Source organism: Micromonospora mirobrigensis (assembly GCF_900091555.1).
Lineage (GTDB): Bacteria > Actinomycetota > Actinomycetes > Mycobacteriales > Micromonosporaceae > Micromonospora > Micromonospora mirobrigensis.
In genome coordinates this window covers 111,971-169,509 of the sequence record NZ_FMCX01000009.1, presented here as the reverse complement: position 1 = coordinate 169,509, position 57,539 = coordinate 111,971, and the positions used below count along the sequence as shown (strand labels likewise).

Below are 57,539 nucleotides of genomic sequence, written 5' to 3'. Positions count from 1 at the left end.
CCGACCACCGGATTGATGATCTTGATGTTTCACGTGCAACAACATCGAGGCGCGTGAATCTCAGGCCGGCTTGGCCAGCTCCTCGACCACCTGCGCGCCGGGCAGCGCGCCGAGGGCCGGCCCCGGCAGGGCGATCTTGCTGTGCCGTACGCCCGACCCGATCACGACGTGCGGCGTGGCGATCACCCGCGCGTCCACCAGGATCGGCCAGGACTCCGGCAGCCCGATCGGGGTGATCCCGCCGTACTCCATCCCGGTCAGCTCGACCGCCTCGTCCATCGGGGCGAAGCTGGCCTTGCGGGCGTCCAGCAGCCGGCGTACCACGCCGTTGACGTCGACCCGGGTGGTGGCGAGCACCATGCAGGCCGCGTAGCGGATCTCGCCGCCGCGCCTGCCGGCCACCACCACGCAGTTCGCCGACTCCGCCAACTCCACCTCGTACGCGGCGCAGAAGGCGGCGGTGTCGGCGAGCTCGGCGTCGATCGGCGCGACCAGCACGTCGTCCACGTCCACCGGCGCCTCGGCCGGCCACTGCTCGATCGCGGCAGCGACCGGCGGTGCGAGCAGGTCCAGTCGGGTCCGGGCCGGTTCGGTCTTCAGCGTCCCCATCACGGGAGCGATCCTCGCACCCACCGGCCCGAACCGCTCGGCGACGACCCGGGCGCCGCCCGGTCTCCGGGCCGAACGACCCCACGCCCGACCCAGCCGCGAGGAGGAGGGTCAGGCCGGCACCACCCGGCCGGCGAGCAGCACACCGACCAGCGCACACCCGGCGGCCACCGCCAGGGTCGCCGCGTACCCCGCCGGTCCGGGCGTCCCCATCGTCGTCGCGGCGCCGGCGAGCAGCAGCCCGGCCACGAAGCAGGCCAGCCCGGACCACATCGCGGCCCGTGGTCCCCGGGCGTCACACCAGAGCCCGGAGGCGACCATGCCGACCACCCCGGAGGCGAACGGGCCACCGAACGCCAGCGCGTACCCGCCGAGGCCGTCCAGGCTGCGCGCCACGGTGGGCATCGCGGTGCCGACGGCCAGCGCCTCGAACGCCAGCAGCGACACCAGCGCCACGATGCCCGCCGTCATCGCACGCAGCCGCGGTTCGTAGAGCCGTCCGCCGGCCGCGACCGGCGAGGCCGTCGCGGTCACCGCCGGGCCACCGGGCGGCGGACGGTCATCGGGTACGCGGGCAGCGTCCCCCGCCGCCGCGACAGCGGGACGGGTCGGTGCGGTACGGCTGGCATGCCCCCAGCCTGCGACCTCAACCTGGATTCAGGTCAACCGCCCGTGACCCAGGCCTCAGGCCGTCTCCAACGCCTCACCCATCCCCTTCACCAGCCCGGACAGGTGCTGGTCGGCGAGGATGTGCCCGGCGCTGATCACCAGCGCCATCGGCCACTCGATCACCTGGAGGGCGGCGAGCACGCCCAACCCGGCGTAGTAGGCGATCTTGTCCGGTGGCGGCACCGCCACCTCACCGAGCACCGGAACCGCCACCCGCCGGCTGTACGCGCGGACCATCTCGTGGCCCCCGCTGAGCTGTCGCGTCAGTGTGCTCATCCCGTCCTCCCCCGGACGCCGTCCTGCCGGACACGCCCACCGACCGTCTCGGCGGACACGTCCACCCCGGATTCCACCGACCGGCCGGTCCATGCCCGTGCCACCGCCGGAAACTCCGCCCGCTTGCCGGGCATAACGGACGGCCGGCCGGGAAGCCAGGGCGCCGGGACGAGACCGGGAGGCGACATGGCGTACGGCTGGGATCGCGGTGGCGGTACCGGGAAGCGGGGCCGGCAGCCCGGCCGTACCGCTCGATGACGTCGCTGGGCCGGGTCGCCGGCCGGCTGGTGCCCCCGATCCCCGTACCGGACGTGCTGGGTGAGGCCACCCGGACCGTCGGTTCCGCCGCGGCCAGGCTGGCCCGCACCGCCGGGCTGTCCCGTCGCCGGGTCTGGTCCGGGCACGGCCGCCACCACATCGAGGTGCACGGCGTCTGCCAGGACGGCGGCGACAAGCTGGCCCGGCAGGTCGAGGCGGCCCTGGAACGACTGCCGGGGGTGTCCTGGGCCCGGGTCAACGCCCCCTCCGGCCGGGTCGTGGTGGCCGTCGCGCAGCCCGAGCCACGGCTGCGTGACCTGATCGCCACCGTGGCCCGCGCCGAGCAGCGCTGCGACCACGAACCGGACCCGGAGATCCCGCCCCCGCACCCGCCGGAGGAGGGCCCGCGTACCCCGCGCACCCTGGGCGCCCTGGTCTCCGACGCGCTGGGCCTGACCATCTCCGCGGCCACCCGGATCCTGCCGTTCACCCCGGTGCCGGGGGAGGTGGCCGGCCTGCTGGGCTACGTCGACCTGCACCCCAAGCTGCACGCCCTGGCCGGCCGGGGACTGCGCGCCGACCCCCGCGCCGAGGTCCTCTTCCCGCTCGCTGAGGCGGTGGTGCAGGGGCTCACCGGCGGCTGGGCCGGGATCGTGCTCGACGGCGCCCAGCGCATCGTGCAGTGGGGGGAGGCGCACGCCCAGTTCGTCACCTGGGAGAAGGCCGAGCCCCGGTTGACCGGTGACCCGGACCGGGCGGTGGCCCGCGTACCCCGGCTGGACCGGCCGGTGCCGAAGCCGGACGGCCCGGTCGAGCGCTACGCCGGCCGGATGCTGGCCGCGGGCGCCGCCGTCGGCGCCGCCGCCCTGCCCGTGGCGGGCCGCAAGCGGGCCGCCGCGCTGGCGCTCTCCGCCCTGCCCAAGGCCCCGGGGAGCGGTCGGGAGGGGTACGCCGCGCAGCTCGGCCGGATCCTCGCCCGGCGCGGCGTGATCGCGATGGACCGCGAGGTTCTTCGCGAGCTGGACCGGGTCGACACGGTGGTGCTCGACGCGGCCGTCCTCGGCTCGGGCCGGGGCGTGCTGGCCGACCTGGCCCCGCTGGCCGGCGCGGACACCGGCGAGGTGGCCGGCCGCGCGTTCGCGCTCTTCGACCCGGACGCCCCCGACCGGCTCCAGCACGCCGACGGTTGGCGGCTCGGGCCGCTGGACCGGCTGGACGCCGACGAACCCGACGACACCCCGGACAGCCGGCGGCTGCGCGACGGCGACGGCCGGCTGCTCGGGCTGGCCCACGACGGTCGGCTGGTGGCGGTGCTGCGGGTGGAGGAGGAGCCGGCGCCCGGGGTGGCCGCGCTGCCGGCGGCGGCCCGGGCGGCCGGGCTGCGGCTGGTGGTGGCCGGCGACGAACCCGACAGGTACGCCTTCGCCGACGACGTCCGCCCCGGAGGGTCCCGGCTCACCGAGTCGGTCCGTGCCCTGCAACGCGACGGCGCCGTGGTGATGCTGGTCTCCGGCGACCCGACGGCGTTGGGCGCCGCCGACTGCGGGCTGGGGCTGGCCGACCCGGAGGACCCGCCGCCCTGGGGCGCGCACCTGCTGGTCGGCGACGACCTGCGGATCCCGGCGCTGCTGATCGAGGCGGCCGGGGTGGCCCGCCGGATGACCGGCCAGAACATCCGGCTCGCCCTGGCCGGGACGGGCCTCGGTGCGCTGGGCGCGTTCACCGCCGACCCGGCGCTGCTGCCCGGGCGGACCTTGTCGTCGGTGAACGGCGCCGCCGCCTTGGCCTTCGCGCACGGCGTGTGGCGGGCCCGCCGGCTGCCCGACCCGGCCCGGGAGCCGGTTCCGGTCACCACCGCCTGGCACCTGATGCCGACCGACACGGTGCTGCGTCAGCTCGACTCCCACCCCGAGGGGCTGACCGCCGCCGAGGCCGAGCAGCGGCACGGCGGGGCCGGGGACGGCGGTCCCGGGCCGGGCGGCCTGCTCCGGGCGTTCGTCGACGAGCTGGCCAACCCGCTCACCCCGGTCCTGGTGGCCGGTGCGGTGCTCTCCGCGTCGTTCGGCTCCCTGGTGGACGCCGGTCTGGTCGGCGGCGTGGTCGGCGGGTCGGCCCTGGTCGGGGCGGTGCACCGGCGCAACACCGAACGCTCCCTGGCCGAGCTGCTGTCCCGCACGGCGGTGACCGCCCGGGTCCGCCGCGACGGCGACGAGCAGGTGGTGTCGGCGGAGGAGCTCGTCGCCGGGGATGTGGTCGTGCTGGGCCCGGGGGACGCGGTGCCCGCCGACTGCCGGGTGCTCACCGCGGTCGGTCTGGAGGCCGACGAGTCGTCGCTGACCGGGGAGTCGCTGCCGGTGGGCAAGACCGAGGAGGCGGTGGTGGCGGCGGCCGTCGCCGACCGCCGGTCCATGCTCTACGAGGGCACCACCATCGCCACCGGGCGGGGCACCGCCGTGGTGGTGGCGACCGGCACCGAGACCGAGGCCGGGCGGAGCATGGCGCTGGCCGGCCGCACCCCGCCCGCCGGCGGCGTGGAGGCCCGCCTCGGGCGGCTGACCAGCACGGCGGTGCCGCTGGCGGTGAGTTCCGCGGTGGCGGTGGCCGGGGCGGGACTGCTTCGGGGCGTACCCCTGGCCGAGACGGCCGCGACCGCCGCGAACCTGGCCGTGGCGTCGGTGCCGGAGGGGCTGCCGTTCCTGGTCAGTGCCGCGCAGCTGGCGGCGGCCCGGCGGCTGGCCGAGCACGGCGCCCTGGTCCGCAACCCGCGCACGATCGAGGCGCTGGGCCGGGTGGACGTGCTCTGCTTCGACAAGACCGGCACCCTCACCGAGGGGCAACTGCTGCTGGCCGGGGTCGGCGAGGACGGCCGGTACGCCCCGATCGACCGACTGGACGACGGGCTGCGCCGGGCCCTCGCCGCCGGGCTGCGGGCCACCCCGGCCGCCGACGACCCGGACGAGCTGCCCCAGCACACCGACCGGGCGGTGCTACGCGGCGCCCGGGGCGCCGGGGTGGGCACCGACACCGGGGCGGACGGTTGGACCGCGCTGGGCGGGCTGCCGTTCGAGCCGTCCCGCGGCTACCACGCCACCGTCGGGCGCACCGGGGGCCAGCTGCTGCTCAGCGTGAAGGGAGCGCCGGAGACCGTGCTGCCCCGGTGCACGGCGTGGCGGTCCCCGGGTGGCCGCGACGAGCCGCTGGACGAGGAGGGCCGGGACCGGCTGGGCGCCACGCTCGCCGACAGCGCGGGGGCGGGACACCGGGTGCTGGCCGTCGCCGAGTGCCGGGCCGGCACCGCCGACATCACCGACTCCGACGTCCGTGACCTGGTCTTCGTCGGCTTCCTGGCGCTCGCCGACGGGGTACGCGAGAGCGCCGCCCCCGCGGTCCGCCGGATCCGGGCGGCCGGCGTGCACACCATCATGATCACCGGTGACCACCCGGCCACCGCCGAGGCGATCGCCTCGATCATCAGCCCGGACCACGAACCGCAGCGGGTCGCCACCGGCACCGAACTCGACCAGCTCGACGACGACGCCCTCGGCGAGCGGCTGGCCCACGTCGACGTGGTCGCCCGGTGCACCCCCGCCCACAAGGTACGGATCATCCAGGCGCTCCAGAAGGCCGGCCGGACCGTGGCGATGACCGGCGACGGCGCCAACGACGCCCCGGCCATCCGGCTGGCCGACGTGGGCATCGCCCTCGGCCAGCGGGGCACCCCGGCGGCCCGGGCGGCGGCCGACCTGGTGGTCACCGACGACCGGCTGGAGACCATCATCGCCACCCTGGTCGAGGGCCGGGCGATGTGGTCCTCGGTACGCCACGCGCTGAGCATCCTGGTCGGCGGCAACCTCGGCGAGATCGCGTTCAGCGTACTCAGCGCCGCCACCACCGGCCGGTCCGCGCTCAACGGCCGGCAGCTGCTCCTGGTCAACCTGCTCACCGACCTCGCGCCGGCACTGGCCATCGCGGTCCGGCCACCCGGCGGCGACCACGCCGACAACCTGCTCCGGGAGGGGCCGGACCGGTCCCTTGGCGGCACCATGACCCGCGAGATCGGGCTGCGCGCGGCGGCGACCACGCTGGGCGCGACCGCCGGTTGGACGGTGGCCCGCTACACCGGCACCCGGCGTCGGGCCGGCACCGTGGCGCTCGCCTCGCTGATCGGCACCCAGCTCGGCCAGACCGTGCTGGCGGGGGGCACCAGCCCGACGGTGCTGGCGTCCACCGCGGCGTCGATCGGCGTCCTGGTCGCGGTGGTGCAGACGCCGGGGGTGAGCCAGTTCTTCGGCTGCACCCCGCTCGGCCCGGTCGGCTGGAGCATCGCCGCCGGCTCGGCGCTCGGCGCCACCTTCGCCAACGGCGCCCTGACCCGCCTGGTGGAACGCTTCCCGGCCACCTCGCCCGACGGCCGCTCCACGCCCGACGACGAACCCGACGACGCCCCAGACGAACCCGACGACGCCTCCGACGGGCCGGACGACGCGGAGACGCCGACCGGTTGAGGCTGACCGCCCGCACGCCGGTTGGCGGCCTGGATCGGGGGTACCGCGACGGCATGGTGACCCCGCAACCGGACGTGACGTTCATCGGCACCGCGACGACGGTGCTGCGGATGGGCGGGTTCACCCTGCTCACCGACCCCAACTTCCTGCACCGTGGGCAGCGGGCCTACCTGGGGTACGGGATGTGGTCGAAACGCCGTACCGACCCGGCGCTGGGCATCGCCGAGCTGCCGCAGCTGGACGCGGTGGTCCTCTCCCACCTGCACGGTGACCACTTCGACCGGGTGGCCCGCCACGGCCTGGCCCGGGAACTGCCCGTCCTGACCACGCCCGAGGCCCGGCGGAAGCTGCGCCGGTGGGGTTTCCGGGCGGCCGAAGGGCTGCCCACCTGGAGCTCCCACGAGCTGCACCGGGACGGCTCGACGCTGCGGGTCACCGCCCTGCCCGGCCGGCACGGACCGGGCGCGCTGGACCGGCTGCTGCCCGACGTGATGGGCAGCCTGATCGACCTGGAACGTGACGGCGAGCGGCAGTTCCGCCTCTACGTCACCGGGGACACCCTGCACCGACCCATGCTCGCCGAGATCCCGGAACGCTTCCCGGACATCGACGCGATGCTGATCCACCTCGGCGGCACCCGGATCGCCGGGGTGCTGCTCACCATGGACGCCCGGCAGGGCGCCGACCTGGTCGAGCTGGTCCGGCCGAAGCTCACCGTGCCGATCCACTACGACGACTACCCGGTCTTCCGGTCGCCGCTGCGGCACTTCGTCGACGAGGCCCGCCGGCGGGGCCTGGTCTCCGCCGTACGGACCGTCGCCCGCGGCGAGACCGTCCCACTGACCCCACCCGCCTGACCCGCCGGCTCCCGGCGGGCCCGCTCGACCCGCCGCCGGAGACGCCGATCGCCGCCGCCCCGGAACCCGGGACGGCGGCGACAGCTGGACGTCGGCGGGTCAGCCCCGCTCGGAGATCGCCTCGATCAGGTCACCCACCGGGCGCTCCGGCAGCGAGCGCGCCACGTCGGCGACCGCCACGATGCCGACGAGCTCGTGCCCGTCGATCACCGGCAGCCGGCGTACCTGGTGCTTGCCCATGGTGCGCAGAATCTCGATGGCATCGTCGTCGGCGCCGATGGTCACCGCCTCGCCCTGGGCCAGCTCGCCCGCGGTCACGTTGCCCGGGTCCCGCCCCTCGGCGAGCACCTTCACCACGATGTCGCGGTCGGTCAGCATGCCCTTGAGCCGGTTGTCGTCGCCGCAGATCGGCAGCGCCCCGACACCCAGCTCGGCCATCCGGCGGGCGGCCACCCGGAGGTCGTCCTGCTCACGGACGCAGGTCACGTCGCTGGTCATGATGTCGCGTGCGGTCGGCATCGGCGTCACACCTCACTTTCAGGGATCGTGGTCTCCTGTCTCGTACCCCGGGCTGGCGGGCGCATGCTGTCCGATTCCGCCCACCGGCCGAGCGCGGGCGGTGTAGCGAGGGGCGCGGATGGAAACATGGAGGCGGTGTCGAGACTGTTGGGTGGGCGTTACCGGACCGAGGAGCTGCTAGGCAGCGGTGGCATGGCCGCCGTCTGGCGGGGCAGGGACCTGCGACTGGACCGCCCCGTCGCGGTGAAGGTGCTCACCGGTGCCGGGCTCGACGACCCGACCGCCCTGGACCGGTTCGACCGGGAGGCCCGGGCGGTGGCCCGGCTGACCCACCCGCACATCGTCGCCGTCTACGACTTCGGCACCGACGACGGCGACCCGTACCTCGTGATGGAGCTGGTCGAGGGGGCGACCGTCTCCGCGCTGATCGGCCGCGGGCCGATGCCCGTGGCGCAGGCGGTCGCCATCGCCGAGCAGACCTGTGACGGGCTGGTCGCCGCCCACGAGGCGGGCGTGGTGCACCGGGACATCAAGCCCGGCAACCTGATCGTCACCCCGACCGGCATCGTGAAGATCTGCGACTTCGGCATCGCCCGGCTCGCCCACGACGGGGAGAACACCCTCACCAACGCGGCCACCCGGCTCGGCACCAGCTCCTACATGTCCCCGGAGCAGGCCGTCGGCGGGGCCGTCGACTCCCGCACCGACCTGTACGGGCTGGGCTGCACCCTCTACGCCATGCTCACCGGCATCCCACCGTTCACCGGTGACCCGCTGCACGTGCTGCACCAGCACCTGCACGACCCGGCGGCGGCACCGAGCAGCCGCCGCGCCGACGTACCGACGGCACTGGACGCCCTGGTCGCGGAACTGCTCGCCAAGGAACCGGCCGACCGGCCGGCGGACGCCGCCCAGGTCCGGGACCGGTTGGCCGCGATCCGGGCCGAGCTGCCCGGTGCGCACGCCGCATCCGTGCCGCTGGCCCCGGCGGCGGCGGCCGCCGCCGCCGGCCCGGCGCACCCGGCCGGGCCGTGGCCGGTCGCCGGAGGTGTCCCGTTTCCCCGCCCGGACGCCCGACCCGCGGTCGACCGGGCGGACCCGCCGACGGACCGGCGCCGGCAACGGCACGGCCTCGCCGCGGTGCTGGGCGTGCTCGCCGTGGTCGCGCTCCTCGCCGTGGTCGTCGCGAGTCAGCTCACCGGCGAGGACGACGACCCGGTGACACCGCCGCCGGTCGCGGCGCCGACCGCCGCGGTCGTCACCCAGGCCGCGCCGAGCCCGGTCGTCACCGTCACCGCCGCGCCGGCAACCACCGAGGCCCCACCGAGTACGCCCGCACCGTCGACCCGCACCACCTCCGCCGCGCCGGCCACCCGCAGCGCCGCGCCCACCAGCGCTCCGGCCAGCAAGCCGCCACGCACGGTCAGCCCCTCGCCCTCGCCGCCCCCGCCGAGCGACCCGATCGTGGCCATCCGACTCTCCATCAAGAAGCAGGTGGACACCGGTCAGCTCAGCCCGGACGCCGCCAGGGACCTGTACGCGAAGGTGGACGCCATCGCCAAGGACCGCGCCTCAGACGACCCGCAGCGGGCGAAGGACGACATCAAGAAGTTCCGCGACAAGCTCACCGAGCTGAACAAGGGCGGCAAGTTGACCGACGCCGGCTACGCGCAGCTGACCAAGGACATCAACCGGGTCGCCGCCGAACTGAACTGACGCCCTGCACTGCGGCGACGGTCAGCGGCGGTCGCGGGACCGGCGCCGGGCGACCCAGACGCCGCCGGCCGCCGCCAGCAGCGGCAGCAGCAGGCAGAGGAACATGACCGACAGGTGCCACGGCTTGATCGCTCCCACGGTTGGCACCGTAGCGCCCGCCGTCCAGTCCCGCCCGCGCCGGACACCCCGCCGGCCGGTACGGGCCGGACACCCCGGTCGGGCCCGGGAAGTCCCGCAGGCGACCTCCCGGGCCCAGTGGGGACGGGGTCAGCGGGCGACCCGGGAGGCCACGGCGGTCGCGGCGCTCCGCAGTTCGGCCCGGGTCAGCAACGGCGTCGCGGTGCTGACCGCGCTGCCGTCGCCGCCGAAGTAGTTCACCGCCAGCAGCCGCAGGTGATAGCCCTGCGGCAGCTTCACCTGCACCTGATAGAAGCGGTACTTCCCGCCCGCCCTGGCCGGGGTGGTCTCGGTCGTCTCCACCACCTCCAGGCCGTCGGGGGTCGTGGACGCGTGGCACGAACCGGGCTCCATGCTGTCGTCGCACTCGATCGGCGGTGAGCAGGAGGTGGAGCCGGTGGCACCCGGCGAGCCACAGCCGGACGGCCGGACCCACATGTACAGGCCGGCCTTCCCGCCGCGGCGGGCCAGCCCGGAGCGGGCGACGAACCCGACCGGATCCCGCTCGGCGCGCATGGCCGGGTGACCGTCCGGCAGCCGCTTCTCGCCCGGGACGTCCGGCATGTAGATCCATCGCACGTCCGGCGCCGCCCCGGCCACGGCCTCCTCGAGCGCCACCCGCAGCCCGTCGAGGGTCCGCTGGATCGCCTGCGGACTGCTCGGATCGAGCCGCAGACCCGCAGCCGACGCGGACGCCGACGGAACGGCCGACACCGGAACCGTCGGAGCCGCCGCCGGCGGTGCGGGCCGAGGCCCGGCGCCCCCGCCCAGGGCGACGCCGACGGAGACCGCGACCCCGGCAACCGCCAGCGCCGAACCCGCTCCCGCCGCCCGACGCAGCAGACTTCCCCGCCGCTGGCGCTCGATGATCCGGTCCACGTCGACCGTCGACGGCGGTGGGGTGCCGATGAACTCGTCGAAGACCTGCTGATTCACGGAATGCTCCCCGTTGAGTAGGCGAGGGCGCGCAGCGTCTCCAGCCCTCGCGCCGACTGACTCTTGACCGTGCCCGCGGAGATGCCCAGCAGCTCCGCGGTCTCCTCGACCGAGTGGTCGAGATAGAAGCGCAGCACCACGACCGCCCGCTGCCGTGGCGCCAGTCCGGCCAGCAGCATGGTCAACTGGTCCCGGTCACCGACCCGGTCCGGAGACGTCCAGCCGCTCTCCGGCGGTGCCACCACCGGCTGCTCCCGCCGCCACGGCCGGCGGCGCTCGTCGAGCCACGACCTGGTCAACATCCGCTGCGCGTACGCGTCCGGGTTGTCGGTCGCGCTCACCTTGCGCCAGTGCCGGTAGAGCTTGCCCACGACGATGGACACCAGGTCGTCCGCCGCGTGCCAGTCGTGGCACAGCAGGTACGCCGCCCGCCGCCAGCGGTTCATCCGAGCACCGACGAACGCCCGGAAGTCGTCCTCCTCGGACCTCTTCACGCTGCTCCCTCCCGTTGCCTCCACCCGCACGACGGCAGGCACACCCGGAGGGGTTGCACCGACAGCCCGACAACTACCCGGTTGTCGGTCCGGCGCTGGTGATCCTTGCCGTGCGGGCGCACACTCGCCGCATGGGCACGTTCCAGCAACCGCACCCCGACCGCGCCTGGTTGAGGCGCGACTTCGTCGATACGAGCACCAATCCGTACTCGCTGGACGCGCGGACGGAGATGATGGGCCGCCTTGCCGAGGGCACCGGCGGCAGCCGGGTGGCCCGCGCGGTCATGCGCGCCGTCGCCGGCGCCACACTGGTCGCCTTCGCCGTGGAGCTCGTTCGGGAGTTGCTGCGGATCTGGACCTGACACCGGCCGGCGGCAGGTCGGACCGGACGGTCGGCGCCGATCAATGACCCGGCACGACAAGGTCGAAGGTGTCGGTGGGGCGCACCCGGGTGAAGTAGAGCGTCTCGGCTGCGTCCCAGCGCGACCACCAGTGCTGGTTGCCGTGACCCCGGGCGGTGAGACGTCGGAACCTCTCCGCTCGGGGGGTCTCGACAAGGACGGCCAGGTCGATGAGATCTTTTACCTCGGGGCGAGCGGCGTAGACCCCTTCGACGATGATGACCGGTCGAGCGGCCAGCGCGATGGATCGCGGTGCCAGCCCTCCGGTCGGTAGCCAGCTGTACGGCCGATAGTGGGCTGGCTGGCCCGACTTCAGGGGTTCGAGTGCCTCCCGGCGGAGGCGCTGCCAGTCGAAGTACTGCTGAAGCCCCTCCTCGGGGCTCAATGCCCAGCGTCGTTCGTGGGGCATGTCTCGGTAGAAGTCATCGACGTGGACCACGCTGGCATCCAGTCGCGTGGCGAGTACTTCGGCGAGGGTACTGGTTCCTGCGCCGCTGGGCCCGTCCACGGCGATCACGAGAGGGCGGGGCGTCGTGTCGGTGACGAGGCGGACGACCAGGCCGGCTGATTGTTCGGGGCTCACGGTGCCCAGTGAACGCGGCAATCTCCGGGCCAGCCAGCCAAATTGGAGGTGAGCGGGGATCCGCGCGGGAACGGCGTGACCGCTTGGCTGTACTCCGACCCGAGGTTCACCGGGGAAAGTGCTGGTGGAGCCCAGGGGACTCGAACCCCTAACCCCTGCCTTGCAAAGGCAGTGCTCTGCCAGTTGAGCTAGGGCCCCGCGTACGGCAGGTGCCGCGCGTGCTGGCAGTGGACGAGCGGACCGTCAGCGCAGGTCGGGCGCGGTGGTCGCCTCGTGCCAGAGAGCGCGCTCGTCGTTGGAAGCCTTGACCTTCCGGGCCACCACGGCAGCCGCGCCGACGATGCCGACCAGGAACAGAAGCTTCTTGAACATGGGGCGACCCCTCGCGCTCGACTGCCGTCGGGAAGGACGTGCGGTGGGGCTAGCTGGAATCGAACCAGCGACCTCAGAGTTATCAGCTCTGCGCTCTAACCGACTGAGCTATAGCCCCGCGTAGCGACGAGCAAGGTTAACCCATCGCCGCAGCCGCCCCCAAATCGGGGTCCGCCGTGGCGCCCGCGCGCTCTCCCGACCGTACCCGCCGCCCGGCGCCGGGAGCGACCCCTTTCCGACCCCGCCGCTCCACGCGGCGCGGTTTGCGGTCATCCCGGGCCATCCGGAGCCCGGGAAAGGCCCAGCCGCCGCATCCCGGAGCCTCCAGGACCCGGGAACGAAAGAACGCCGGGACACCGCGTCGGCGGTGTCCCGGCGTTCCCGGTCCGATCGTCAGTCGCGCTCGGCGAGCGTCAGCTCGATGCCACCGACCAGGTCGGCGCAGACGTTGTAGACGAAGGCCCCGAGGGTGGCCAGCGCGGTGAAGAGCACCACGTTGACCAGGCCGATCAGGGCCGAGCTGAGGATGACGCCCTTCGCGGTGATCCGGAACCCGCTGGTGCTCTCCCCGCCGCCGGCGTTGACCAGGTCGGTCAGGCTGTCGTTGACGCTCTTGAACACGCCCATCGCGTCCAGCGCGAGGTAGAGCACCGAGGTGGCGACGACCACCACGATGAAGAGCACCACGGAGACGGCGAAGGCGAACTTCATCACCGACCACGGGTCGATCCGCTTGAGGTTCAGCCGGGCCCGGCGCGGCCCGCGGGAGGCGGCCGAGGTGACCGAGGTACGCGCGGCGCGTACCGCGTCACCGACCCGGGCGGCCCCGACGGCGCTGGCCCCCACGCCCGGCGGGAGCCCCCCGCCGCTGGCGGGGCGGCCGGCGGCGGGCCGGGCGGTGTCCTGCTGCGGCTTGGCCGACGAGACCCGGGCCTGGGTGCCGGTCGTCCCCACCCTCGGCTGGGTGCCGGTGGCGGTGGTCGACTTGGCGGCGGCCTGCCCGGCGCCGACCTTGATCGGCTGGGTGGCGCTGGGGGTGCGGTCGGCGGCGGCCGGTGGGTTCGCGGCGGAGGTCGCCTCGACCGCCGGCGCGACCTCGGTCTCCTCGCTGGACCCCGAACCCTCCCCGGGCTTGTCCGGCGGCGGCGCCATGCCCGGGGCGCGGGTGAACTTCGGGGCAGGCGCGTCGCCGGGGACGGTGGCACGGCCGACGGCCGCCCGACCGGTCGCCGATGTGCCGCCGTTGGCGGACTCCTCGTCGACCGCGTTGGCCGAGGTCCCCTTGTTCCCCGACTTCGCCTGTGTCTCCGTCATCAACTAGTCCTGTTCGTCAGGCTCGTCGGCATTGCGAGCAATCGCCACGATAGTCACGCCGTCCGGGAGGTCCATCAGCTTGACCCCCATTGTGTTCCGGTCACGCGTACGGCGTACAGGCTTCACCGGAGTCCGGATGACACCACCGTTGCTGGTGATCGCGAAGAGCTCGTCGTCCGGGTCGATCACCACCGCACCGACCAGACCACCCCGCCGCTCGGTGATCTTCGCAGTCAGCACGCCCTTACCTCCCCGGCCCTGGACCGGGTATTCCTCGATCGGAGTACGTTTCGCGTACCCGCCGTTCGTCGCCACCAGGACGTCCAGGCCCTCCCGCACGACCTCGACCGCGAGCAGCTCGTCCTCCTCGCTGAACCGCATGCCGATCACCCCCGACGTGGCCCGACCCATCGGCCGCAGCGCCTCGTCGGTGGCGTTGAACCGGATCGCCTGCGCGTTCTTGGAGACCAGCAGCAGGTCCTGCTCCGGGCCCACCAGGACAGCACCGACCAGCTCGTCCTCATCGCGCAGGTTGATCGCGATGACGCCGCCGGACCGGTTGGAGTCGAACTCCTCGAGCCGCGTCTTCTTCACCAGGCCGTTCTTCGTGGCGAGTACCAGGTAGGGCGCCACCTGGTAGTTGGGGATTTCGATGATCTGGGCGATCTGCTCGTCCGGCTGGAAAGCGAGCAGGTTGGCCACGTGCTGGCCCTTGGCCACCCTACTGGCTTCGGGAAGCTCGTACGCCTTGGCCCGGTAGACCCTCCCCTTGTTCGTGAAGAACAGGATCCAGTCGTGGGTGGAGCATACGAAGAAGTGGCTGACGATGTCGTCCTGCCGCAGCGTCGCCCCGCTGACGCCCTTGCCACCGCGCCGCTGCGAGCGGTAGAGATCCACCTTGGTCCGCTTGGCGTACCCGGTGCGGGTGATCGTGACCACCACGTCCTCGCGGGCGATCAGGTCCTCCATGGAGACCTCGCCGTCGAACGGGATGATCTTCGTACGCCGCTCGTCGCCCCACTTCGCGACGATCTCCCCGAGCTCCTCCGAGACGATCTGCCGCTGCCGCTCCGGCTTGGCCAGGATGTCCTTGAGGTCGGCGATCTCGATCTCGAGCTTGGCGAGGTCGTCCAGGATGCGCTGCCGCTCCAGGGCCGCCAGCCGGCGCAGCTGCATGTCCAGGATCGCGGTCGCCTGGATCTCGTCGATCTCCAGCAGCCGGACCAGGCCCTGCCGGGCGTCCTCGACGGTGGGCGAGCGCCGGATCAGCGCGATCACCTCGTCGAGGGCGTCCAACGCCTTGGACAGACCGCGCAGGATGTGCGCCCGCTCCTCGGCCTTGCGCAGCCGGAACGCCGTCCGCCGCCGGATCACCTCGATCTGGTGCTCGACGTAGTAGCGGAGGAACTGGGCCAGGTTCAGCGTCCGCGGCACCCCGTCGACCAGCGCCAGCATGTTGGCGCCGAAGGTCTCCTGGAGCTGGGTGTGCTTGTAGAGGTTGTTCAGCACCACCTTGGCGACCGCGTCCCGCTTGAGGACGAGCACGATCCGCATGCCGGTACGGCCGGAGGACTCGTCCCGGATGTCGGCGATCCCGGCGAGCTTCCCCTCCTTGATCAGCTCGGCGATCCGCTCGGCGAGGTTGTCCGGGTTGACCTGGTACGGCAGCTCGCTGACCACCAGCGCCGGCCGGCCCCGCTTGTCCTCCTCGACCTCGACCACCGCACGCATCCGGATCGAGCCCCGCCCGGTGCGGTACGCGTCCTGGATGGCCTGCTGGCCGACGATCAGGCCGTAGGTGGGGAAGTCCGGGCCCTTGACGATCTCCAGCAGCGCCTCGAGCGTGGTGGCCTCGTCGGCCTCCGGGTTCTCCAGGCACCACTGCACCGCCGCGCCGATCTCGCGCAGGTTGTGCGGCGGGATCTTGGTGGCCATGCCGACCGCGATGCCCTCGGAGCCGTTGATCAGCAGGTTGGGGATCCGGGACGGCAGGATGGTGGGCTCCTTGGCCCGGCCGTCGTAGTTGTCCTGGAGGTCGACGGTGTCCTCGTCGATGTCCCGCAGCATCTCCATCGCCAGCGGGTCGAGCTTGCACTCCGTGTTGTGGCTGACGAACCCGTCGGAGACGAACGAGTGGTCGTCGGTGTCCACCCGGATGCTGTAGACCGGCTGCACCCCCGCGTCGACCAGCTCGGCGACCTCGGCGTAGTAGAAGCGACCGTCGACCAGCGGCTCCACCACGTCGAGGATCCCCGGCTCGGTGACCCGGGCCGCGATCTCGTCGCGGTCCCGCTCCCAGCGCTCGATCCGGTCCACGTTGTGCCGGCGCAGCCAGTCCCGCTCGGTCCAGCGCGTTGCGCCGTGCTCGCGGATGAAGTCCCCGACGAACGGCACGAAGTCCCCGGCGAGCGCCCGGCTGGTCGCCGGCACCTGCGCCAGCTCCGACTCCAGCTTGGCCTGCTTGCGGCCGAGGAAGCCGACGTGGGCGGCGAAGATCCGCGCGTCACGCCGGTTGGTGATCACGACCTTGATCTCGCCGTCGTCGTACCGGCACTGCTTGCTGACCACGCCGAACTCCAGCAGGAGCTGCTGCACCTCGCGGGCCAGCCGCGCGCTGCGGGTCGAGTACGACACCTGGATGGTGTTGCGGGGCAACAGCGAGGACGAGCCGTCGCCCTCGAAGAGCGCCTGGAGGAAGGCCCGCCTGACCGCGGCCGGCCCCTGCCAGACGAACTCGGGTACGAACTTGGCGGCGCTGCGCGCCCCGACCAGCTCGCCCAGGAAGCTCTTCCGCAGCGCGGAGAGGTCCTGGACGTCGAGTTCGGGCAGGGTGCTCCCGGAGGCGATGACCCGCTCGCTGACGTACCGGGGACCACCGACGGCGAGATCGTAGGCCGCCAAGACCCGGACGAAGAACTCCCGGTCGACGTTGTTGAAACCGGCCCGCCCCTCAGACACCCAGCCCTCGGAGACGAACGCACCCGCGAGGACGGCTGCCTCGACGTGCTCGAGCATCGGGTAGCCGATCTCGTCCGGCACGGTGCGCTGGAGCACCACCCGGTCACCGGGGGAGATCTCGGCGAGCAGCTTCCACAGCAGGGTCGGCACGCCGGCCACGTCCACCAGGCAGAGCACCGGGTGGTTGTGGGTGCCGGTCAGCTCGTACCCCTCACGGGTGCGCAGCCGCAGCGTGGGGTGCTCGCCGGAGTGGAAGAACTTCGAGGCGCGGACCAGGTCGCCGTTGCGGTCGCGGACCTTGAGCTCGACGTCGGTCTCGCTGCTCGGCGCGGCGCCCGGCACGACGTCGCCGATCCGCACGCTGCCCTCGGCGGTACGAATACGGACATCTTGGGTCAGACAGTAACGCATCGCCGCAGCCGGGTCATTTCCGGGCGAACCGAAGTTGCCGTTGCCGTCCACCAGCGGATACCGCAGCGACCACGGCTGGGCCATCCGGACCAGCGCGTCGTAGATGGCCGAGTCGCCGTGCGGGTGGAACTGACCCATCACGTCACCGACGACCCGGGAGCACTTCACGTAGCCGCGGTCCGGCCGGTAACCCGAGTCGAACATGGCGTACAGGATCTTGCGGTGGACCGGCTTGAGCCCGTCCCGGACGTCCGGCAGCGCCCGCCCGACGATGACGCTCATCGCGTAGTCGAGGTAGGAGCGCTGCATCTCCACCTCGAGGCCGACCGGCTCGATCCGGTCGTGCTGGACGACGACCGCGGCCGGTGTCTCCGGGGTCTCCGGCTCGTTCGGGGTGGGCTCGGGAAGATCCGTCACTTGTTAACCCTTATCAGACTCAGAGTCGGTTTCGTGCTGTGGATAACCGCTGTGGAAACCGGCCAAGTTGTGGATAACTCTGTGGATCGGTGGGCCGACCGGTGGATCACGGTCGGCCCACCGGCCGGTCAGATGTCGAGGAACCGCACGTCCTTGGCGTTGCGCTGGATGAAGGACCGGCGCGCCTCGACGTCCTCACCCATCAACACGCTGAACAGCTCGTCGGCGGTTGCCGCGTCGTCCAGGGTCACCTGGCGCAGCGTACGGGTGGCCGGGTTCATCGTGGTCTCCCACAGCTCGGGGTAGTTCATCTCGCCGAGACCCTTGAACCGCTGGATGTCGTCCGGCCGCGCGTTGGCCTTCTTCTGCTGGCGCAGCGCGATGAGCCCGTCCCGCTCCCGGTCGGAGTACGCGTACTGGGCGTCGTCGCCCTTCTTGTTCCACTTGATCTTGTAGAGCGGCGGGGCGGCCAGGTAGACGTGGCCCAGCTCGACCAGCGGCCGCATGAAGCGGAACAGCAGGGTGAGCAGGAGCGTCTGGATGTGCTGGCCGTCGACGTCGGCGTCCGCCATCAGCACGATCTTGTGGTAGCGCAGCTTCTCGATGTCGAAGTCGTCGTGGATGCCGGTGCCCAGCGCGGTGATCAGCGCCTGGACCTCGTTGTTCTTGAGCACCCGGTCGATCCGGGCCTTCTCCACGTTGAGGATCTTGCCGCGGATCGGCAGGATCGCCTGGGTACGCGGGTCGCGGCCCTGCTTGGCCGAACCGCCGGCCGAGTCGCCCTCGACGATGAAGACCTCGGACTCGCGCGGGTCGGTGGACTGGCAGTCGGCCAACTTGCCCGGCATCGAGCCGGACTCCAGCAGCGACTTGCGTCGGGCCAGCTTGCGCGCCTGCTGGGCGGCGATCCGGGCCCGGGCCGCCTGGGACGCCTTGGTGATGATCATCTTGGCCTCGGCCGGGTTCCGGTCGAACCAGTCGACCAGCCGGTCGTTGCAGACCCGCTGCACGAAGCTCTTCACCGGGGTGTTGCCCAGCTTGGTCTTGGTCTGGCCCTCGAACTGCGGGTTGGTCAGCTTGACCGAGATGATCGCGGCCAGCCCCTCGCGGATGTCCTCGCCGGAGAGCTTCTCGTCGCCCTTGAGCAGCTTCTTCTCGGCGCCGTAGCGGTTGACGACGCTGGTCAGCGCGCTGCGGAAGCCCTCCTCGTGGGTGCCGCCCTCGTGGGTGTTGATCGTGTTGGCGAAGGTGTAGACCGACTCGCCGTACGACTCGTTCCACTGCATGGCGATCTCGACCGCCATGCCCTCCTCCGCCTCCTCGGCGTCGAACTGGACCACCGTCTTGTGGATCGGGTTCTTCGAGGCGTTGAGGTGCCGGACAAAGTCGGCGATGCCGTCCTCGTAGAGGAAGGTCACCTCGCGCACCTTGCCCTCCTCGCCTTCGGCGACCCGCTCGTCGAGCAGGTGGATCCGCAGGCCGCGGTTGAGGAAGGCCATCTCCTGCAGGCGCCGGTAGATGGTCTGGAAGTCGAAGTCGACGGTCTCGAAGATCTCCGGATCCGGCCAGAAGGAGACCGCCGAGCCGGTGCGGTCGGTGGTCTCACCCTTCTCCAGCGGATCGGGCTTGGAGTTGGCGTACTTCTGGCGCCAGACGAAGCCGGCCTTGTGGATCTCCACCGCCATCCTGGTGGACAGGGCGTTCACCACCGAGACGCCGACGCCGTGCAGACCGCCGGAGACCGCGTACGCCTTGCCGTCGAACTTGCCGCCGGCGTGCAGCACGGTCAGCGCGACCTCGACACCCGGCTTCTTCAGCTTGGGGTGCAGGTCGACCGGGAAACCACGGCCGTTGTCGGTGACCCGGACGCCCCCGTCGGCGAGCAGCACCACGTCGATCGTGTCGCAGTAGCCGGCCATCGCCTCGTCCACGGCGTTGTCCACGACCTCCTGCACGAGGTGGTGCAGGCCGCGTTCTCCGGTCGACCCGATGTACATACCGGGTCGCTTGCGAACCGCCTCCAGCCCCTCCAGGACGGTGATCGACTCGGCGCCGTACTCCTGCTTGTCCTCCGCTGCCACGCTCGGCCACTTTCTCGCACCGACCACGCCAGGGCGCGGGGCGCGGGTTCGGCGGACAGGACGCGACGTCGGCGCGCACGGACCGGCCCCGGATGCCCAGGTCACGGATCGTGTACGCCGGTCGCCGCGGTTGCCCGCGGATCGCGATCGGCTGGACCGGACCCGCAACAACGACCAAGGGCCCGGTGGGCCCGTGTCGTCGTTTCACGTCCGATCGTCGTCTCAGCGTCAATCTTACTGTGCGCAGACGACAGAACCGCCACTCGGCACCCCTGGAGAGGCGGCTGAGAAGTCCGTAGCGGCCCGAACTTCGCTGTCCGCGACTCCCCCTACACGCCAGCCCCCCGGTCACGGTCGCCGTCGCCGTCGAATCGCCCCGCCGACGCCGGGGCGGGCGGGCGGCGGCCGGCGGCCGTACCGTAGCTTTGCCACGCCACCCCGGGGCCGGTCTTGATCTTCTCCGGTCGGAACCGGGACGATCGACCTGATCGCTCCCACTCGTGCTGAAGAGGTGACGCCAGATGGGGCTGGACAACGTCGCGGTGCACTGGCCGCGGACCGGCCGCTTCTACGACCCGGTCGCGCCGGCCGAGTTCGTCGACTTCGGCGAGATCGTCGAGCTGCCGCGGATCTCCGCGCCCACGGCGGCGCTCGCCGAGCTGATCGCCAAGACCGGCACCGTCCGGGCGACCGCGTACACCGAGCTGGTGGACCTCCTGCTCGGGCTGGAAAATGTGCTGTACGCCACTGACGCCGCCGCCGAGGACGAGGACCCGGTGATCGACCCCGACGGCTGCTCGTGGATCGCCGGTGGGATCGAGCGGTTCGTCGCCGCGCACCGGCCGCACGGCGAGGAGGTCACCTTCGACTCGGTCAGCGACGTGCTGCGCGGCCTGCTCGCCGACGGGCGCCTCGCCGAGCAGCAGCTCCGCTGGCTGGGCACCCGCCTCGACGCGCTGCGCGACGAGGCCGGCGACCCGCCGCAGTGGACCTTCACCTGCGCCGAGCTGGCCGTGCTGGCGGCCTTCTACCGCCGCTGCGCCGACCGGGGCTTCGCCGTCTACGCCGACGCCTGAGGGTCCGGGTCGGCCTGCGGCGGCCGGTTCGCCGCGACGATCACCTGGGTCAGCGCGGTGTGCAGCTGGCGCAGCTCCGCCAGGGGCAGCCCGAGCCGCGCCACGATGGCCGGCGGGATCTGCTCGGCGCGCTCCCGCAGGGCCTGCCCGGCCGGGGTGAGCCGCACGGCGAGGGTGCGCTCGTCGGTGGCGCCCCGGTCCCGCCGGACGTAGCCGGCCGCCTCCAGTCGCTTGAGCAGCGGTGACAGGGTGCCCGGATCCAGCTGGAGCAGCCCGCTCAGCTCGCGTACGGACAGCGGCGCGTGCTGCCAGAGCGCGAGCATGACCAGGTACTGCGGGTGGGTCAGCCCCATCGGCTCCAGCAGCGGCCGGTAGACCGCCACGACGCTGCGCGCGGCCACCGAGAGCGCGAAGCAGACCTGCTGCTCCAGCGCGAGCGGGTCCTCCGCGGGCTGGTCGGGCACCGGCGCCTCCTCCTCGTCGTTGCGATCGTACCAATGCTTGGTGTACTAAATGTTTGTACACCAACGGTTGGGCGGCGAAGGGACCAGCGGATGAGCGACGAGCAGCGGGCGACCTCCGGCGAGGGCGGCCGGCTGATGGCCTGGTCGTTCCGGAACTGGGCCGGCCCCCCGGAGGTCCAGGGCGCGGTGCAGGGCGGCTCGCAGGGCGCCCGCGACGGGTGGAAGCAGGACCTGGAACGGCGCAAGCAGTGGAGCCGTGAGCAGCGCGAGCGCAAGCGCGCCGAGCGTGAGGCCCGCCGCGCCGAGCGCAAGGGCGGCCTCGGATAGCGGTCAGCCGTAGGTGTCGCGGGGGCCGCGACCGCGGACCCGACGCGGCCCACGCGACCAGGACGGCGCGGCCGGTCCGTGGATGTGCAGCTTGCGCACCACGTTGTGGCCGACCTCCTGGGCGATCTGCCTGAGCAGCGAACCGGCGAGCAGCCGCAGCTGGGTGGCCCACGCGGTGGACCGCGCCTCCACGGTCAGCTCGCCGTCCTCCAGCTTGACCGGCCGGCTGTGCTGGGCGACCTCCGCCCCGACGACCTTCTCCCACGCCCCGAAGACCGTCGCCTCGGCCGCCGGCTGCTGCCAGCCACGCGCCTTCATCAGCCGTTCCAGCACCACACCCAGCGGCTGCGGGTCGCGCGGGTCCGGACCGGGGCCGGAGTAGCCCCGCATCCGCCGCTCGCCACCGTCGCCGCCGACGACGCTGCGCCGCCGGGTCTTGGCGGCCGCGTCACGACGGGCCTTGGCCGCGTCCAGCACCGCCCGCGCCAGCTCCGGACCGGCCGCGCCGCCGCCCGCCGCGTCCCCGGCCGCGCCGCCGCCGGCGCCGTCGTCGCCGGAGCGCGCCGCCGCGGCGCCGTCGCGGGCACCGGCCCGACCGCGCCCGGCGCCGTCGCCGGCAGCGGAGGTACGCCTCGAAGCGTCCCGCCCCGGGCCGAGCCGGGCCGGGGGCAACAGTGGTTCGTCAGACACGTCGTACCGTCCCCTCACCGACGGCGTACCGGGTGCCGCGCAGGGCGGCCGGCACGTCGTCGTCCACCGCACAGGTCACCAGCAGCTGGCTCGCCCCGCCGACCAGGGCGGCAAGCCGCTCCCGCCGGCCCGCGTCCAGCTCCGCGAACACGTCGTCGAGGACCAGCACCGGTTCGATGCCGTCGGTCCGCAACAGGTCGTAGCCGGCCAGCCGCAGCGCCAACGCGTACGACCAGGACTCGCCGTGGCTGGCGTAGCCCTTGGCGGGCAGCGGGCCGAGGGTGAGGCTCAGGTCGTCGCGGTGCGGGCCGACCAGGGTGGTGCCCCGTTCGATCTCCGCCGACCGCTGCTCGGCCAGCGCGGCGGTCAGCGCCTCGGCGAGCGCCGCCCGGTCCACGGTCGGGTCGGGCAGCTCCACCGACGGCCGGTACGCGATCCCCGCCGCGCCCCGGCCGGCCGCCACCGCGTCGTACGCCTTCGCGACGTGCGGGGTGAGCGCGGCGACCAGCTCCAGCCGGCCGGCCAGCAGCTCGGCCCCGTGCTGGGCCAGGTGGGCGTCCCAGACGGCGAGGGTGGAGAGGTCCCCGCCCCGCGTCCCGCCGGTCTTGCGGGCCAGGTACGCGGTGCGGAGCAGGGCGTTGCGCTGCTTGACCACCCGCTCGTAGTCGGCGCGCACCCCGGCGTACCGGGGCTGGCGCAGGACCAGCAGATCGTCGAGGTAGCGGCGGCGCTCGGCGGGGTCGCCGCGGACGAGTTCCAGGTCCTCCGGGGCGAAGAGCACCAGCCGCAACGCGCCGAGCACGTCCCGGGCGCGACGGGCCGGTGACCGGCCCAGCCGGGCCCGGTTGGCCTTGCCCGGGACGATCTCCAGCTCGACCAGGAGCTCCCGGCCGTCGTGCACCACCGCGCAGCGGATCACCGCCGAGGTGGCGCCCATCCGGACCAGCGGGGCGTCCGTGGCGACCCGGTGCGAGTCCAGGGTCGCCACGTAGCCCAACGCCTCGACCAGGTTCGTCTTGCCGACGCCGTTGGCGCCGATCAGGACGTTCGGCCCCGGCTCCAGGTCGACGCCGACCTGCTCGTACGAGCGGAAGTCGACCAGTTCCAGCCGGCGGACGTACACAGGTTGTGGATACCGGTCAGCGCTTGTGGACGGCGTGCCCGCCGAACTGCTGACGCAGCGCGGCGACGGCCTTCATGGCCGGCGAGTCGTCCTGGCGGGAGGCGAACCGGGCGAAGAGCGAGGCGGTGATGACGTTCAGCGGGACGGCGAGCCGGACCGCCTCGTCGACCGTCCAGCGGCCCTCGCCGGTGTCCTCGGTGTAGCCGCTCAGCTCGGCCAGCTCCGGGTCCTCGTCCAGCGCGCGGTCGAGCAGGTCGAGCAGCCAGGAACGGACCACGGTGCCCTCGCGCCAGGACTTGAAGACGCCCGGCACGTTGGTGACGACCTCGGACTTCGACAGCAGCTCGTAGCCCTCGGCGTAGGCGTGCATCAGGCCGTACTCGATGCCGTTGTGCACCATCTTGGCGTAGTGGCCGGCGCCGACCGGGCCGGCGTGCACGAAGCCGAACTCACCGGCCGGCTTGAGCGCGTCGAAGACCGGCATCAGCCGGTCGACGTGCTCCTGGGCGCCGCCGACCATCAGGCCGTACCCGTTCTTGTTGCCCCAGACGCCGCCGGAGACCCCGACGTCCAGGTAACCGATGCCCTGCTCGCCCAGGCGCTCGGCGCGGGGGGCGTCGTCGCTGAACCGCGAGTTGCCGCCGTCGATGATGATGTCGCCCTCGCCGAGCACCCCGGCGAGCTCGTCGATGGTGGCGTCGGTGACGCCGGCGGGGACCATCACCCAGACCGCGCGGGGCGACTCCAGCTTCTCGGCGAGCTCGGCCAGGCTCGCGACGTCGCTCAGCTCCGCGTTCCGGTCGAAGCCGACCACCTCGTGCCCGGCGGCGCGCAACCGCTCGCGCATGTTGCCGCCCATGCGGCCGAGTCCTACCAGGCCGAGCTGCATCTTCTTCCTACCTCCGCTGCGTCTGGATCAAGGGGCTGCGCGATCAGCGGGAGACCCGGATCGGCATGATGAGGTAGCGGTACCCAGGGATGGCCTCGCCATCCTCGCCGGCGGGCGAAATCACCGCCGGCTTGAACGCGTCGACGAAGTTCAGCAGGGCGAACTGGGCACCCAGGTTGCTCAGGCCGTCGATCAGGTACTGCGGGTTGAAACCGATGGTCAGCGGGTCACCGGTGAAGGTGGCCTCCATCGCCTCGCTGGCCCGCGCCTCCTCGGTGCCGCCGGCCTCGACGACCAGGCCGTCGGAGCTGAAGCTCAGCAGCACCGGGGTGGTCCGCTCGGCCACCAGGGCGACCCGCTTGACCACCTCGATCAGGGTGCTGACCGCCACCTGCGCCTGGGCGTTGTGGGTGGCCGGGAAGAGCGAGCGCACCGGCGGGTAGTTGGCGCCGTCGAGCAGCCGGCTGGTGGTGCGCCGGGTGCCGCCGGCGAAGCCGATCATCCCCTCACCGGCGGAGCCCTGGGACAGCGCCAGGTTGACCTGGCCGCCCAGCGGGCCGAGGGCCTTGGCGGTGTCGTTCAGGGTCCGGGCCGGCACCAGGGCGTTGACGCTGGTCTCCGGGTCGTCCGGGTTCCACTCCATCTCGCGCAGGGCGAGCCGGTATCGGTCGGTGGCGAGCATGGCCAGGGTGCCGCCGGAGAGCTCCAGGCGTACACCGGTCATCATCGGCAGCGTCTCGTCCCGGCCGGCGGCCACGGCGACCTGGGAGACGGCGGCGGCGAAGGCGGCCGCGTCGACCGTCCCGGCGTTCTCCGGCATCTCCGGCAGGGTGGGGTAGTCCTCGACCGGCATGGTCGGCAGGGTGAACCGGGCACTGCCGCAGACCAGCTCCAGGTGGGAGCCGACCGCGGCGATGTCCACCGGCTTGGCCGGGAGCGCCTTGGTGATCTCGGCGAGCAGCCGGCCGGAGACCAGGGCCGCGCCGTCGGCGTCTCCCTGCACCTCGACGGTGACCTGGCTGGAGACCTCGTAGTCGAAGCCGGAGACCTGGAGGTTGCCGTCGGTGACCCGCAGCATCACCCCGGCGAGCACCGGTACGGACGGCCGGTTGGGCAGGCTCTTCGCGGTCCACGCCACCGCTTCGGCGAGCGCGTCGCGCTCTACTCGGAACTTCATCAATGCCTCCGCGTCGACGTCAGCGACAACTCTCTCATGCCGACCGCTGCCTGCCGTCCCGCCCGACCGTGCGGGTACCCATCGCACCTTAGGGCGCGTGGGCATCGGCTGTGCGCCCGACCCCGTGGATCCAGGTGCCCGGGCGACTGCCGACGGCAGCGTCCGGCCCGATCCACAGGAAGTCCAACGGTGATGATTGGTTTTTGTTGTTTTAGAAGAGATAACTCATCGTCTTCATCGCACCTGTGCAAACTGTGGAGAACTCGAGTCTGCGCAGGTCAGACAGGTTATCCACCGGTGGTTTGGCTGTGGAGAACCGGGGGGTAAACCCGGCTCGTGGTCCACAGGCTCCCTCGTCCACCGAGTTGTCCACGGTTGGCCACAGGTTGTCCACCGGTAATCCACCGGGTTTACCCCCAGTGCTGTGGACAACGGAACGGGCCCGTACCGACGTAATCCCCAGAACCTTCAACAGGCCGTGCACAGGCGGCGCCGAACCTGGGGACAACGTCACGGTTGTCCCCAGGCGTCCACAGCGTCGTCCCCAGGGTTTGTCCACAGTCTGTGGGTAACCGGCGGCGAACGTTCGGTAGTTATCCACCGGCGGTGGAAAACCGGGTGTGGACAACGAGACGGGACGAGAACGGACACGGGACCGAGCCTGTGACCTACACCCTGTGGAGAGTCAAGTCACGGCCGTCCTCCGGCGGCCTTTCTCTCGTGCGTACGCGAAGACGCCCGGCCGGAGAACGGCCGGGCGTCACGGGTGGAGCGAGGGTACGGGTGGACCTCAGGTGTTCTGCTTGATCCGGTTGGTCAGCTCGGCGATCTGGTTGTAGAGCGAGCGCCGCTCGGCCATCTGCTGGCGGATCTTGCGGTCGGCGTGCATCACCGTGGTGTGGTCCCGGCCGCCGAACGCCTGCCCGATCCGGGGCAGCGACAGGTCGGTCAGCTCCCGGCACAGGTACATGGCCACCTGGCGGGCGTTCACCAGCACCCGGGAGCGGGAGTGCCCGCGCAGGTCCTCAAGGCTCACCCCGAAGTACTCCGAGGTCGAGACCATGATCTGGTCGGCGGTGATCTCCGGGCCGGCGCCGTCCGGGATGAAGTCCCGCAGCACCTCCTCGGCCAGCGACAGCTCCACCGTCGAGCGGGTGAGGCTGGCGAAGGCGGTGACCCGGATCAGCGCGCCCTCCAGCTCCCGGATCGAGTTCGACACCCGGGAGGCGATGAACTCCAGCACGTCCGGGGGCGCGTACAGCCGCTCCTGGGCCGCCTTCTTCTGGAGGATCGCGATCCGCGTCTCCAGGTCCGGCGGCTGGATGTCGGCCAGCAGGCCCCACTCGAAGCGGGTCCGCAGCCGGTCCTCCAGCGTCGCCAGCTGCTTCGGCGACCGGTCGGAGGTGATCACGATCTGCTTGTTCGCGTTGTGCAGGGTGTTGAAGGTGTGGAAGAACTCCTCCTGCGTCCGCTCCCGGTTCTCCAGGAACTGGATGTCGTCGATCAGGAGGATGTCCACGTCCCGGTAGCGCCGCTGGAACGCGCTGGTCTTGTCGTCCCGCAGCGAGTTGATGAAGTCGTTGGTGAACTCCTCGGTCGAGACGTACCGGACCGAGCGGGCGTTGCCCAGCGTCGTGGCGTAGTGCCCGATGGCGTGCAGCAGGTGGGTCTTGCCCAGCCCGGAGCTGCCGTAGATGAACAGCGGGTTGTACGCCTTCGCCGGGGACTCGGCCACCGCCACGCTCGCCGCGTGGGCGAACCGGTTCGACGAGCCGATGACGAACGTCTCGAACATGTACTTCGGGTTGAGCCGGTTGCCGCCGCCGTCCGCGCCGGGCCGCCGGTCGTCCCGACCGCCGGGACGGTGATCCGCACCACCCCGGCCCGGGCCGCTGTCGGTCCCACCCGAGTGTCCGCTCGGGGGCTGCGGGTCGCGCGGTGCGCGGGCCTCCTCCCGGTAGCGGGGCTCGAAGCCACGGCCGTCGGACTGCTCACCGCGCGCCCGGTCGTCGAAGCCACGCCGGGGCGGGCCGGAGCGGGCCGGCGCGGCGGTCGGCTCGTCGAACGTGCCGAAGAGGGTCTCCTGGGCGTCCCGGCTGGCCGGGATCAGCGGTCGCCGACCCTCGCCGCCCTGGCGGCCGGTGTCCCGCCGCGTGCCCTGGTGCTCCTGCTCCGGCCGCCGGTCGAGCCGCTCCGGCTCGGGGCGCTGCTCGGAACGACCGGGATCGGTGGTCTCCTCGCCGGACCCGCCCCGGCCGGCCGGCTCGGCGGGACCGGTGGTCCCGGGGCGGCCCGCCGCGGGCTGGTCGTAGCTCGGCGCGCGGTCGTAGCCGGGGGGCTGGTCGTAACCGGGCGTCTGGTCGTAGCCGGGGGCCTGGTCGTAACCGGTGGAGTGGTCGTAGCCGTGGTCCGGGTAGTCGGGCGCCGGGTAGCCGGCCGGGCGGCCGACCGCCGCACCGGAACCGTCCGGGCGCAGCTCGGCCGCCGGCTCGTAGCCGGGGGCGGGCTCGGGGGCGCTGCGGTACACGGTGCCGGCGGGCCGGGCCGCCGGATCCTCGGGGACCCGCACGGTGACCGCGACCTGGATCGGCCGGCCCAGCCGGCGGGTGAGCGCCTCGGTGATGGCCGGCCGCAGCCGGGACTCGATCACGTCCCGGGTGAACGCGTCCGGGACGGAGAGCAGGGCGGTGTCCTCGACGATCGCACGCAGCCGGGTGAGGCGCAGGTACGCCCGCTGCTGGGCGGAGATGATCTCGTCGGCGAGCTCATCCGTGGTCGCCGTCCACACCGCGGCAAGGTCGGTCGAACCGGCCACCGTCGTGCCACCCCCCTCGCCTCTGCTCCCGGTCGCCGCTGTTAGCCAGCTGGCCGTACCGGGCCCGCCATCGCGTCGAGCGGGGGTGTGAGCACCCACCCGGACGGCTGACCGGTCGTCATCCACAAGTTATCCACAGCCTGTGTGTACCGACCGATTGTGGCCGCCCGCCGGACGCGGGTCGGACCTGCCCCCCAGGTCTGGGCGGGGGCTGAAGCGGGTTCACCGTGCCGAACGATTCACGACCTTGTCCGGTCTTGCCGCTCGGCGACACTTCCGCACCGCCGCCGACCGCAAACGCGCACGCTAACAGCGCGGGTGGCACGGCATCAACCGGCGACGCACCGCCGCCCCTTGCGGCATCAGCGAAAACCGCCCCTTCGGTCGCGGCTGTCCGGTGCCCGGCGGTGTGATGTTTGACGGTCATTGCCCCCCTGCGTAGGCTGGAGCGGCTGCTCTCTCGCCCTCTGCTAGGGTGATGGGTGCTTGCTGTCCGCGGTGGCTCCCCCGCATCGCCGAGGTCCCGCTCCCCCGGGCAGCACCGATCGGAGGCCACCCGCCGAGGTGGCCTGGACCACCACACGACCCCGGCGATCCCGCGCCTGGGACGCGTACGAAAACGGAGAGCCTGACGTGAGCAAGCGCACCTTCCAGCCGAACAACCGCCGGCGCGCGAAGACCCACGGCTTCCGGCTGCGCATGCGCACCCGTGCCGGCCGCGCCATCCTGTCGACCCGTCGCGCCAAGGGCCGCACCCGCCTGTCGGCCTGACGCCGAACAGGTCCGGTACCGGGGGCGTGGTCAGTCGTGCTGGCAGCCGCACAGCGACTGCGGCGCAGTAACGACTTCGCCGCAGCGGTCCGCGGTGGCCGACGCGCCGGGCGAGGCGCCGTCGTGGTCCACCTGACCCTGCCCGCCGAGCCGGACGGCGACGCAGCACTCTCGCCGGAGCCGGCGCGGGTCGCGGAGGAGAACTCCGCACCGACCCGCGCCGGCTTCGTCGTGTCCAAGGCCGTCGGGTCGGCGGTGGTCCGCAACAAGGTCCGCCGTCGACTGCGGCACCTGGTCCGCGAGCGGCTGACCGGGCTGCCCGCCGGCACCACCCTGGTCGTACGCGCCCAGCCCTCGGCGGCCGACACGTCGTACGCCCGGCTCGGCACCGATCTCGACGCGGCGATCGCCGCCGCGCGGGCCTCCCGGGGACGGCGGTCGCGATGACCCGCGGACCCGATTCCACACCGCCGACCGCCGGTGCCCGGGTGCTGATCGCGCCCATCGTCGCGTACCGTCGGTGGATAAGCCCGGCGCTGCCGGCCCGCTGTCGGTTCTACCCGTCGTGCAGTGCGTACGCCCTGGAGGCGGTGACCCGGCACGGCGCGCTCCGGGGAGCCGGCCTGACGGTCCGGCGGTTGTCGCGCTGCCACCCTTTCCACCCCGGTGGACATGACCCGGTGCCGGAGCCGGGCGGCCGCCGCCGTGCCGATGCGACTGGAGTCTGAGAATTGAGTCTCGACTGGATCTACTACGCGATCTCGTGGATCCTGCTGACCTGGCACTCGGCCTGGGACGCCATCGGGGTGCCGGTCGGCGCGGTGCTCGGTACCAACTGGGCCTGGATCCTCTCCATCGTCTTCCTGGTGGTCACGGTCCGGGTGATCCTCTTCCCGGTCTTCGTGAAGCAGATCAAGTCGCAGCGGGCCATGCAGGCGCTCCAGCCCAAGGTCAAGGAGCTCCAGGAGAAGCACAAGGGTGACCGGGAGACGCTCCAGAAGGAGATGATGGAGCTCTACCGGAAGGAAAAGGCCAACCCGCTCATGGGCTGCCTTCCGATGTTCCTCCAGATCCCGGTCTTCCTCGGCCTCTTCCACGTGCTGCGCCGCCTCGACCCGGGCAAGAGCGAGAACAACAAGACGCTCTACGGCTGGGCGGTCGAGCAGTTCAACAGCGCCTCCAGCGCGAAGCTCTTCACCGCCCCGATCGCCGGCAAGTTCGGCTCCACCGCCGACGAGCTTGCCGCGCTGAACGCCAACGGCACCACCGTCAAGGTGATCGCCGGCATTCTGGTCCTGGTCATGATGGGCACCACCTACCTGACCAGCCGTCAGATGATCCTCAAGACCGGTTGGGCCGAGGACCCGCAGCAGCGGATGGTGCAGCGGTTGATGCTCTACGGCATCCCGCTCTCGCTCCTGGTCTCCGGCTCGATCTTCCCGATCGGCGTGATCATCTACTGGGTCACCAACAACCTCTTCACCCTCGGCCAGCAGCAGTGGGTGCTGCGGAAGTTCCCGCCGCTGGTGACCGCCAACACCAAGGCGACCGCCACCAAGGCCGGCGCCCGTGGCCCGGTGCAGCCGGCGAAGGCCGGTGGTGGCCTGTTCGGCCGCAAACCCGCCGCCCAAGTGCCGGCGGAGCCGGTCGCGCCGAAGGTCGCCGGCCCGAAGCCGGGCGCCCGCCCGGTCAACCCGAAGAAGAGCCGCCCGGCCAAGCGCCAGGGCTGAGGACTGCGGCCGCCGCCGGGGCAACCCGGCGGCGGCCGGTTCCGTCGACCGAGCCGCCGCGCACCAGCGCAGGCGCCGGAGGCGGAACCCACCGCGCGTGGCGCGGTCGCGGGCGAGACTGCCCGTACCAGACGTGCCCGTGGGCACCGGCGACCTCCCGCCGGCCCCGGGAAACCAGCGGACCCGACGGTCCGGCCGAGCGAGTACGGAGATGAGACCGTGACCGACACCAGCATTCCCAGCGCCGAGCCCGAGCTGGACGACGAGACCGCGACCGCCGAGGGGCGGGACGAGGTCGAGGAGACCGAGGGCGGCACCCGGGAGAAGAAGGCCCCGGCCGAGAGCGAGCTGTTCCGGCAGAGCGAGATCGCGGCCGACTACGTCGAGGGGCTGCTCGACATCCTCGACTACGACGGCGACATCGACGAGCTGGTCTCCGGCGGCCGCCCGATGGTCGAGGTCGTCGGCGACGGCCTCCAGAACCTGGTCGGCCAGCGCGGCGCCACCCTCGAGGCGCTCCAGGAACTGGCCCGGCTCGCCGTGTTCCGTCAGACCGGCACCCCCAGCCGGCTCCTGCTCGACGTGGGCGGCTACCGCGCCAACCGTCGCAAGGAACTCGCCGCGGTCGCCAAGAACGCCGTCGAGAAGGTCAAGGAGTACGGCGAGCCGGTGCGGCTGGAGCCGATGTCCGCGTTCGAGCGCAAGTGCGTGCACGACGTCGTCAACGCGATGAGCGGCGTGCAGAGCGAGTCGGAGGGCGTCGAGCCCAGCCGGCGCATCGTCGTACGGCCGGCGGACTGACCGGGTGACCCACGAGAACCTGACCGGCCCGGGTGGTACGCCGCCCGGGCCGTCCGCTGTCCCGTCCTCGGCGGCCGTCCCGCCCCCCTCTGCTGTCCCGGCCTCGTCCACCTCGGAGGAGGTTGCCGGCCCGCCGTCGGACCTCTCCGCGCCGCCGTCGGACGTTGTCGACGGACCGGAGGTGGCTGACGTTCCGGCACCGTCGGAGGTGGTGCTCCCCGCCGAGCTGGCGGACGCCGCCCGTACCCTCTTCGGCGACCGGCTCGACCTGGCTGCCGCGTACGCGGAGCTGCTGGCCACCGACGGGGTGGTCCGCGGCCTGATCGGTCCGCGCGAGGCACCCCGGATGTGGGACCGGCACCTGCTGAACTGCGCCGCGATGGCCGAGCGGATCCCCGAGGGCGCCACCGTCCTCGACGTCGGCTCCGGCGCCGGGCTGCCCGGCCTGGTGCTGGCCATCGCCCGGCCCGACCTCACGGTCACCCTGATCGAGCCGCTCGCCCGCCGGACCTCCTTCCTCGTCGAGGCGGTGCAGCAACTCGGACTGGCCCGTTCGGTCCGTGTCTTCCGGGGCCGCGCCGACGAGGCCGCCTCCGGTTCCACCGGCGTCGGCCCGTTCAGCGGCGACGTGGTGACCGCCCGCGCGGTGGCCCCGCTGGACCGGCTCGCCGGCTGGTGCCTCCCGCTCGCCGTCCGTGGTGGCCGGCTGATCGCCCTCAAGGGCGCCTCGGCACAGGAGGAGATCGACCAGCACGCCGACGCGGTGGCCCGGGCCGGCGGTGGCGGGCCGACGGTGCACCGGTGCGGCGTCGGAGTCATCGACCCGCCCGCCACGGTGGTGGAGATCGTCCGGGAGCGGATGGTGGTCCCGCCGGCGGTGAAGGCGGCGACCCGACGGGCCCGGCCCGCGCGGCGCGGCGGTGGCCGCGGCCGGTGAGTAGTGGGCGGGGGCGGGATGCGATCCCGCCCCCGCTGCTCCTCCCGGACCGTTGATGCGGGGTGGCGCCGGAGGTCGCTCGGCGCGCTCCCGTTCCGCTTCCTCAGCCGCCGGCTTCCGGGCCGGCTTTCCGTCGTTGGATACGTAACGGGATGAGCACCCGACATGGACCGGCTGCGCCCGTCCGCCGTAGGCTGGCGCGCGTCGATAGTGTGGAGCGGACGGTGCCTGAGGGCTGTGGTCCCGGCCGCTCCCGGTGGGCCGACCGCTCCACGGAGTGGGCGCGCGGCGAGTTGACGAGGTGCGGACCGACATCCGGAGCGGGCAGGGATGACAGGTGCATGACGACGGCAGGTACGACGAACCACGGGTGACCGGGCCGGACGGAGCCTCCACAACAGACTCCGTTTCACGTGAAACCGACCACCCGGGTGATCCGGTTGCTTCCGCGTCGGACTGCGCCCCGGTCGTTCGGCGGGACGTTCCGATCGTCGGTGGAGCGGCTTCCCCTACGGGCGACACCGACCAGAGGGCTACGGCCATCTCCGGCCAGGGACCTACGGCCGTCACCGGTCAGGGGCCGACGGGCAGCGGGACTGGTGCTGAGCCCGCGGAGCAGGCCGGTGGCCGGGGTGAGGCGCCCCTCCGGCCGGTGAACGCTCCCGAGGTGCGCCCGGTCCAGCCGCGCCGTAACGCGGCAGCCTCGGCCCGATTCGAGCCCGCCACGGCCACCGTGGTCGTGCCGGCGCAGCCAACCGTCGGATCCGTACCCGACGCGACCGTTGTGGGGAACGCTCCCGCCGCCGTCGCCCCGTACGCTCAACCGGACGATCCCGCATACGTTTCACGTGAAACCCCGACCCGCGAAGAGGATGACCCACCGTTGGCTATGGAGGCGAGGCGTGCCGTGCAGGTCCTGAATCCGAGTGGCGAGGTGACCATGCCTCGGCCGGAGCGGACGCGGATCATGTGCGTCGCGAACCAGAAGGGCGGGGTGGGTAAGACCACCACCGCGGTCAACCTGGCGGTGGCGCTCGCCCTGCACGGCAACCGGGTGCTGGTGATCGACCTCGACCCGCAGGGCAACGCCTCCACGGGCCTGGACGTGCCGCACCACACCGGCATCCCGGACGTCTACGACTGCCTGATCAACAGCGTGCCGCTCGCCGAGGTGGCCCAGACGGTGGAGGGCATCCCCAACCTCTGGTGCGTACCGGCCACCATCGACCTGGCCGGCGCGGAGATCGAGCTGGTCTCGGTGGTGGCCCGGGAGTCCCGGCTCGCCCGGGCGATCGCGGCCTACCCGGGCACCTTCGACTACGTCTTCATCGACTGCCCGCCGTCGCTCGGCCTGCTGACCGTCAACGCGTTGGTCGCCGCGCAGGAGGTGCTGATCCCCATTCAGTGCGAGTACTACGCGCTGGAGGGCCTCAACCAGCTGATCAACAACATCAACCTGGTCCGGCAGCACCTCAACCCGGCGCTGGAGGTCTCCACGATCCTGCTGACCATGTACGACCGGCGTACCCGGCTGGCCGACGCCGTCGAGCAGGACGTGCGGAACCACTTCGGGGACAAGGTGCTCCAGGCGGTGATCCCCCGCAACGTCCGAGTCTCCGAGGCGCCCAGCTACGGCCAGTCGGTGATGACCTACGATCCTGGATCCCGGGGTGCCACCAGCTACTTCGAGGCCGCTCAGGAGATCGCCGAGCGTGGTGCCAAGGAGCCGGTGAGCCGGCATGCGTAGTACGGACGAGCCGCTGGGAGGCGTCGCATGAAGAACCGGCCCCGTGGTGGCCTCGGCAAGGGGTTGGGTGCGCTCATTCCGACCGGCCCCGCCCCGACCTCCGTCGCCACCGACGACGCGCCTCGGGCCGACGCGGCGATCCCCACCACCGCAGCCGCCGCCCCGGACGTCGAACCCGACTGGTCCGACGAACCGGTCCCGGCCGCGCAGCCCGGGCCCGCACTGAGCCCGGTCCCCGGCGCCCGCTTCGCCGAGATCCCGGTCGACGCGATCGTGCCGAACCCGAAGCAGCCCCGGCACGTCTTCGACGAAGAGGCCCTGGAGGAGCTGAAGACCTCCATCCAGGAGGTCGGCTTCCTCCAGCCCATCGTCGTACGCCAGCTCGACAGCGAGAAGTACGAGCTGGTCATGGGTGAGCGGCGCTGGCGGGCCGCCCAGGCGGTGGGGCGGGAGAACATCCCCGCCATCGTCCGGGACACCAAGGACGACGCCATGCTGCGGGACGCCCTGCTGGAGAACATCCACCGAGCGAACCTCAACCCGCTGGAAGAGGCCGCCGCCTATCAGCAGCTCCTCGACGAGTTCGGCGCCACCCACGAGGAACTGGCCCGTCGGATCGGCCGGAGCCGTCCCCAGATCTCCAACACCATCCGCCTGCTGAACCTGCCGCCGCAGGTGCAGCGGCGGGTGGCCGCGGGCATCCTCTCGGCCGGCCACGCCCGGGCGCTGCTCAGCCTCGACGAGCCCGAGGCGCAGGAGCAGTTGGCGCTCCGGATCGTGGCCGAAGGGCTCTCGGTGCGGGCGACCGAGGAAGTGGTGGCCCTCGCCCTCGCCGACGGCCCCGCCAAGACGCCGGCGGCCAAGCGCCGACCGAAGGCGCACGCCCCGGCGCTGACCGATCTGGCGGACCGGCTCTCGGACCGCTTCGACACCCGCGTGAAGGTGGACATCGGCCGGAGCAAGGGCAAGATCACCATCGAGTTCGCGACCGTGGACGACTTGGAGCGGATCGTGAGCATCATCGGCATGGAAAAGGGCGAGCAGCCCGAGGACTGAAGCAGAACGCCGGCACCGGCCGCACCCGAGCAATCGGATGCGGCCAGTGCCGTTCTCGGACGCCGTCGGTGGACCGGCCCGGGCGCTCCGGGCGGCTGCCCGGGTACGGCGGTCGTTCGGTTGGCTCGCCATCCGCACCGTTCCCCTGGTGCCGGCTACCCGTGCTGGCCCGTGCCGCTGGTCCCGTGTTTCACGTGAAACGAGGGCCGGGGCGGCGAAAGCGTTCGGCTTTCCGGGGACCAAGGCGGGCATGAGCGTCCGTCCAGGTGTGGCCCGTTCGGCGGCCATGAACTGTGGGTCTGGGAAGGGGCGGGCGGGGCGCCGCCCGGTACGCCGAGGCCACGCCCCGCGCGCGACGGTGCCGGGCCGTGGCGCGGGACTCTTCTCGTTGAGGTACAGCCCTCCGGGCCGATGGCTGAGCTTTGCCAGCTGCATCGCCCTCCGGCCGGTTCGTGGCTGGTGCCCGTGGTTCGTGGCCCGTGCCCGATGTATGTGGCCCCGCCCTTGGCCGCGCCTGTGGTCCGTGAGCCGAGCCCTCGGCCCGCGCTACCCGTGGCGCGCCGGCCGTGCGCCAGCGTGGCGGTGCGGCCGTGCGCCGGCGTGGCGGTGCGGCCGTGGGCCGGGGGCCGCCTGCGGCTTCCTGGCGGCTCGCGGGCGCGAGAGCGACTCGGTGCCCGCTACGGCTGGCCGATGATCCGCAGCGGTTTCACGTGAAACGGTGCCCCGGCGCGGTGCACAGCCGGTCCCGGCCAGAGGCGTGGGTCGACATCCCGAGCGCTCGCGAGAAAATTGATCAGGAGGCCGGCGGGCGAAGAGGTCCCTCCACCTTCGTGGGCTGCCTTGCTGGTCGCATGAACACGGAGACCTTGTGTACGGCGACCATGGAGGACCGGATGGCGTCAGCCGGAGTTGGTCGTCGAAGTGGCCCTGCAGGAACCTGTGATGGACGTAGCGGGAATGGCGGTCTAGCTCGGTGAGCCCCGGTCCGGCCCGGTCCCGCTCCACGCAGGGCCGGGTGTCCTGCCACGAGACATCGAGCCCGGCCGCCGCGTTTCACGTGAAACCGGCGGTTGCCCCCTGAGGCAGAACTCGAACCACCGACGGACACCGACCCGGCCCACAGCTCCGAGCCGAGCGGTTCACCGGCCGCCGCGCCAGCCGGAAACGGGGCAAGCGAACCGCTGCCGTACGGCTTGCCACACATCCGATCAACCACCGGGCCGGCTCGACGACCACCTCGCGGGTCCGATGCCCCCGGTCGAAGCGACCCGTCTCGGCCCACGCAGCCGTCGTCGACGGCCCGCGAAGCGGCACCGACGGCGTCCCACCGCGACGACCTCCGGCTGGCCGACCGAAGCGCCGGTCGGCACACAGGGGCCGGCACCGGCCACCGATTGGTGGCTCACTCGTTAGCAGGGAGGGACACATCCGCGCCGGTCCGCAAGGCCCGCACGGGGTGTCCCGGCCGCACCGGTGAAGCACGGGCGCCGTCTCGTCCACAAGCCGTGGAGAGCCACCCCACACCCCTTCATCCACAGGCTGGAACCCCGTTTTACGCGGGGTTTCACGTGAAACAGCGGTGCCTGTGGAAAACCCCTGTGGATAACTTTGAGCGGAAACAGCGGGCCCGACGTCCCCGTTTCCGGGTGCCCGCAGCGATCCGGCACGTCGGCAGATTTCTGGTGGGGACAGCGGTCGCCGGCTCGGTTAGGGTCACCCTCGTGCCCGACACCCCTGCCGAAGTTCCGGACTTCACCCAGTGGCCCTCGTTCCCCTTCGAAGGCGACATCCGCGTCAAGCAGCTCGACGAGCCGGTCGAGGCCGAGCCGCCCCGCAAGGGCGAGGGGCACCGCGAGTGCACCGCCTGCAACGCGCCGGACGAGGCGTACATCTGGGTGGGTGAGCGTTGGCGGGTCCGCGCGATGGACCGGCCGACCGGCCTGCCGATGGTGCTGATCCTGGAGTCGCGGTCGCACCTGGACCTCGGGGACCTGCCGAACCTGCTGGCCGCCGAGCTCGGCGTCATGACGGTACGCCTGGAGCGCGCCATCCGGTCCCTCGACGGGGTGGCCCGGGTGCACGTCAACCGCTGGGGCGACGGCTCCGCGCACCTGCACATGTGGTTCCTGGCCCGGCCGTACGGGCAGCTCCAGCTCCGGGGCACCTTCCTTCCGCTCTGGGACTCGATCCTGCCGGCCATTCCCGAGTCGCAGTGGCGGGAGAACCTCGCCATGGTGGCGGCCTGGCTGGCCGAGTTCGGTGGCCGTCCGTTGGCCGAACCACCGCGTATCCAGTGGCAGGCACCGTCGAGCTTCTCCGGCTCCGGGGCGGCTCCGGCCGATGTCATGGACGACGAGCCCACATCGGTCATCGAGGCCGCCGACGAGACCGACGAGGCCGGCCCCGACCCGGTCGAGGAAACTCCGGCCGGTGAAGAGCCGGAGCGGAAGGTGGGGGGCGTGGACGCCGGGGCTGTGGACTGACCCGCGGCGGTCTACCGGCGGCGGGCGGCGGCCCGGGTCACCAGGGCTCCCAGCACCTTGCCGAAGTCCAGGCTTCCGGCCTGGACGGCGAGCGGCAGGAGCGAGGTCTCCGTCATGCCGGGTGACACGTTGACCTCCAGCACGTGCGGCCGGCCGTCCGTGTCGACGATCAGGTCGACCCGGGAGAGGTCCCGCAGCCCGAGCGCCCGGTGGGCGGCGAGCGCGACCTCGGCCACCGCGGCGGCCACCTGCGGCTCCAGCCGCGCCGGGGCGTGCCAGGTGGTACGGCCGGCGGTGTAGCGGGCCGCGTAGTCGTACACGCCATTGCGGGGGACGATCTCCACGGCGGGCAGGGCCTGCGGCCCGTCGCCCAGGTCCAGCACCGACACGGCCACGTCCATGCCGGGCACGTACCGCTCCACCAACGCAGTCGAGTCGTACGCGAAACAGCCGACCATCGCGGCGGGCAGCGCGGCGACGTCCCGGACCACGGCGGCGCCGAGTCCCGAACCACCCTGGGCCGGCTTCACCATCAGCGGCAGCCCCAGCCGGTCGACGATCCGGTCCAGTACCGCGACCGCGCCCAGCTCGGAGAAGCGGTCGTGCGGCAACGCCACCCAGTCGGGGGTGGGGATGCCGGCCTCGCGGAGCACCGCCTTGGCGGACGGCTTGTCCCAGGCGAGCCGGGAGGCGCGGGCGTCGCAGCCGACGTAGGGCACGTCGCAGAGGTCGAGGACGCCGCGCAGCGAGCCGTCCTCACCGGTGGCCCCGTGCAGGGCGATCACCACGGCGTCCGGCGGGTCGGCGGCCAGCGCGGGCAGCAGGGCGACGTCGGCGTCGCGCAGCTCGGCCTCCACGCCGGCGCCGCGCAGCGCGTCGAGGACCCGGCGTCCGGAGCGCAGGGACACGTCCCGTTCGTAGGAGAGCCCACCGGCGAGCACCAGGACGCGCAGGTCGGTCGTGCTCGCGGGGTCGGTCACCGGCGACGGCGAAGCGGAGGTGGCAGCCATGCCGGAATCATGCCAAGTCGGGTCCGGGAGTGTCCGCGCCGGGACGGCCGCGCCGTACTCCGGGACGGTCCACCTGGCCGAAGACCCGGCGCATGGCGATGTCCTGCTCCATCACGCCGGCCAGCCGACGGACCCCCTCCCGGATCCGCTCCGGCGACGGGAAGGAGAAGTTCAGACGGATGTTGCCGCTGCCCGAGCCGTCGGCGTAGAAGCCGGTGCCCGGCACGTACGCGACCCGGGCGGCGATGGCCCGGGGCATCATCGCCTTGGCGTCCAGGCCGTCGGGCAGGGTGGCCCAGACGAAGAGGCCGCCGCCGGGTCTGGTCCACGTCGTCCCGGCCGGCATCATGTCGTCCAGCGCGTCGAGCATGGCGTCCCGGCGCTCCCGGTAGACCTCACGGTAGGTCTTGAGCTGCTCCCGCCAGGGCATGGTGGCGAGGTATGTGGTGACGGCCGCCTGGGCGTACGCGCTGGGGCAGAGGATCTGCGCCTCGCTGGCGATGACCAGCTTGTCGCGGACGGCGTGCGGGGCGAGGATCCAGCCGACCCGCAGGCCGGGGGCGAAGGTCTTGGAGAAGGTGCTCAGATAGAACACCCCCTCGCGGCGGCGGGCCCGCAGCGGCCGGGGGGCCTCGGTCTCGAAGCCGAGCTGACCGTACGGGTCGTCCTCCACCACGAGCAGCCCGGCGCGCTCGCAGATGTCCAGCACCCGCTCCCGGCGCTCCTCGCTCAGCGTGACGCCGGCGGGGTTCTGGTAGGTGGGGATGGTGTAGAGGAACTTGACCCGCCGGCCGGCGCGGGCCAGGTCGGCGATGGCCACCTCCAGCGCCTCCGGGATCAGCCCCTGGTCGTCCATCGGCACGTGCGCCACCTGTGCCTGGGCGGCCTGGAACACCCCGAGCGCGCCGACGTAGGTCGGCCCCTCGGCGAGCACCACGTCGCCCGGGTCGAGGAAGAGCCGGGCCACCAGGTCGAGCGCCTGCTGGCCGCCGACGGTGACCACCACGTCGTCCGGCGAGGCGCCGCAGGACGCGTCGATGCCGGAGAGCGCCATCACCTCGCAGATCCGCTCGCGCAGCTCCAGGGTGCCCTGGCCGATGCCGTACTGGAGGGTGGTGGCGCCGTGCTCGGCGCCGAGCCGGCCGAGCATCTCGCCGACCGCGTCCAGCGGCAGCGCGGCGATGTAGGGGGCGCCACCGGCGAGCGAGACGACCTCCGGCCGGCTGGCCACGGCGAAGAGCGCCCGGATCTCCGAGGCGGTCATCCCGCGGACCCGCCGGGCGTACCGGTCGGTGTAGTCGTCGAGCGTCGTGCCGGTCATGACATCACCTCGATCGCGTGTCGGGTGGCTCCCCACCCGGGGGTGGTACCCGGGGCGCCGGCGACCATGGCGGCGCGGGCGCCGGTCTGTCGATCCTAGTCGCGCCGGCCGGCCATCAGCCCGGTGACGTGGTGGTCGTCCACATCCCGGACGACTGCTCCGGGTCGCGGCGCGGCGCCAGACGCGCCGAACCGGAGTGGTCGGCCCCGTTCCGGTGGGCGTTCGCGCGTCCCCTCCCGTACGGTCGGGTGACGGCGTACGATCGCTCGTCGGGGGCAGGAAGGCGACGGCGGTCGTACCGCGGTGGTCTTCACCTCCGAGCCTATTGTGGGGATGCGCCAATGTCGCGACGTCTGGTCAGCCTGACCCTCGACACGCTGGAGGACCTGCCTCGTCCGTGCCGGCGCTGCGTCTTCTGGGAGCTTGATCCGGTTTCCGCGGAGCGGGCCTGCGCGGCCGGTGACCCGGGGCTGGAGAAGGAGGCCTGGGTCTCCCAGACGCTGCTGGAGTGGGGTTCCTGCGGCAAGCTGGCGTACGTCGACGGCATGCCCGCCGGTTTCGTCATGTACGCCCCACCGGCCTACGTCCCCCGCTCGATGGCGTTCCCCACCTCACCGGTCTCCGCCGACGCGGCACTGCTGATGACGGCGCACGTGGTCCCCGCGTTCGCCGGCGGTGGGCTGGGCCGGATGCTGGTCCAGGGCGTCGCCCGGGATCTCACCAAGCGCGGCATCAAGGCGATCGAGGCGTTCGGCGACGCGAAGTTCGGCGACGCGGACGACCTGGTGAGCGGCGGCTGTGTCGCCCCGGCCGACTTCTTCCTGTCGGTGGGCTTCAAGACGGTCCGCCCGCACCCCCGACACCCCCGGTTGCGGCTGGAGCTGCGTACCGCGCTGTCCTGGAAGTCCGACGTCGAGTACGCGCTGGAGAAGCTGCTCGGCTCGATGAGCCCGGAGAGCCTGCTCCGCCCGGTACGCCCGGCCCCGGCCACCCGCTCCACCACCGGCTGACCGGGCCCCGCTCAGGTGCCCGGCGGGCACCCAGCGGGCGAGTCAGTCGACCACCGTGCCGGCGGTGACCACCGCGCGCAGCTCACTCACGTCGATCGAGCCGGTCGGCACGTCCCGCTCGTCCGGCAGGTACATCCGCTGCACGGCGGCGACGATCGCCTCGGCCACCCGGTCCCGGAACCGGGGGTCGACCAGGCGGGCCCGGTCGGCGGGCGAGGTCAGGTAGCCGACCTCGACGCGGACCGCGGGCATCCGGGTCAGCCGCAGCAGGTCCCAGGTCTTGGCGTGGGTACGGCAGTCCCGCAGCCCGGTGCGGGCGACGATCTCCCGCTGCACCAGGCCGGCGAGCCGCTCACCGGTGGCCGAGGTGACCCCGTTGTCGGTCGTCCCGTAGTGGTAGGTGGCCACCCCCTCGGCGGCCGGGTTGGCGTGCCCGTCGGTGTGCAGCGAGATGAACACGTCGGCGCCGAGCGAGTTGGCCAGCTCCGCCCGGTCGGCGTCCGGCAGGCAGGTCGGGGGCGCCGGTCCGCGGGTGAGCTGCACGCGTACCCCGGAGGCCGCCAGCCGCCCCTCCAGCCGGCTGGCCAGGTCGTGCATCAGGTCGGCCTCGGTCCAGCGCAGCGGCCCGTCGGGGACCACCTGGCCGGGGTCGGTGCCGCCGTGGCCCGGGTCGATCACCACGGTCCGGCCGACCAGGGTGGGACCGGACTGCCGGATGGCGTCGGACTCGCGCAGCCACTGCGGCCGGCCGCCGACCACCTTGCGGCCGAGCCGGCGCAGCGCCCCCATCGTGTACGGCCCGCACGAACCGTCCGGTTTCAGCCCCACCTCCCGCTGGAACTGGGCCACCGCCCGGGAGGTTCGGACGCCGTAGACGGCGTCGGCGCGGCCCACGTCGTACCCCATCTCCAGCAGTCGCTCCTGGAGTGACCGGACGTCCTCGCCGGTGAGCGGCTCGGGCACCGCGTGGAAGAGGGTGCGGGCGCCGAGCCGCCAGCGGGCCTGGTCGAGCGCCCGCCAGGTCTCCGCGCCGACCCGCCCGTCGACGCTGAGGCCGCGCGACTGCTGGAAGGCGCGCACGGCCCGTTCGATGGCCGGGTCGAACTCGTCGCAGTCCCCGCCGGTGGCCGGGGCGAGCAGGTCGAGGCCGGTCAGCACGGTACGGATCTCCGTCACGGCCGGTCCACGGTCACCGGGTCGGATGGGACGCACGCTCGACCCCCTCTGCTGCGCGGGTGCCGGCCGGGCCCGCGGGTCGCGGGCCGGACGCCGACGCCGATGGCGCTCCGCCGCCCGGACGCCTCCGGGGGCGGGCCGTCGCTCGGTCGCCCCGGGTTGAGGCTAAGCGCTGCCGGGCACCGAGGGTGCCGGGTCGGCGCAGGTCAGGCGGGAAAAAGCCGGAACCCCGCACCCTTGTCGGGTGCGGGGTTCCGGAAGCGGTACGGGTCGGGTCGGGTCAGAGCGCCGACTCGATCAGCCGGACCAACTCGCCCTTGGGCTTGGCGCCGGCGATGGACTGCACCGGCTCGCCGTTCTTGAACACGGTGAGGGTCGGCACGGACATCACCCGGTACGCCCGGGCGGTCTCCGGGTTCTCGTCGATGTTGAGCTTGACGATGGTGACCTGGTCACCCATCTCGCCGGCGATCTCCTCCAGCAGCGGCGACACCTTGCGGCACGGGCCGCACCACTCCGCCCAGAAGTCCACCAGGACCGGCTTGTCGGACTTCAGCACGTCGGCGGTGAAGCTCGCGTCGGTGACGACCTTTGTTGCTCCCACTATGACCCTCCTCCTCAGGCTTGCGTTTTCTGTTGTTTTCGCCTGCTCAGCTCAGCGTGGCGATGAAGCGTTCGGCGTCCAGGGCGGCGGCGCAGCCGGTGCCGGCCGCGGTGATCGCCTGCCGGTAGGTGTGGTCGACCACGTCACCGGCGGCGAACACGCCGGGGATGCTGGTCCGGGTGCTCGGCGCCTGCACCTTCACGTACCCTTCGTCGTCCAGCTCGACCTGGTCGCGGAAGAGCTCGCTGCGCGGGTCGTGGCCGATCGCCACGAAGACGCCGGTGACGTCGAGGACCTTGGACTCCCCGGTGTGCACGTTGCGCACCCGGACGCCGGTGACCTTGCCGTCGTCGCCGAGGACCTCCTCGACGGTGCTGTTCCACTCGACCTTGATCTTGTCGTTGCCCAGCGCCCGCTCGGCCATGATCTTGCTGGCCCGGAACGAGTCGCGCCGGTGGATGATGGTGACCGACTCGGCGAAGCGGGTCAGGAAGCTCGCCTCCTCCATCGCGGAGTCACCGCCGCCGACCACCACGATGTGCTGGTTGCGGAAGAAGAAGCCGTCACAGGTGGCACAGGACGACACACCGTGGCCCAGGTATTCCTGCTCGCCGGGCACGCCCAGCGGTCGCCACGCCGAGCCGGTGGAGAGGATGACCGCCTTCGCCCTGTACGCGGTCTGACCCACCCACACGGTGCTCACGTCGTCCGAGCCGACCATGCCGGTGTCCTTGAGCTCGACCCGGGTCACGTCGTCGGTGAGGAACTCGGCGCCGAACCGCTCGGCCTGCTTGCGCATGTTGTCCATCAGCTCGGGGCCGAGGATGCCGTCGGCGAAGCCGGGGAAGTTCTCCACCTCGGTGGTGGTCATCAGGGCACCGCCGGACTGCACGCCCTCGATGACGAGCGGCTTCAGGTTGGCGCGCGCGGCATAGACCGCCGCCGTGTAACCGGCCGGCCCGGAGCCGATGATGATCAGGTTGCGGACCTCGTCCACTGCCGTCTCCCGATGTGTGTGGTCGCCATCCGTTCCGGCTGACGTACGCCGGGACGATGCCGGTTCGAGTGCCGGCGCCCGAGGGCCCCGGCGACTGACTTGCAGAACGTCATCGTACGAAGCGGGGATTCCCGAGCCGGCTGTCCGGTGGGTCACGTCACGTGCGAAAGCGGACGTCCGGTCGCGTCCTCACCCTACCCGGGAGCGGTACCGGGTGTCCGCGCCGGAACCGGGTACGCCGCACTCCGGACCACTGACCCAGGCCCATCGGGCACCGGCCGCGTCGACGAAGTCCACGACCAGCGCCGGCGTCCCCTGGAAGGCCGCGTAGTCGACCACGTCGACGGTCAGCGGGCCGGCGCCGTGCTCGGCGGTGATCTCGTCCAGGCAGGTGTCGAGCGCCACCGGGTCGGCGAGCCGGTCCAGCGTGCCGGGGCCCGCCAGCCGGCCGTGGTCGTCGCTGGAATCGGGCTGGCCGCCGGGCTGCTTGGCCGCCGGCCGCTTGCCGGCGGGCGGCCCGTCCACGAGGGGCCCGCCGCCGGACAGCGCCGCCGGGGTCCAGTCGGTGCCGCTGTGCGTGGTGCGGCGGCCCGCCGCGCCGAACGGGCTGGCCAGGGCGGTCCGCTCCTGGCCCGGGGCCGATGCGCCGCTGTCCGCGCCGCCCTCGGTGCGGACCAGCTGGTTGACGCCGAGGCCGACGCCGACCATGGCGGCCGCGGCGAGCGCCACCGGACCGGCGAGCCGGGCCCAGCGCCGACGTCGCCGTCCGGGTCCGCTGCCCCCCGCCGGCCGGGACCGGTCGCGGCCGGCCCGCTCCGGGTGCCCGCCGCGCTCGCCGGCCGGCCGGCCGACCGGCTCGTCGGGGCGTGGGCCGTGCGGGTCGTCGATGGGGTGGGTGCGGTCCGACTGGGCCTGGTCCGGGTCACCCGCCGGGTCGTCGGCCGCCGGGAGCCGGGTCTGCGGTCCGGGCTGGCGCGGAAAACCGGCCGCCGCGACCGGGGCCGGTCCGGCGCCGACCAGCGCGGCGGCGATCCGTTCCGCCACCGCCAGCGGCATCTCCGGGGCGGGGCCGGCGGCCCACCGGGCCAGGTCGTCGTGCACCTGCGGCAGGGCGGTGACCAGCCGGGCGTACGCCGCCGACCAGGTCGGGTCCTCGTCGACCAGGCGCGCGACGGTCGCCTGCTCGGGCGTACCCTCCAGCGCCCCCCCGACGTAGTCGGCGAGCAGGTCGTGGTCGACCTGGCTGAGGTCCCCGGACGTCACGTCTCCTCCTCGACGGTGCCGTGCCGGGACCGTCCCGACCCCGATCGGACGTCCTGCGGGGGCCGGCGGTTCCCGGCGGTGGCCTCGGGTACGCCGGAAGCCGGGGCGACCTCGTCGGAGCCGGTACGCAGATGACCCAGGAGCGTCGCGAGCCGGGCCCGGCCGCGGGCGCAGCGGCTCTTCACCGTGCCCTCGGCCACGCCGAGGATCCGGGCCACCTCGGCGACCGGGTAGCCCTGCACGTCGACCAGGACCAGCGCCGCCCGCTGCTCCACGGGGAGCGCCGCGAGCGCCTGCCGGACCACCAGCGCGGTGTCGTGGTCCCGGACCGGGGCGGCCGGCTCCACCCCCGTCGGCCGGCCGTCTGCGTCGGTACGGCTGCCGTCGGGCAGCGGGACGGTCGGATGCGCCTGCCGGCGACGGATCCGGTCCAGACAGGCGTTCACCACGATCCGGTGCAGCCAGGTGGTGACCGCCGAGTCGCCGCGGAAGCGGGCCGCGGCCCGGTGCGCGGAGAGCAGGGCGTCCTGCAACGCGTCGGCGGCCTCCTCGCGGTCGCCGAGGGTACGCAGGGCGACCGCCCAGAGCCGGTCGCGGTGCCGGTGGAAGAGCTCGGTGAAGGCGTCCCGGTCACCGGCCACGTGGGCGCGGATCAGGTCGAGGTCGCTCGCGTCCGTCACCACGACCCACCGGTGTGGTGACGGCTACGCGGCGAGCCGTTCACGAGCCCTGGACGGTGATCTCCTGGACCCCGATCTTGTACTTGCCGCTGCCGTCCTCCTTCTGCGGCAGCTCGGTGATCCAGAGCATCAGGTAGCGGTACTTCTGGTCGGCGTTGAAGCCGTTGCTGAAGGTCATCGTGGTGCCGTCGTACTGCTCCAGCGCGTCGCCGACCGGCTGGTAGTTCTTGACCAGCTGCTTGTCGCCCGAGGAGGTGTGCGGGAAGTTGCCCTGGCCGGCGAAGAGCTGGGCGGTCGCACCGCCGGCCGAGACGACGGCCTGCACCGACTTGACGGTGTGCGGGGCGCCCAGGTCGATCCAGACGCCCATGCCCTTCTTGAAGTTGCCGAACTTGGCGCTGTTGTAGCTCTGGGTGTCCCAGCCCTCGTCGAGGCTGCCGTCGGTCACCTTGTCGGCGTCGTCGAGCTCGTCCCGCACCCGGCTGTCCGGGTCGATGATCTTCACGTCGGTGATGTCGAGCTTGCGGACGGCGGCCGCGGCGGGCGTGGTGTCCTCCACGGCGGGCGCGGTCGGGGAGGGCTGGGCCACCGGCTTCCGTGCCGGGTCCTTGTCGTCGCCGCCGAAGATGCTGATCCCGATCAGCAGACCGACCAGGGCCACCGCCAGCAGGCCGGCGATGCCGATGGCCACCTTGCGGCCACCGGCGGCGGCCAACGGCGAGCGGTCGTCCTCCGGCTCGGCGGTGAAGCGCAGGGTGCCGGCGCTCTCCAGGAAGTGGTCGTCGGCGGGGATGTCCAGCCGGGCCAGCTCGGCGGCGAGCACGTCCGAGGAGGGCGGCGCGATCTCCGGGTCGAGCAGGTCCATCGTCAGGTCGTCCAGGTAAGCCGGGACGCCGGCCCGGACCTGTCGGGGCGCCGCGATCGCACCGCTGCCGTCGCGTACGGCGTCGGGGATGGCGGCGCGGCCGTGACCGGCGGTGGCGCCGTGCAGCGGGGCCTCGTGGTGCGGCCAGTGCCCGGTGAGCGCGAAGTAGAGGATCCCGCCGACCGCCCGGACGTCGTTCTCCTGGCTGTCGGCGCCGTCGGTGCGCGCGTCGGCCAGCACCACCCGACCCTCGTCGCTGATCATGGCGGTGCCCGGGTGCACGTTGCCGTGCACCATGCCGGTGGCGTGCACGGCGGCGAGGGCGCTCGCCACGGCGTTGCCCACCGCGGTTGCCCGGGCCGGGTCCAGCGGACCCTCGGCCGCCACCTGTTCGCGCAGCGACTGGCCGTCCACCCACTCGCGGACCACGTACGCCCGGTCGTCCTCGTCGATGGCGTCGTAGACGCCGACCAGGTTGGGGTGGATGACGCGGCTGGCCGCGACGGCGGCCTGGAGCATCTCGGTGGCGGAGTCGCCGCCGGGGTAGCGCAGAACGACCGCCACGGGCCGGCGCAGCACGACGTCGACCCCGCGCCAGACCAACCGGCCCGCGCTGTCGTTGTTGATGTGCTCGACCAGCTCGTACCGCTCGGCGAGGATCTCACCGGCCGTGGGAGCACCGAAGGTCATGACCGGCGGAGCGCTTTCCTCCGCCTCCTGACCCTCGCCGACCTGGGTCACCCGTCCTCCCTCGGTGATCGTGTCGATCGATGGACCCGTGCTGCTGGGCATGGTGGCTTCCCGCTCCGCCGTCGAAGGAACCGGCCCGGCCGGAGTCGCCGGAGCACCGGCGCCTGCCGTACCCGTCGAGAGCGACCTTACCCGGGTTGCCCGTTCCCTCGACATGTCATCTTCCCGCCGTCGCCTGCGAGGTGCCAGCGGTCGTCGGGCCGTCCGGTTGTGACCGTTGTCGGCCACGATGCCGGCACGTGTACTAGCCAATCTAGAGGTTGACCGCAAGTAGTCGTAGCAGGGGTTGCGGCCGGTGTGGCGACCGCGCGGCGCCGATCGGGGATTCCCCTCCGATCAGCCCCCCACCCTCATCCTTCCGGTTGGTTGTCCACAGGCCGAACCGGCGGCTGACCGGCGAATCGCTGAGTTATCCACAGGTGTGTCCCCAGCCTGGTGATCCCCGGTCACGGTGCGTGGTGAGTGCCGGTCAGCGGCCCAGTCGGCGGCGGACCATGCCGATCACCTCGGTGATCTCGCCGATCTTCAGCACCGCGGCCAGTCCGAGGTAGGTCAGGCCGATCGCGGCGCCGCCGATCACCAGCTGGAGCAGCGCCGCCGGCTTGCTCAGCTCGGCCGGGTCGCCGGGCAGCAGCCGGACCAGCACCAGACCGACCAGCGCGGCGCCCAGCGCGGCGAGCGCCACCCGGCCGACGGTCCGGCTGATCCGGCCCAGCCCGAGCCGGCCGACCCGGCGGCGGATCAGCATCGCCGAGGCGGCCACCGCCACCAGGTAGGAGATCGCGTTGCCGAGCATCATCCCGGCCGCCGCGAAGCTCGCCGGGAAGACCAGGTAGAAGACGAACTGGAGCAGCGTCCGCAGGGCCACCACCCCGATGATCACCAGTGCCGGGGTACGGGTGTCCTGGAGGGCGTAGAAGCCGAAGGTGAGCAGCTGGCTGATCGCGAACGGGACCAGCCCCAGCGCGCCGACCAGCAGCACCGTGGAGGTGAGCTGGGCGCTCTCGCTGGTGAACGCGCCGTACCGGAAGACCATCACCGACAGCGGGCCGGAGAGCACCGCGTAGACCACTGCGATCGGGGCGAGGACCGCGCTGACCGTCCGGATGCCCCGGGACAGGTCGGCGGTGATGTCGCCGAACCGGCCGTCCGCGGCGGCGGCGCTCATCCGCGGCATCAGCGCCGTGATGATCGAGACCGCGACGATGCCGTGCGCCATCATGATCAGCAGGAAGACGTTGTTGTAGATCATGATGCCGGCCTTGTCGTCGCCGGCCGCCCGGGTCAACAGGTTGACGATCACGAAGAGGCCGAGCTGGTTGGCCGCGACGTAGCAGAACATCCAGGCCCCGAGCTTCGCCAGTTCGCGCAGCCCCAGCTCCCGGAAGTCGAACCGCCACTTCCACCGGAAGCCCACCTTGCGCAGCGCCGGCAGCAGGCCGACGGCCTGCACCGCCACACCGAGCAGGGTGCCACCGCCGATCACCAGGATCCGGGCCATGCCCATCTCCTCGGGCTTCAGCAGGTCGGTGCCGAAGGTGGCGATGTAGATCGCACAGGTGCCGATCACCACCAGGTTGTTCAGGATCGGCGCCCACATCGGCGCCGCGAAGTGCCCCCGGGTGTTCAGCACCGCGGCGATCAACGCGCTCACGCCGGTGAAGAACAGCATCGGCAGCATCAGGTACGACAGCTTGTTGACCAGGTCGGTGTAGCCCGCGCTCTGGCCGCTGGCGTACAACGCGGTGATCAACTCCGCGCCCGCCACCGTGAGCAGCGCGGCGATGCCCAACGCGATCACCGCCAGGGTGAGCAGCCGCTGCGCGTACGCGTCGCCGCCGTCGGCGTCTGCCCGACGCCGCCGGACCAGCACCGGGATCAGCACGCTGGTGAGCACCCCGCCGAGCAGGAACTCGTACACCTGGCTCGGCAGGAACTGCGCGGTCGTGTACGCGTTGCCGACCAGGCCGCCGCCGAGCGCCGCACCGATCATCAGGTTGCGCAGGAAGCCCGTACCCCGGCTGACCAGGCTGCCGGCGGCCATCACCGCGCTGTTCGCCGCGGCGCTGGTCTCCGCCACCTGCTCGGTCGGCGGGGCGGTCGCCTCCACCGCCGGCTGGTTCAGCGGCTCGGCCGAGATGAAGGTCGCCTCGTCCGTCGGCGGGACCGCGCCGTCCGGCGTGGCGTTGGCGCTGCGGTACAGCCCGCCGCTCATCTCCAGCCTCCAAGGGGTGACGTCGGATCCGGACCACCGGCCCGCACGCCCCAGACCTTAGTCAACGCCCACTTCATACCCGCGCCCGGCGGATCAGTTCCTGCCCCGGCCCGATAGGCTGGCGATCCCATGTCCGAAGCCTCCGCATCCCACGCCGCCGACCGTCGTGAGCTGACCGCAGCGCAGCGCAACGCCGTCGCCGAACTGCTCCGCGTCAGCCCGGTCGCCGACGAGCTGGGGCGCCGGTTCGCCGCCGCCGGTCACGAACTGCACCTGGTGGGCGGTTCGGTCCGCGACGCCCTGCTCGGCCGGCTCGGCAACGACCTCGACTTCTGCACCGACGCCCACCCCGACGAGACCCTGCGGATCGTCAAGGGCTGGGCCGAGGCGATCTGGGAGACCGGCCGCGAGTTCGGCACCATCGGCTGCCAGCGCGACGGGCTGCTGCTGGAGATCACCACCTACCGCGCCGAGGCGTACGACAAGGTCAGCCGCAACCCGATCGTGGAATACGGCACCAACCTCACCGACGACCTGCGCCGTCGCGACTTCACCGTCAACGCGATGGCGGTCAGCCTTCCCGAGCACCGGTTCACCGACCCGTACGGCGGCCTGGACGACCTGGCCGCGAAGGTGATCCGTACCCCGGGCACCCCCCGGGAGTCGTTCGGCGACGACCCGCTGCGGATGCTGCGGGCCGCCCGGTTCGCCGCCCAGCTGCGCTTCGCCGTCCACCCGGACGTCCGGGCGGCGATGGGTGAGATGGCCGCGGACCTGGATCGGATCACCGCCGAGCGGATCCGCGACGAGTTCACCAAGCTGCTCTGCGGCGCCGACCCGATCACCGGGCTGCGGCTGCTGGTCGACACCGGCCTGGCCGACCGCTTCCTGCCCGAGCTGACCGGGCTGAAGCTGACCATCGACGAGCACGCCCAGCACAAGGACGTCTACGAGCACACCCTCACCGTGGTCAGCAACGCGATGGCGCTGGAGTCCGACGGCTGCGACTTCGTGCTGCGGATGGCTGCGCTGATGCACGACGTGGGCAAGCCGGCCACCAAGGCCGTCGGGCCGGACGGGCGGGTCAGCTTCCACCACCACGAGGTGGTCGGCGCCCGGCTGACCAAGGCTCGGATGAAGGCCATGCGCTATTCCAAGGACGTCACCACCCAGGTGACCAAGCTGGTCGGCCTGCACCTGCGCTTCTACGGGTACGGCCGGGGCGAGTGGACCGACTCGGCGGTGCGCCGGTACGTCACCGACGCCGGTGACCTGCTGACCCGGCTGCACAAGCTGACCCGCTCCGACTGCACCACCCGCAACCGGCGCAAGGCGGCGGCGCTCTCCGCCGACTACGACGCGCTGGAGGAGCGGATCGCCCGGATCGCGGCCGAGGAGGACCTGGCCCGGGTCCGCCCCGACCTCGACGGCAACGCGATCATGGAGCTGCTCGGCGTACCGCCGGGGCCGGTGGTCGGCCAGGCCTGGAAGCACCTCAAGGAGCTGCGCCTGGAGCGCGGCCCGCTGGACCGCGACGAGGCCGAGGCCGAGCTGCTGCGCTGGGCCCGGGACCAGGGCATCACCTCCTGACGCCGGCCCCCGAGTGTTAAAAGGGGCCCCCTGTACAACGCCAGGCGTTGTACAGGGGGCCCCTCCTTACACCTCAGCCGTCGACGGCGGCCTTGGCGGTGCCGTTGCTGTGTGCGCTGCCCAGCCTGGCGAGCAACCCCGGCAGGTCGATGCCGGTGAGGTCGGAGCCGAGCTGGAGGCCCTGCGCCACGTTCCCGGCCACCGACTTCGTCAGCGAGGACGCCCCGTCGGTGGAGATCACCGTCATCTTGTCGATCGCCCCGATCGGCGCGCTGGCCGCCTCGACCACCTGCGGCAGCACCTTGACCAGCAGGTCCAGCACAGCGGCCTCGCCGTACGCGGCGAACGCCTCGGCCTTGCGGGCCATCGCCTCCGCCTCGGCCTGCCCGCGCGCCTGGATGGCCGCGGCCTCGGCCTGACCCTCCCGCTCGACCGCCTCGGCGATCGCGGACCGCCGCCGCTGCTCGGCCTCACCCTCCTTGGCACCCTCGATCGCGTTCGCCTCGGCCAGCGCGGCCCGGCGGGCCCGCTCGCCCTCACCGGTGAGCCGGGCCTGCTCGGCCTCGGCCTGCGCGGCGGCGATGGTGGCCTGCCGCCGGGCGTCGGCGTTCAGCACCGCCGCGTTGCGGGCCGCCTCCGCCTCCTGCTCGACCTTGTACCGGGCCGCGTCGGCCGGCTTGCGGACCTCGGTGTCGAGCTGGCGCTGCTTCAACTCGGCGTTGCGCTCGGCGACCTTCTGCTGCTCGGTGAGGATCGCCTGGTCCCGCTCGGCCTGGGCGAGCGGCCCGGCCGCTGCGGACCTCGCCTTCGCCGCGTCGATCTCGGCCTGGATGGCGGCCTGCTTGAGGGACAGGTTCCGGTTCGCCTCGGCGATCGCCTCCTCGGCGAGCAGCCGCTCCTGCTCGGCCTGCTGCCGGGCCCGGGCCTCGGCGATGGCCGCGTCCTTGAGCACCCGGGCGGCCTCCGGCCGGCCCAGGTCGGCGAGGTAGGACCCCTCGGTGATGATGTCCTGGAGCTGGAAGGCGTCCAGCACGAGACCCTGGTTGGTCATCGAGTGCTCGGCCTCCTCGGCCACTGCGCTGGCGAACGCCGCCCGGTCCCGGATCACCTCCTCGACGGTGAGCCGCCCGACGATCGACCGCAGCGCGCCGGCCAGCACCTCCCGGGTGAAGTTGTCGATCTCGGCCTGCTGGTGCAGGAACCGCTGGGCGGCGGCCCGGATCGCGTCCTCGGTCCCGCCCACCTTGACGATGGCCACGCCGTGCAGGTCGGCGCGGATGCCCTGCTTGCTGACCGCGCCCCGGATGCCGACGTCGATCCGGCGGCTGGACAGGTCGAGCGACTGGAGCTTCTGCACCACCGGCAGGACGAAGACCGAGGCGCCCAGCACGACCTTCTGCCCGGACATGTCGGTCTGCCGGCCGCCGTCGGCGGTCTGGGTGGTCCGGCCCTTGCGGCCGGTGACGATGAAGGCCTCGTTGGGGCCGGCCACCTTGATCCGGGAGAGCACGAAGAGGATGAGGACGACGGCGAGGAGGACCGCGCCGCCGATGGCGACGAGCAGGAACATGGGGGTTGTCCGTTCAGTAGGTTTCGACCTGGACGCTGGTCTCGCTGAGCGCTTCGACCACGAAGATCCGGGCACCGACCGGGATCGGCCGGTCGGCACGGGCGTTGAGCTTCACCGGCTGCCCGGCGAGGCGGACCCGCACCTCGCCGTAGCCGCCGGTGGGGACGGGGGTGACCACCAGGCCGGTCGCGCCGACCAGGTGGTCGCGGGTGGGGGTGGGGTCGGTGCGCATGTCCCGGGCCGCCCGGCTGAGCCGGGACGCCAGCCAGGCGGTGGGCACCGCGGCGAACGCGCCGCCGGCCACCGCGACCGCCAGCATCCCGGGGGTACGCCCACCGAGCAGCTCGTTGACGATCGCCGCGCCGAAGCCGAACGCCCCGACGAAGCCCGCGACCGTCTCCAGCGACACCGGACCGTCGACGTCGGGACTGCCGAGGTGCAGCAGCCCGGTGCCGAGCAGTCCGAGGGCCAGTACGGCGACGCCGGCGCCGCCGATGACGAGGAAGATCAGTGTTCCCGTGGCCACGATCCGTACGGTAGCCACCCAGGTCAACGTCGCCGGGTGAGCGTACGAGCACGCCTGGTGTCCACCGTGGATGGATAATCCCCCGCATGCGACTGCGATTCAGATCGACCATGATGACCGCCGCGTTGGTCGCGGCGGTCGCCCTCCCACTCGGTCCGGCCCTCCCGGCGCACGCCGAGGGACTCAGCGACACGCAGATCACCCAACGCGACGGCAGCGCCTTCGCCCTCACCCCGGACTGGAGCCTGAAGCCGTACGCGGACGCGCTGGCCAACCGGATCGGCGCGGACGGCGTGGCCACCGTGCTGAGCACCGCCAACCGGCAGACCACCTCCTGCAACACCAGCCAGCTGTCCGCGCGGCCGGAGAACTACGACCGGACCGACATCCCGCTCCGGCCGGAGCAGCTGATCCACTCCTCGGACCGGTTCTGCTGGAACGCCGAGGACAGCACCGTGCTGCACTGGGCCCCGCAGGGCATCACCGGCTCGTCGGACGCGGACGACGACCACCTCTGGGGCGCCAACGACGTCATGGTGGTCTCCTGGCACTACATGGCCAGCACCGCGGGGACGTCGTACGACAAGGGCGCGCGGATCTCGATGGTCGACCGGGTCACCGGGAAGTATCGGCAGGTGCTGTTGGTGGAGCCGACGAAGACCAGCACACCGAACTACAAGGCCATCCCGATCCACGCGGGGGGGATCGCCTGGGCTGGCAACTACCTGTACGTGACGGACACCGAAGACGGGCTCCGGGTCTTCGACATGACCAAGTTCCTCTGGGTGGACGCCGCCAACGGAGACCAGGTGGGGCTGGTCAACGGCGTGTACAAGGGCCACGGCTACTCGTACGTGCTGCCGCAGGTGGGCTTCTACCGGCAGCCGAAGCCGCAGGCGTTCCTCGCCTGCTCGCCGAAGGCCGACTCACTCTGCTTCTCGTCGCTCACCCTGGACCGCAGCACCAGCCCGGACACCCTGGTGGTCGGGGAGTACCGGCCCAGCCCGGCGTCGGCCGACCCGAGCATCGTCGGTGGCCGGGTGGTCCGCTATCCGGTCGACGGGTCCACCCGGCAGCTCGCCCTGACCAACGGCAGGTCGGTCCCGACGGACGCCGTGACGATCCCGAAGACCAACGTGCAGGGGGCGCAGACCTGGAACGGCTCCTACTACCTGGGCCGCTCCTCCGCGGAGAAGCACAGTTTCATGTACAGCGGTCCCCGGGACGCCGCGATGTCCACCTGGAGCTGGACGATCGGCGGTGAGGATCTTTACCACGAGCACAGCGGGGAGGGTTCCACCATCTCGGCCGGCAAGATCTGGACGACCACCGAGCACTACGTGGACGGCAGCGGCAACGTCATCGACAAGCGGATCGTGTTCGCCGTGCCGCTCACCGAAATGTCCTGATCTCCGCTGCCCCTCGACGGGCCCGGCCGCCGGCTGTGCGGCGCCGGGCCCGTCGAGACGGGCGCCGGTTCAGCGCGGTCCGAGGGTGAGGGCCATGTTCAGGCCCAGCGTGGCGGGCAGTGCCCGACGGCCGAGCTCCCGGCCGGCGGGGTCGGTCAGCACCATGTCGTTCGTCGACGGATCGCGGCGGAGCAGCCGGCCGTCGTCCACCCAGGCGGCGTCGGCGTCCGGGAAGGTCCGCAGCACCCGGCCGGTCGCCACCTCGGCGAGGACCGGGCCGTCCGGTCCCTTCAGCACCACCCGCCGGCCGTCCGGGGACCAGGACCAGGGGCCGGCCGGATCACCGGGTACGGGCACGAAGCGGGTGGGTCTCCCGTCGTCGGCGGAGAAGAACTGCACCCCGCGGCGCAGGTGCGGGCTCGCCTCCGACCGGGGGGCGTCCGGGTCGGTCTGCTGCAACGCCACCTCGCGCCCGTCCCGACTCCAGGTGAAGAAGCACTGGTCGGTGCAGAGGTGACGGGTGAGTTCCATCGGGTACGTCCGGTAGTCACCGGTGGCGACGGTCAGCACCCCGAGTGCGAACCCGCCCTCCTTGTCCATGATCGTCAGGGCGAGCCGGCTGCCCTCCGGCGACCAGTGCGGGGTCATGATCCACTGGTCGACCCTCGCCCAGCGCACCTTCCCGGTGGGCAGGTCCAGCAGGCCCAGTTCGCCGCGGCGCTCGTAGTCGACGACGGCGGCCACCCGACCGCGCGGGGCAGCCCAGGTCTCCTCGTACCGGCCGGGGACGTAGCGCCCGCTCTGCCGGTCCAGGGCGTAGCCCGGCTCGGCCGGTGTGCCGGTCGAGGTGGCGCCGGTGAGCACCCAGCCGCCCGGCAGCGCCACGGGTGCCCGCGTCCAGTCCGTCGGGTCCGTCACCGCACCGGGCCGACGGGTCGGGGTGGGAGCCGGGGCGGTGGTGGCGACGCCGGACGGTGCCACCCAACCGGCCGTACCGGCCTGCGGGTCGGGGCGGAGCAGGAGGAACGGCGCGGTGAGCACGGCCACGGCGGCGAGGGCGGCGCCGGCGGCGGTCGCCCGACGGCGGCGGCGCAGCCGTCGACCCCGGCGCAGGGCCGCACCTGCCAGTTCCGGTGCGGTCCGGGCCTCGCCCGCCAGGTCGCGTACGGCCGCCCGCAGCGACTCCTCGGTCCGCCGGTTCATCGCCGCGCCTCCTTCAGATCCGTCATGTCGTCGAGGGCCGGGACCAGCTCCCGCAGCTTCGTCAGGGCCCGGGACGCCTGGCTGGCGACCGTTCCGGTCCGGCAACCGAGCGCTGCCGCCGTCTCCTCCAGGCTCATGTCCTCCAGGTAGCGCAGGACCAGCACGGCCCGCTGCCGAGGGGGGAGCCGGAGCAGCGCGGCGCGCAGCACCAGCCGCAGGTCGGTGTCTTGCCCCGAGTCGCGTTCCGCGGCCCGCTCGGGCAGCACGGCCACCGGCACCTCGGCCCGGTACGACCGCCGCCGCCAGCGGGAGACCTGGTCGTGGTAGAGGATCCGCTTCACGTACGGTTCCGCGTCACCGCGGATCCGGGGCCAGCGCGCGTACGCCTTGGCCAGCGCGTTCTGCAGCAGGTCCTCGGCACCGTGCTGGCTGCCGGCGAGCGCGTACGCGATCCGCAGCAGCACGTCGCCCCGCTCCTGGACGAACGCGGTGAACTCCCCGTCGACGACCTCTGTCACCGTCCACCTCCGTGGGGCAAGACGCGGGGCGTCGCGGAAATCTTGCCCGGCGGCGGGAGGAATCTCGATGTCCGACCGGCGGGGCAGAATGAGCGGATGCGCTGGACCGTGCTCGACACGCCGATCGGCGAGTTCTCCGTGGCCACCGACGGCGCGGCGGTCCGCGGCGCGCACTTCGGCCGGGTGGAGTCGGCGGTCGAGGAGCCCGGCGACGCCCTCTCGGCCCGGGCGGTGACCGAGCTGCGGGCGTACTTCGCCGGCGAGCTGACCGGGTTCACCGTGCCGGTGACGGCGCCGCGCGGGTCGGAGTTCGAGCGCGCGGTGTGGCGGGAGATGAGCCGCATCCCGTACGGCGAGACGCTCACCTACGGCGAGGTGGCCCGGGCGGTCGGCGATCCCGGTGCGGCCCGGGCGGTCGGGGTGGCCTGCAACCGCAACCCCGTCCCGGTGCTCGTGCCCTGTCACCGGATCGTCGGCGCGGGCGGCAGGCTGGTCGGCTTCGGCGGCGGGCTGCCGCGCAAGGTGACCCTGCTGGAGTTGGAGGCCGCGGTCGCGTTGCGCCGCGCCTGGCTCTCCTGAGCCGCCACCGCACAGCGTGGTTGACGTGCCCACGGACGAGTTATACAAATCTGGTATGGCCTTCACCCTGAACCTGAAGCCCGAGGTCGAGCAGCGACTCAAGGAGCTTGCCGAGGCGGAGCACCGGTCGATGCACAAGACGGTCGAGGTGGCGGTTCAGGCGTACCTGGACCGGCACGAGCGGGACGAGTGGACCCGCGAGGCCGCCCGGCGGGTCTTCGCGGAGGACGCGGAGTTCTTCGAGATGTTGGGTGATCGGTGACGCATCCCTGGCCGGACGCCGAAGACCTGCTCACCCTCCTGGCCGAGCACACCGGGCCGCGAAGCCAGGTGCGGGACGCCGGCATCCTGGTGGCGGCGGCAGGCCGGCCGCACGCGCGGTTGATCGGTCGGGCCGCCTACCCGACCGCGTTGGACAAGGCCGCGGCGCTGCTGCACGGGCTGATGATCTGGCGGCCCCTCGACCTGTGGAACGCCGGGCTCGCCTGGGCCGCGACGCAGGTCTTCCTGAGCCGTCACGGCCTGCGCCTGTCGATGCCGGCGAAGGAGCGGATGGCGCTGACCGAGGCGTTGACCAGCGGCGAGGTGGACTCCGTGGAGGAGTTGGCGCTGCG

The 57,539-nt window shown here is 72.6% G+C and carries 50 protein-coding genes, 2 tRNA genes and 1 pseudogene (1 of these 53 cut by a window edge); 21 read left to right on the top strand and 32 right to left on the bottom strand.

Translation table 11 applies throughout. The features are described 5' to 3' along the window. Positions 1-60: 60 nt before the first annotated feature. From GA0070564_RS25405 to GA0070564_RS25395, 3 genes are all read right to left on the bottom strand, one after another. Positions 61-609 carry a YbaK/EbsC family protein gene (locus GA0070564_RS25405; protein WP_091614165.1) on the bottom strand — a complete coding sequence of 183 codons (549 nt, stop codon included), beginning with the start codon at positions 607-609 and terminating at the stop codon, positions 61-63. A gap of 111 nt (positions 610-720) precedes the next feature. Further along, positions 721-1,143: a hypothetical protein gene (locus GA0070564_RS25400; RefSeq protein WP_425412535.1), complete on the bottom strand. Its 423-nt coding sequence runs from the start codon at positions 1,141-1,143 to the stop codon at positions 721-723. 150 nt (positions 1,144-1,293) lie between these two features. Continuing rightward, complete coding sequence (locus tag GA0070564_RS25395; RefSeq protein WP_091614161.1) at positions 1,294-1,554, bottom strand: hypothetical protein; 261 nt, start codon at positions 1,552-1,554, stop codon at positions 1,294-1,296. Between the two features lie 254 nt (positions 1,555-1,808). On the opposite strand from GA0070564_RS25395, the gene GA0070564_RS25390 reads away from it, so the two are divergent. Together GA0070564_RS25390 and GA0070564_RS25385 are read left to right on the top strand one after the other, a co-directional pair. Beyond that, positions 1,809-6,317, top strand: a complete 4,509-nt coding sequence (locus GA0070564_RS25390; RefSeq protein ID WP_091614158.1) for a cation-translocating P-type ATPase — start codon at positions 1,809-1,811, stop codon at positions 6,315-6,317. Between the two features lie 53 nt (positions 6,318-6,370). After that, positions 6,371-7,174, top strand: coding sequence for an MBL fold metallo-hydrolase (locus GA0070564_RS25385; RefSeq protein WP_091614154.1), 804 nt, complete (start codon positions 6,371-6,373; stop codon positions 7,172-7,174). A gap of 99 nt (positions 7,175-7,273) precedes the next feature. Here GA0070564_RS25385 and GA0070564_RS25380 read toward each other — a convergent pair whose 3' ends face one another. After that, a complete protein-coding gene (locus GA0070564_RS25380; RefSeq protein ID WP_091614150.1) occupies positions 7,274-7,693 on the bottom strand; it encodes a CBS domain-containing protein in 420 nt (139 codons plus the stop codon). A 135-nt stretch (positions 7,694-7,828) separates the two neighbouring features. Between GA0070564_RS25380 and GA0070564_RS25375 the strand changes: the two genes are divergently transcribed. After that, on the top strand, positions 7,829-9,409 hold the full coding sequence (locus tag GA0070564_RS25375) for a serine/threonine-protein kinase (protein ID WP_176730836.1): 1,581 nt from the start codon (positions 7,829-7,831) through the stop codon (positions 9,407-9,409). Positions 9,410-9,676: 267 nt separating this feature from the next. On the opposite strand, the gene GA0070564_RS25370 is transcribed toward GA0070564_RS25375, so the two are convergent. Both GA0070564_RS25370 and GA0070564_RS25365 read right to left on the bottom strand, forming a co-directional pair. Beyond that, a complete protein-coding gene (locus GA0070564_RS25370; RefSeq protein WP_091614143.1) occupies positions 9,677-10,522 on the bottom strand; it encodes a hypothetical protein in 846 nt (281 codons plus the stop codon). After that, positions 10,519-11,016: a SigE family RNA polymerase sigma factor gene (locus tag GA0070564_RS25365; RefSeq protein ID WP_245670230.1), complete on the bottom strand. Its 498-nt coding sequence runs from the start codon at positions 11,014-11,016 to the stop codon at positions 10,519-10,521. The genes GA0070564_RS25370 and GA0070564_RS25365 overlap by 4 nt, the downstream gene beginning before the upstream one ends. A 131-nt stretch (positions 11,017-11,147) precedes the next feature. On the opposite strand from GA0070564_RS25365, the gene GA0070564_RS25360 reads away from it, so the two are divergent. Further along, positions 11,148-11,378: a hypothetical protein gene (locus tag GA0070564_RS25360; protein WP_141714864.1), complete on the top strand. Its 231-nt coding sequence runs from the start codon at positions 11,148-11,150 to the stop codon at positions 11,376-11,378. A gap of 40 nt (positions 11,379-11,418) precedes the next feature. Here GA0070564_RS25360 and GA0070564_RS25355 read toward each other — a convergent pair whose 3' ends face one another. The 7 genes from GA0070564_RS25355 to gyrB all read right to left on the bottom strand — a co-directional run bounded on the left by GA0070564_RS25355 (position 11,419) and on the right by gyrB (position 19,553). After that, the gene (locus GA0070564_RS25355; RefSeq protein WP_176730835.1) at positions 11,419-12,000 is read right to left on the bottom strand and encodes a uridine kinase family protein; all 582 of its coding nucleotides are present in this window, start codon (positions 11,998-12,000) and stop codon (positions 11,419-11,421) included. A gap of 122 nt (positions 12,001-12,122) precedes the next feature. Then, positions 12,123-12,198 (bottom strand) — tRNA-Ala (locus tag GA0070564_RS25350). 45 nt (positions 12,199-12,243) lie between these two features. Then, positions 12,244-12,372, bottom strand: a complete 129-nt coding sequence (locus tag GA0070564_RS29650; RefSeq protein ID WP_218104999.1) for a DLW-39 family protein — start codon at positions 12,370-12,372, stop codon at positions 12,244-12,246. Between the two features lie 44 nt (positions 12,373-12,416). Then, positions 12,417-12,490: transfer RNA gene (locus GA0070564_RS25345), tRNA-Ile, on the bottom strand. Between the two features lie 275 nt (positions 12,491-12,765). Then, a complete protein-coding gene (locus GA0070564_RS25340) occupies positions 12,766-13,686 on the bottom strand; it encodes a DUF3566 domain-containing protein (protein ID WP_091614131.1) in 921 nt (306 codons plus the stop codon). A 3-nt stretch (positions 13,687-13,689) separates the two neighbouring features. Further along, on the bottom strand, positions 13,690-17,472 hold the full coding sequence (gene gyrA, locus GA0070564_RS25335) for an intein-containing DNA gyrase subunit A (RefSeq protein ID WP_091614127.1): 3,783 nt from the start codon (positions 17,470-17,472) through the stop codon (positions 13,690-13,692). A gap of 128 nt (positions 17,473-17,600) precedes the next feature. Further along, positions 17,601-19,553, bottom strand: coding sequence for a DNA topoisomerase (ATP-hydrolyzing) subunit B (gene gyrB / locus GA0070564_RS25330; protein ID WP_091614124.1), 1,953 nt, complete (start codon positions 19,551-19,553; stop codon positions 17,601-17,603). 521 nt (positions 19,554-20,074) lie between these two features. Here gyrB and GA0070564_RS25325 point away from each other — a divergent pair. Further along, positions 20,075-20,629: a hypothetical protein gene (locus GA0070564_RS25325; protein WP_091614120.1), complete on the top strand. Its 555-nt coding sequence runs from the start codon at positions 20,075-20,077 to the stop codon at positions 20,627-20,629. On the opposite strand, the gene GA0070564_RS25320 is transcribed toward GA0070564_RS25325, so the two are convergent. After that, on the bottom strand, positions 20,614-21,093 hold the full coding sequence (locus GA0070564_RS25320) for a MarR family winged helix-turn-helix transcriptional regulator (protein WP_091614116.1): 480 nt from the start codon (positions 21,091-21,093) through the stop codon (positions 20,614-20,616). The genes GA0070564_RS25325 and GA0070564_RS25320 overlap by 16 nt on opposite strands. A gap of 90 nt (positions 21,094-21,183) precedes the next feature. Here GA0070564_RS25320 and GA0070564_RS25315 point away from each other — a divergent pair, with 90 nt between their 5' ends. After that, complete coding sequence (locus GA0070564_RS25315; RefSeq protein WP_091614112.1) at positions 21,184-21,420, top strand: hypothetical protein; 237 nt, start codon at positions 21,184-21,186, stop codon at positions 21,418-21,420. A gap of 3 nt (positions 21,421-21,423) precedes the next feature. On the opposite strand, the gene GA0070564_RS25310 is transcribed toward GA0070564_RS25315, so the two are convergent. The 5 genes from GA0070564_RS25310 to dnaA all read right to left on the bottom strand — a co-directional run bounded on the left by GA0070564_RS25310 (position 21,424) and on the right by dnaA (position 28,114). Beyond that, entirely contained in the window at positions 21,424-22,110 is a 687-nt protein-coding gene (locus tag GA0070564_RS25310) for a DciA family protein (protein WP_245670228.1), read from the bottom strand. Continuing rightward, on the bottom strand, positions 22,103-23,233 hold the full coding sequence (recF, locus tag GA0070564_RS25305; RefSeq protein WP_091614106.1) for a DNA replication/repair protein RecF: 1,131 nt from the start codon (positions 23,231-23,233) through the stop codon (positions 22,103-22,105). The genes GA0070564_RS25310 and recF overlap by 8 nt, the downstream gene beginning before the upstream one ends. Before the next feature lie 16 nt (positions 23,234-23,249). Continuing rightward, a complete protein-coding gene (gnd, locus tag GA0070564_RS25300; protein WP_091614101.1) occupies positions 23,250-24,122 on the bottom strand; it encodes a phosphogluconate dehydrogenase (NAD(+)-dependent, decarboxylating) in 873 nt (290 codons plus the stop codon). Positions 24,123-24,165: 43 nt separating this feature from the next. Next, a complete protein-coding gene (dnaN, locus tag GA0070564_RS25295) occupies positions 24,166-25,299 on the bottom strand; it encodes a DNA polymerase III subunit beta (protein ID WP_091614097.1) in 1,134 nt (377 codons plus the stop codon). 790 nt (positions 25,300-26,089) lie between these two features. Then, positions 26,090-28,114, bottom strand: coding sequence for a chromosomal replication initiator protein DnaA (gene dnaA, locus GA0070564_RS25290; protein ID WP_091614092.1), 2,025 nt, complete (start codon positions 28,112-28,114; stop codon positions 26,090-26,092). Positions 28,115-28,747: 633 nt separating this feature from the next. Between dnaA and rpmH the strand changes: the two genes are divergently transcribed. The 9 genes and pseudogenes from rpmH to GA0070564_RS25245 all read left to right on the top strand — a co-directional run. Continuing rightward, entirely contained in the window at positions 28,748-28,885 is a 138-nt protein-coding gene (gene rpmH, locus GA0070564_RS25285; RefSeq protein WP_088969042.1) for a 50S ribosomal protein L34, read from the top strand. A gap of 36 nt (positions 28,886-28,921) precedes the next feature. Then, positions 28,922-29,332, top strand: a complete 411-nt coding sequence (gene rnpA, locus GA0070564_RS25280) for a ribonuclease P protein component (RefSeq protein ID WP_091614088.1) — start codon at positions 28,922-28,924, stop codon at positions 29,330-29,332. After that, entirely contained in the window at positions 29,329-29,613 is a 285-nt protein-coding gene (yidD, locus tag GA0070564_RS25275; RefSeq protein WP_091614085.1) for a membrane protein insertion efficiency factor YidD, read from the top strand. The genes rnpA and yidD overlap by 4 nt, the downstream gene beginning before the upstream one ends. Before the next feature lie 3 nt (positions 29,614-29,616). After that, the gene (yidC, locus tag GA0070564_RS25270) at positions 29,617-30,615 is read left to right on the top strand and encodes a membrane protein insertase YidC (protein ID WP_091614082.1); all 999 of its coding nucleotides are present in this window, start codon (positions 29,617-29,619) and stop codon (positions 30,613-30,615) included. 219 nt (positions 30,616-30,834) lie between these two features. Beyond that, entirely contained in the window at positions 30,835-31,416 is a 582-nt protein-coding gene (locus tag GA0070564_RS25265; protein ID WP_091614079.1) for a Jag family protein, read from the top strand. 181 nt (positions 31,417-31,597) lie between these two features. Continuing rightward, on the top strand, positions 31,598-32,353 hold the full coding sequence (rsmG, locus tag GA0070564_RS25260) for a 16S rRNA (guanine(527)-N(7))-methyltransferase RsmG (protein ID WP_245670226.1): 756 nt from the start codon (positions 31,598-31,600) through the stop codon (positions 32,351-32,353). A 337-nt stretch (positions 32,354-32,690) separates the two neighbouring features. Then, positions 32,691-34,100 carry an AAA family ATPase gene (locus GA0070564_RS29520; protein WP_091614076.1) on the top strand — a complete coding sequence of 470 codons (1,410 nt, stop codon included), beginning with the start codon at positions 32,691-32,693 and terminating at the stop codon, positions 34,098-34,100. Between the two features lie 27 nt (positions 34,101-34,127). Continuing rightward, complete coding sequence (locus tag GA0070564_RS25250; protein WP_091614073.1) at positions 34,128-35,156, top strand: ParB/RepB/Spo0J family partition protein; 1,029 nt, start codon at positions 34,128-34,130, stop codon at positions 35,154-35,156. Positions 35,157-36,877: 1,721 nt separating this feature from the next. Then, positions 36,878-37,472 (top strand): annotated as a pseudogene (locus tag GA0070564_RS25245) (hypothetical protein); the annotation flags it as partial. Between the two features lie 178 nt (positions 37,473-37,650). On the opposite strand, the gene GA0070564_RS25240 reads toward GA0070564_RS25245, so the two are convergent. Both GA0070564_RS25240 and GA0070564_RS25235 read right to left on the bottom strand, forming a co-directional pair. Further along, complete coding sequence (locus tag GA0070564_RS25240; protein ID WP_091614070.1) at positions 37,651-38,649, bottom strand: D-alanine--D-alanine ligase family protein; 999 nt, start codon at positions 38,647-38,649, stop codon at positions 37,651-37,653. A gap of 7 nt (positions 38,650-38,656) precedes the next feature. Continuing rightward, the gene (locus GA0070564_RS25235) at positions 38,657-39,970 is read right to left on the bottom strand and encodes an aminotransferase-like domain-containing protein (protein WP_091614067.1); all 1,314 of its coding nucleotides are present in this window, start codon (positions 39,968-39,970) and stop codon (positions 38,657-38,659) included. 341 nt (positions 39,971-40,311) lie between these two features. On the opposite strand from GA0070564_RS25235, the gene GA0070564_RS25230 reads away from it, so the two are divergent. Continuing rightward, positions 40,312-40,980 carry a GNAT family N-acetyltransferase gene (locus GA0070564_RS25230; protein WP_091614063.1) on the top strand — a complete coding sequence of 223 codons (669 nt, stop codon included), beginning with the start codon at positions 40,312-40,314 and terminating at the stop codon, positions 40,978-40,980. Between the two features lie 42 nt (positions 40,981-41,022). Here the strand turns inward: GA0070564_RS25230 and GA0070564_RS25225 are convergent, their stop codons facing one another. The 7 genes from GA0070564_RS25225 to murJ all read right to left on the bottom strand — a co-directional run bounded on the left by GA0070564_RS25225 (position 41,023) and on the right by murJ (position 49,530). Further along, a complete protein-coding gene (locus GA0070564_RS25225) occupies positions 41,023-42,192 on the bottom strand; it encodes an N-acetylmuramoyl-L-alanine amidase (protein WP_091614060.1) in 1,170 nt (389 codons plus the stop codon). 244 nt (positions 42,193-42,436) lie between these two features. Continuing rightward, positions 42,437-42,760, bottom strand: coding sequence for a thioredoxin (gene trxA, locus GA0070564_RS25220; protein WP_091614057.1), 324 nt, complete (start codon positions 42,758-42,760; stop codon positions 42,437-42,439). A 46-nt stretch (positions 42,761-42,806) separates the two neighbouring features. After that, on the bottom strand, positions 42,807-43,757 hold the full coding sequence (trxB, locus tag GA0070564_RS25215) for a thioredoxin-disulfide reductase (RefSeq protein WP_091614053.1): 951 nt from the start codon (positions 43,755-43,757) through the stop codon (positions 42,807-42,809). Between the two features lie 189 nt (positions 43,758-43,946). Next, positions 43,947-45,020: a hypothetical protein gene (locus GA0070564_RS25210; RefSeq protein ID WP_091614048.1), complete on the bottom strand. Its 1,074-nt coding sequence runs from the start codon at positions 45,018-45,020 to the stop codon at positions 43,947-43,949. Continuing rightward, the gene (gene sigM / locus GA0070564_RS25205) at positions 45,017-45,703 is read right to left on the bottom strand and encodes an RNA polymerase sigma factor SigM (RefSeq protein WP_091614043.1); all 687 of its coding nucleotides are present in this window, start codon (positions 45,701-45,703) and stop codon (positions 45,017-45,019) included. The genes GA0070564_RS25210 and sigM overlap by 4 nt, the downstream gene beginning before the upstream one ends. Positions 45,704-45,740: 37 nt before the next feature. Then, the gene (locus tag GA0070564_RS25200) at positions 45,741-47,357 is read right to left on the bottom strand and encodes a protein kinase family protein (RefSeq protein ID WP_091614040.1); all 1,617 of its coding nucleotides are present in this window, start codon (positions 47,355-47,357) and stop codon (positions 45,741-45,743) included. Positions 47,358-47,784: 427 nt separating this feature from the next. Next, positions 47,785-49,530 (bottom strand): murein biosynthesis integral membrane protein MurJ, encoded by a 1,746-nt coding sequence (gene murJ, locus GA0070564_RS25195; RefSeq protein ID WP_091614037.1) that lies wholly within the window; start codon positions 49,528-49,530, stop codon positions 47,785-47,787. Between the two features lie 129 nt (positions 49,531-49,659). Between murJ and GA0070564_RS25190 the strand changes: the two genes are divergently transcribed. Then, a complete protein-coding gene (locus tag GA0070564_RS25190; RefSeq protein WP_091614033.1) occupies positions 49,660-51,120 on the top strand; it encodes a CCA tRNA nucleotidyltransferase in 1,461 nt (486 codons plus the stop codon). Positions 51,121-51,193: 73 nt separating this feature from the next. On the opposite strand, the gene GA0070564_RS25185 is transcribed toward GA0070564_RS25190, so the two are convergent. Together GA0070564_RS25185 and GA0070564_RS25180 are read right to left on the bottom strand one after the other, a co-directional pair. After that, the gene (locus GA0070564_RS25185; RefSeq protein ID WP_091614029.1) at positions 51,194-52,690 is read right to left on the bottom strand and encodes a flotillin family protein; all 1,497 of its coding nucleotides are present in this window, start codon (positions 52,688-52,690) and stop codon (positions 51,194-51,196) included. A gap of 13 nt (positions 52,691-52,703) precedes the next feature. Next, positions 52,704-53,216 (bottom strand): NfeD family protein, encoded by a 513-nt coding sequence (locus GA0070564_RS25180; protein WP_245670220.1) that lies wholly within the window; start codon positions 53,214-53,216, stop codon positions 52,704-52,706. Between the two features lie 86 nt (positions 53,217-53,302). On the opposite strand from GA0070564_RS25180, the gene GA0070564_RS25175 reads away from it, so the two are divergent. Further along, complete coding sequence (locus GA0070564_RS25175) at positions 53,303-54,625, top strand: hypothetical protein (RefSeq protein ID WP_141714863.1); 1,323 nt, start codon at positions 53,303-53,305, stop codon at positions 54,623-54,625. 69 nt (positions 54,626-54,694) lie between these two features. Here the strand turns inward: GA0070564_RS25175 and GA0070564_RS25170 are convergent, their stop codons facing one another. Together GA0070564_RS25170 and GA0070564_RS25165 are read right to left on the bottom strand one after the other, a co-directional pair. Next, entirely contained in the window at positions 54,695-55,828 is a 1,134-nt protein-coding gene (locus GA0070564_RS25170) for a TolB-like translocation protein (RefSeq protein ID WP_091614015.1), read from the bottom strand. Beyond that, positions 55,825-56,346, bottom strand: coding sequence for a SigE family RNA polymerase sigma factor (locus GA0070564_RS25165; protein WP_091614012.1), 522 nt, complete (start codon positions 56,344-56,346; stop codon positions 55,825-55,827). Before GA0070564_RS25165 ends, GA0070564_RS25170 begins: the two co-directional genes overlap by 4 nt. A 96-nt stretch (positions 56,347-56,442) precedes the next feature. Between GA0070564_RS25165 and GA0070564_RS25160 the strand changes: the two genes are divergently transcribed. The 3 genes in view from GA0070564_RS25160 to GA0070564_RS25150 are tightly spaced (at most 55 nt apart) and all read left to right on the top strand, a layout consistent with a single transcriptional unit that may run on beyond the window. Then, positions 56,443-56,925 carry a methylated-DNA--[protein]-cysteine S-methyltransferase gene (locus GA0070564_RS25160; RefSeq protein ID WP_091614009.1) on the top strand — a complete coding sequence of 161 codons (483 nt, stop codon included), beginning with the start codon at positions 56,443-56,445 and terminating at the stop codon, positions 56,923-56,925. 55 nt (positions 56,926-56,980) lie between these two features. After that, complete coding sequence (locus tag GA0070564_RS25155; RefSeq protein WP_091614006.1) at positions 56,981-57,187, top strand: ribbon-helix-helix protein, CopG family; 207 nt, start codon at positions 56,981-56,983, stop codon at positions 57,185-57,187. Next, positions 57,184-57,539, top strand: partial view of a hypothetical protein gene (locus tag GA0070564_RS25150; protein ID WP_091614003.1) — the 5' portion only. Its footprint extends 31 nt past the window's final position; the window shows 356 of its 387 coding nt (coding positions 1-356); the start codon lies at positions 57,184-57,186; its stop codon lies beyond the right edge, outside the window. The genes GA0070564_RS25155 and GA0070564_RS25150 overlap by 4 nt, the downstream gene beginning before the upstream one ends.

Bases quoted from the DNA above. Each gene is read 5' to 3' on its own strand.
- GA0070564_RS25405 (WP_091614165.1), bottom strand. From the start codon at position 609: ATGGGGACGCTGAAGACCGAACCGGCCCGGACCCGACTGGACCTGCTC.
- GA0070564_RS25395 (WP_091614161.1), bottom strand. From the start codon at position 1,554: ATGAGCACACTGACGCGACAGCTCAGCGGGGGCCACGAGATGGTCCGC.
- GA0070564_RS25390 (WP_091614158.1), top strand. From the start codon at position 1,809: ATGACGTCGCTGGGCCGGGTCGCCGGCCGGCTGGTGCCCCCGATCCCC.
- GA0070564_RS25385 (WP_091614154.1), top strand. From the start codon at position 6,371: ATGGTGACCCCGCAACCGGACGTGACGTTCATCGGCACCGCGACGACG.
- GA0070564_RS25380 (WP_091614150.1), bottom strand. From the start codon at position 7,693: ATGCCGACCGCACGCGACATCATGACCAGCGACGTGACCTGCGTCCGT.
- GA0070564_RS25360 (WP_141714864.1), top strand. From the start codon at position 11,148: ATGGGCACGTTCCAGCAACCGCACCCCGACCGCGCCTGGTTGAGGCGC.
- GA0070564_RS29650 (WP_218104999.1), bottom strand. From the start codon at position 12,372: ATGTTCAAGAAGCTTCTGTTCCTGGTCGGCATCGTCGGCGCGGCTGCC.
- GA0070564_RS25340 (WP_091614131.1), bottom strand. From the start codon at position 13,686: ATGACGGAGACACAGGCGAAGTCGGGGAACAAGGGGACCTCGGCCAAC.
- GA0070564_RS25325 (WP_091614120.1), top strand. From the start codon at position 20,075: ATGGGGCTGGACAACGTCGCGGTGCACTGGCCGCGGACCGGCCGCTTC.
- GA0070564_RS25315 (WP_091614112.1), top strand. From the start codon at position 21,184: ATGAGCGACGAGCAGCGGGCGACCTCCGGCGAGGGCGGCCGGCTGATG.
- gnd (WP_091614101.1), bottom strand. From the start codon at position 24,122: ATGCAGCTCGGCCTGGTAGGACTCGGCCGCATGGGCGGCAACATGCGC.
- dnaN (WP_091614097.1), bottom strand. From the start codon at position 25,299: ATGAAGTTCCGAGTAGAGCGCGACGCGCTCGCCGAAGCGGTGGCGTGG.
- yidD (WP_091614085.1), top strand. From the start codon at position 29,329: ATGACCCGCGGACCCGATTCCACACCGCCGACCGCCGGTGCCCGGGTG.
- GA0070564_RS25250 (WP_091614073.1), top strand. From the start codon at position 34,128: ATGAAGAACCGGCCCCGTGGTGGCCTCGGCAAGGGGTTGGGTGCGCTC.
- GA0070564_RS25240 (WP_091614070.1), bottom strand. From the start codon at position 38,649: ATGGCTGCCACCTCCGCTTCGCCGTCGCCGGTGACCGACCCCGCGAGC.
- GA0070564_RS25235 (WP_091614067.1), bottom strand. From the start codon at position 39,970: ATGACCGGCACGACGCTCGACGACTACACCGACCGGTACGCCCGGCGG.
- GA0070564_RS25230 (WP_091614063.1), top strand. From the start codon at position 40,312: ATGTCGCGACGTCTGGTCAGCCTGACCCTCGACACGCTGGAGGACCTG.
- GA0070564_RS25200 (WP_091614040.1), bottom strand. From the start codon at position 47,357: ATGCCCAGCAGCACGGGTCCATCGATCGACACGATCACCGAGGGAGGA.
- murJ (WP_091614037.1), bottom strand. From the start codon at position 49,530: ATGAGCGGCGGGCTGTACCGCAGCGCCAACGCCACGCCGGACGGCGCG.
- GA0070564_RS25190 (WP_091614033.1), top strand. From the start codon at position 49,660: ATGTCCGAAGCCTCCGCATCCCACGCCGCCGACCGTCGTGAGCTGACC.
- GA0070564_RS25185 (WP_091614029.1), bottom strand. From the start codon at position 52,690: ATGTTCCTGCTCGTCGCCATCGGCGGCGCGGTCCTCCTCGCCGTCGTC.
- GA0070564_RS25175 (WP_141714863.1), top strand. From the start codon at position 53,303: ATGCGACTGCGATTCAGATCGACCATGATGACCGCCGCGTTGGTCGCG.
- GA0070564_RS25170 (WP_091614015.1), bottom strand. From the start codon at position 55,828: ATGAACCGGCGGACCGAGGAGTCGCTGCGGGCGGCCGTACGCGACCTG.
- GA0070564_RS25160 (WP_091614009.1), top strand. From the start codon at position 56,443: ATGCGCTGGACCGTGCTCGACACGCCGATCGGCGAGTTCTCCGTGGCC.
- GA0070564_RS25155 (WP_091614006.1), top strand. From the start codon at position 56,981: ATGGCCTTCACCCTGAACCTGAAGCCCGAGGTCGAGCAGCGACTCAAG.